This window comes from Pseudonocardia parietis (assembly GCF_017876315.1).
GTDB lineage: Bacteria > Actinomycetota > Actinomycetes > Mycobacteriales > Pseudonocardiaceae > Pseudonocardia > Pseudonocardia parietis.
Map to the genome: position 1 here is coordinate 2162076 of NZ_JAGINU010000001.1, position 56604 is coordinate 2218679.

At 72.6% G+C, this 56604-nt stretch carries 54 protein-coding genes (2 of these 54 running past the window's edge); 33 read left to right on the forward strand and 21 right to left on the reverse strand.

The window, feature by feature from the left end:
• From JOF36_RS10190 to JOF36_RS10225, 8 genes are all read left to right on the forward strand, one after another.
• On the forward strand, positions 1-427 hold the final stretch of the coding sequence (locus JOF36_RS10190; protein WP_210026396.1) for a DegT/DnrJ/EryC1/StrS family aminotransferase. The gene continues 695 nt to the left of window position 1, outside the view; only the last 427 of its 1122 coding nucleotides appear in the window; the start codon falls outside the window, past its left edge; it ends in the stop codon at positions 425-427.
• 149 nt (positions 428-576) lie between these two features.
• The gene (locus tag JOF36_RS10195) at positions 577-1362 is read left to right on the forward strand and encodes a GumC domain-containing protein (RefSeq protein WP_210026398.1); all 786 of its coding nucleotides are present in this window, start codon (positions 577-579) and stop codon (positions 1360-1362) included.
• An 80-nt stretch (positions 1363-1442) separates the two neighbouring features.
• Positions 1443-1958, forward strand: a complete 516-nt coding sequence (locus JOF36_RS10200; RefSeq protein WP_210026401.1) for a hypothetical protein — start codon at positions 1443-1445, stop codon at positions 1956-1958.
• Complete coding sequence (locus tag JOF36_RS10205; protein ID WP_245351710.1) at positions 1955-3553, forward strand: lipid II flippase MurJ; 1599 nt, start codon at positions 1955-1957, stop codon at positions 3551-3553. Before JOF36_RS10200 ends, JOF36_RS10205 begins: the two co-directional genes overlap by 4 nt.
• Entirely contained in the window at positions 3550-4977 is a 1428-nt protein-coding gene (locus tag JOF36_RS10210; protein ID WP_210026404.1) for a hypothetical protein, read from the forward strand. The genes JOF36_RS10205 and JOF36_RS10210 overlap by 4 nt, the downstream gene beginning before the upstream one ends.
• On the forward strand, positions 4958-5614 hold the full coding sequence (locus JOF36_RS10215; protein ID WP_245350771.1) for a sugar transferase: 657 nt from the start codon (positions 4958-4960) through the stop codon (positions 5612-5614). The genes JOF36_RS10210 and JOF36_RS10215 overlap by 20 nt, the downstream gene beginning before the upstream one ends.
• A 125-nt stretch (positions 5615-5739) precedes the next feature.
• A complete protein-coding gene (locus JOF36_RS10220; protein WP_210026406.1) occupies positions 5740-6579 on the forward strand; it encodes a polysaccharide deacetylase family protein in 840 nt (279 codons plus the stop codon).
• Positions 6580-6838: 259 nt separating this feature from the next.
• Complete coding sequence (locus JOF36_RS10225) at positions 6839-7354, forward strand: hypothetical protein (RefSeq protein ID WP_210026407.1); 516 nt, start codon at positions 6839-6841, stop codon at positions 7352-7354.
• A 33-nt stretch (positions 7355-7387) separates the two neighbouring features.
• Here the strand turns inward: JOF36_RS10225 and JOF36_RS10230 are convergent, their stop codons facing one another.
• Both JOF36_RS10230 and JOF36_RS41355 read right to left on the reverse strand, forming a co-directional pair.
• Positions 7388-8515, reverse strand: a complete 1128-nt coding sequence (locus tag JOF36_RS10230; protein ID WP_307862300.1) for a lipid II:glycine glycyltransferase FemX — start codon at positions 8513-8515, stop codon at positions 7388-7390.
• Positions 8512-8781 (reverse strand): GPP34 family phosphoprotein, encoded by a 270-nt coding sequence (locus JOF36_RS41355; RefSeq protein WP_372447374.1) that lies wholly within the window; start codon positions 8779-8781, stop codon positions 8512-8514. The genes JOF36_RS10230 and JOF36_RS41355 overlap by 4 nt, the downstream gene beginning before the upstream one ends.
• Before the next feature lie 200 nt (positions 8782-8981).
• Between JOF36_RS41355 and JOF36_RS10235 the strand changes: the two genes are divergently transcribed.
• The gene (locus JOF36_RS10235) at positions 8982-9248 is read left to right on the forward strand and encodes a type II toxin-antitoxin system Phd/YefM family antitoxin (protein ID WP_210026408.1); all 267 of its coding nucleotides are present in this window, start codon (positions 8982-8984) and stop codon (positions 9246-9248) included.
• Here the strand turns inward: JOF36_RS10235 and JOF36_RS10240 are convergent.
• Genes JOF36_RS10240 through rfbD form a run of 4 tightly spaced genes read right to left on the reverse strand, consistent with a single transcriptional unit; the run spans position 9245 to position 13694 of the window.
• Complete coding sequence (locus JOF36_RS10240; RefSeq protein WP_210026409.1) at positions 9245-9925, reverse strand: GOLPH3/VPS74 family protein; 681 nt, start codon at positions 9923-9925, stop codon at positions 9245-9247. The genes JOF36_RS10235 and JOF36_RS10240 overlap by 4 nt on opposite strands.
• 55 nt (positions 9926-9980) lie before the next feature.
• Positions 9981-11957: an alkaline phosphatase D family protein gene (locus JOF36_RS10245; RefSeq protein ID WP_210026410.1), complete on the reverse strand. Its 1977-nt coding sequence runs from the start codon at positions 11955-11957 to the stop codon at positions 9981-9983.
• Between the two features lie 13 nt (positions 11958-11970).
• Entirely contained in the window at positions 11971-12864 is an 894-nt protein-coding gene (rfbA, locus tag JOF36_RS10250; RefSeq protein WP_210026411.1) for a glucose-1-phosphate thymidylyltransferase RfbA, read from the reverse strand.
• Positions 12861-13694, reverse strand: a complete 834-nt coding sequence (rfbD, locus tag JOF36_RS10255; protein ID WP_210026412.1) for a dTDP-4-dehydrorhamnose reductase — start codon at positions 13692-13694, stop codon at positions 12861-12863. Before rfbD ends, rfbA begins: the two co-directional genes overlap by 4 nt.
• A 74-nt stretch (positions 13695-13768) precedes the next feature.
• Here rfbD and rfbB point away from each other — a divergent pair, with 74 nt between their 5' ends.
• The 9 genes from rfbB (at position 13769) to JOF36_RS10300 (ending at position 21922) form a co-directional block, all read left to right on the forward strand.
• Positions 13769-14740, forward strand: coding sequence for a dTDP-glucose 4,6-dehydratase (gene rfbB, locus JOF36_RS10260; protein ID WP_210026414.1), 972 nt, complete (start codon positions 13769-13771; stop codon positions 14738-14740).
• Positions 14737-15342, forward strand: coding sequence for a dTDP-4-dehydrorhamnose 3,5-epimerase family protein (locus JOF36_RS10265; RefSeq protein WP_210026416.1), 606 nt, complete (start codon positions 14737-14739; stop codon positions 15340-15342). The genes rfbB and JOF36_RS10265 overlap by 4 nt, the downstream gene beginning before the upstream one ends.
• A 9-nt stretch (positions 15343-15351) precedes the next feature.
• Positions 15352-16692: a UDP-glucose dehydrogenase family protein gene (locus tag JOF36_RS10270; protein ID WP_210026418.1), complete on the forward strand. Its 1341-nt coding sequence runs from the start codon at positions 15352-15354 to the stop codon at positions 16690-16692.
• A 144-nt stretch (positions 16693-16836) separates the two neighbouring features.
• A complete protein-coding gene (locus JOF36_RS10275) occupies positions 16837-18282 on the forward strand; it encodes a DUF2252 domain-containing protein (RefSeq protein WP_307862301.1) in 1446 nt (481 codons plus the stop codon).
• Between the two features lie 11 nt (positions 18283-18293).
• Entirely contained in the window at positions 18294-18530 is a 237-nt protein-coding gene (gene ctaJ, locus JOF36_RS10280; RefSeq protein WP_210026420.1) for an aa3-type cytochrome oxidase subunit CtaJ, read from the forward strand.
• Positions 18517-18999 (forward strand): DUF5130 family protein, encoded by a 483-nt coding sequence (locus JOF36_RS10285; RefSeq protein ID WP_210026422.1) that lies wholly within the window; start codon positions 18517-18519, stop codon positions 18997-18999. The genes ctaJ and JOF36_RS10285 overlap by 14 nt, the downstream gene beginning before the upstream one ends.
• Before the next feature lie 72 nt (positions 19000-19071).
• Complete coding sequence (locus JOF36_RS10290) at positions 19072-19737, forward strand: response regulator transcription factor (protein WP_210026424.1); 666 nt, start codon at positions 19072-19074, stop codon at positions 19735-19737.
• 94 nt (positions 19738-19831) lie between these two features.
• Positions 19832-21403: a sensor histidine kinase gene (locus tag JOF36_RS40825; RefSeq protein WP_210026426.1), complete on the forward strand. Its 1572-nt coding sequence runs from the start codon at positions 19832-19834 to the stop codon at positions 21401-21403.
• Positions 21404-21649: 246 nt separating this feature from the next.
• Positions 21650-21922, forward strand: coding sequence for a hypothetical protein (locus tag JOF36_RS10300; protein WP_210026427.1), 273 nt, complete (start codon positions 21650-21652; stop codon positions 21920-21922).
• A 95-nt stretch (positions 21923-22017) separates the two neighbouring features.
• Here JOF36_RS10300 and pepN read toward each other — a convergent pair whose 3' ends face one another.
• Entirely contained in the window at positions 22018-24615 is a 2598-nt protein-coding gene (pepN, locus tag JOF36_RS10305; RefSeq protein WP_210035351.1) for an aminopeptidase N, read from the reverse strand.
• Between the two features lie 105 nt (positions 24616-24720).
• Here pepN and JOF36_RS10310 point away from each other — a divergent pair, with 105 nt between their 5' ends.
• From JOF36_RS10310 to JOF36_RS10320, 3 genes are all read left to right on the forward strand, one after another.
• On the forward strand, positions 24721-25347 hold the full coding sequence (locus JOF36_RS10310; protein WP_210026429.1) for a mycothiol-dependent nitroreductase Rv2466c family protein: 627 nt from the start codon (positions 24721-24723) through the stop codon (positions 25345-25347).
• Between the two features lie 936 nt (positions 25348-26283).
• Positions 26284-28179 carry a transglycosylase family protein gene (locus JOF36_RS10315; RefSeq protein WP_210026430.1) on the forward strand — a complete coding sequence of 632 codons (1896 nt, stop codon included), beginning with the start codon at positions 26284-26286 and terminating at the stop codon, positions 28177-28179.
• Positions 28180-28972: 793 nt separating this feature from the next.
• Positions 28973-30505, forward strand: a complete 1533-nt coding sequence (locus JOF36_RS10320) for a serine/threonine-protein kinase (protein ID WP_210026431.1) — start codon at positions 28973-28975, stop codon at positions 30503-30505.
• Here the strand turns inward: JOF36_RS10320 and JOF36_RS10325 are convergent.
• The 4 genes from JOF36_RS10325 to JOF36_RS10340 form a co-directional block, all read right to left on the reverse strand.
• Positions 30492-31382 carry an alpha/beta hydrolase gene (locus JOF36_RS10325; RefSeq protein ID WP_210026432.1) on the reverse strand — a complete coding sequence of 297 codons (891 nt, stop codon included), beginning with the start codon at positions 31380-31382 and terminating at the stop codon, positions 30492-30494. The genes JOF36_RS10320 and JOF36_RS10325 overlap by 14 nt on opposite strands.
• A gap of 32 nt (positions 31383-31414) precedes the next feature.
• Positions 31415-33301, reverse strand: coding sequence for a S9 family peptidase (locus JOF36_RS40830; protein WP_210026433.1), 1887 nt, complete (start codon positions 33299-33301; stop codon positions 31415-31417).
• Between the two features lie 135 nt (positions 33302-33436).
• Positions 33437-34156 (reverse strand): MBL fold metallo-hydrolase, encoded by a 720-nt coding sequence (locus JOF36_RS10335; RefSeq protein ID WP_210026434.1) that lies wholly within the window; start codon positions 34154-34156, stop codon positions 33437-33439.
• Between the two features lie 58 nt (positions 34157-34214).
• Positions 34215-34889, reverse strand: coding sequence for a DUF429 domain-containing protein (locus JOF36_RS10340; RefSeq protein ID WP_210026435.1), 675 nt, complete (start codon positions 34887-34889; stop codon positions 34215-34217).
• A gap of 18 nt (positions 34890-34907) precedes the next feature.
• Here JOF36_RS10340 and JOF36_RS10345 point away from each other — a divergent pair, with 18 nt between their 5' ends.
• The 5 genes from JOF36_RS10345 to JOF36_RS10365 all read left to right on the forward strand — a co-directional run bounded on the left by JOF36_RS10345 (position 34908) and on the right by JOF36_RS10365 (position 39967).
• Positions 34908-35375, forward strand: a complete 468-nt coding sequence (locus tag JOF36_RS10345; RefSeq protein WP_210026436.1) for a ribose-5-phosphate isomerase — start codon at positions 34908-34910, stop codon at positions 35373-35375.
• A 1-nt stretch (position 35376) separates the two neighbouring features.
• Entirely contained in the window at positions 35377-36189 is an 813-nt protein-coding gene (locus JOF36_RS10350) for an Fpg/Nei family DNA glycosylase (protein ID WP_210026437.1), read from the forward strand.
• Between the two features lie 49 nt (positions 36190-36238).
• Positions 36239-36979, forward strand: coding sequence for an HAD-IIA family hydrolase (locus JOF36_RS10355; protein WP_210035352.1), 741 nt, complete (start codon positions 36239-36241; stop codon positions 36977-36979).
• A 108-nt stretch (positions 36980-37087) separates the two neighbouring features.
• Positions 37088-38725 (forward strand): flavin-containing monooxygenase, encoded by a 1638-nt coding sequence (locus JOF36_RS10360; protein WP_210026439.1) that lies wholly within the window; start codon positions 37088-37090, stop codon positions 38723-38725.
• A 75-nt stretch (positions 38726-38800) separates the two neighbouring features.
• Positions 38801-39967 carry a serine hydrolase domain-containing protein gene (locus JOF36_RS10365; protein WP_210026440.1) on the forward strand — a complete coding sequence of 389 codons (1167 nt, stop codon included), beginning with the start codon at positions 38801-38803 and terminating at the stop codon, positions 39965-39967.
• 39 nt (positions 39968-40006) lie between these two features.
• Here JOF36_RS10365 and JOF36_RS10370 read toward each other — a convergent pair whose 3' ends face one another.
• Together JOF36_RS10370 and JOF36_RS10375 are read right to left on the reverse strand one after the other, a co-directional pair.
• Positions 40007-42724 (reverse strand): winged helix-turn-helix domain-containing protein, encoded by a 2718-nt coding sequence (locus JOF36_RS10370; RefSeq protein WP_210026441.1) that lies wholly within the window; start codon positions 42722-42724, stop codon positions 40007-40009.
• A gap of 117 nt (positions 42725-42841) precedes the next feature.
• The gene (locus JOF36_RS10375; protein WP_210026442.1) at positions 42842-43390 is read right to left on the reverse strand and encodes a DUF2804 domain-containing protein; all 549 of its coding nucleotides are present in this window, start codon (positions 43388-43390) and stop codon (positions 42842-42844) included.
• A gap of 169 nt (positions 43391-43559) precedes the next feature.
• On the opposite strand from JOF36_RS10375, the gene JOF36_RS10380 reads away from it, so the two are divergent.
• Positions 43560-43709: a hypothetical protein gene (locus JOF36_RS10380; protein WP_210026443.1), complete on the forward strand. Its 150-nt coding sequence runs from the start codon at positions 43560-43562 to the stop codon at positions 43707-43709.
• Positions 43710-43756: 47 nt separating this feature from the next.
• On the opposite strand, the gene JOF36_RS10385 is transcribed toward JOF36_RS10380, so the two are convergent.
• Positions 43757-45226 (reverse strand): AMP-binding protein, encoded by a 1470-nt coding sequence (locus tag JOF36_RS10385; RefSeq protein ID WP_307862302.1) that lies wholly within the window; start codon positions 45224-45226, stop codon positions 43757-43759.
• A gap of 155 nt (positions 45227-45381) precedes the next feature.
• Positions 45382-46089, reverse strand: a complete 708-nt coding sequence (locus JOF36_RS10390) for a MerR family transcriptional regulator (protein ID WP_210026445.1) — start codon at positions 46087-46089, stop codon at positions 45382-45384.
• A 422-nt stretch (positions 46090-46511) separates the two neighbouring features.
• Between JOF36_RS10390 and JOF36_RS10395 the strand changes: the two genes are divergently transcribed.
• Positions 46512-46802 (forward strand): hypothetical protein, encoded by a 291-nt coding sequence (locus JOF36_RS10395; protein ID WP_245350778.1) that lies wholly within the window; start codon positions 46512-46514, stop codon positions 46800-46802.
• Positions 46803-46856: 54 nt separating this feature from the next.
• On the opposite strand, the gene JOF36_RS10400 is transcribed toward JOF36_RS10395, so the two are convergent.
• A complete protein-coding gene (locus JOF36_RS10400; RefSeq protein WP_210026447.1) occupies positions 46857-48305 on the reverse strand; it encodes a flavin-containing monooxygenase in 1449 nt (482 codons plus the stop codon).
• 183 nt (positions 48306-48488) lie between these two features.
• On the opposite strand from JOF36_RS10400, the gene JOF36_RS10405 reads away from it, so the two are divergent.
• Positions 48489-49352, forward strand: a complete 864-nt coding sequence (locus tag JOF36_RS10405) for a universal stress protein (RefSeq protein ID WP_210026449.1) — start codon at positions 48489-48491, stop codon at positions 49350-49352.
• 19 nt (positions 49353-49371) lie between these two features.
• Here the strand turns inward: JOF36_RS10405 and JOF36_RS10410 are convergent, their stop codons facing one another.
• The 4 genes from JOF36_RS10410 to JOF36_RS10425 form a co-directional block, all read right to left on the reverse strand.
• Positions 49372-50031: a peroxiredoxin gene (locus tag JOF36_RS10410; protein WP_210026451.1), complete on the reverse strand. Its 660-nt coding sequence runs from the start codon at positions 50029-50031 to the stop codon at positions 49372-49374.
• 109 nt (positions 50032-50140) lie between these two features.
• Complete coding sequence (locus JOF36_RS10415; RefSeq protein WP_210026453.1) at positions 50141-51106, reverse strand: LLM class flavin-dependent oxidoreductase; 966 nt, start codon at positions 51104-51106, stop codon at positions 50141-50143.
• Positions 51107-51232: 126 nt separating this feature from the next.
• Entirely contained in the window at positions 51233-52312 is a 1080-nt protein-coding gene (locus tag JOF36_RS10420) for a winged helix DNA-binding domain-containing protein (RefSeq protein WP_210026454.1), read from the reverse strand.
• Positions 52309-52635: a DUF4180 domain-containing protein gene (locus tag JOF36_RS10425; RefSeq protein ID WP_210026456.1), complete on the reverse strand. Its 327-nt coding sequence runs from the start codon at positions 52633-52635 to the stop codon at positions 52309-52311. Before JOF36_RS10425 ends, JOF36_RS10420 begins: the two co-directional genes overlap by 4 nt.
• 114 nt (positions 52636-52749) lie before the next feature.
• Here JOF36_RS10425 and JOF36_RS10430 point away from each other — a divergent pair, with 114 nt between their 5' ends.
• The 3 genes from JOF36_RS10430 to JOF36_RS10440 all read left to right on the forward strand — a co-directional run bounded on the left by JOF36_RS10430 (position 52750) and on the right by JOF36_RS10440 (position 55553).
• The gene (locus JOF36_RS10430) at positions 52750-53439 is read left to right on the forward strand and encodes a phosphatase PAP2 family protein (protein ID WP_210026458.1); all 690 of its coding nucleotides are present in this window, start codon (positions 52750-52752) and stop codon (positions 53437-53439) included.
• 255 nt (positions 53440-53694) lie between these two features.
• Entirely contained in the window at positions 53695-54906 is a 1212-nt protein-coding gene (locus JOF36_RS10435) for a sensor histidine kinase (RefSeq protein WP_210026459.1), read from the forward strand.
• The gene (locus JOF36_RS10440; RefSeq protein ID WP_210026460.1) at positions 54903-55553 is read left to right on the forward strand and encodes a response regulator; all 651 of its coding nucleotides are present in this window, start codon (positions 54903-54905) and stop codon (positions 55551-55553) included. Before JOF36_RS10435 ends, JOF36_RS10440 begins: the two co-directional genes overlap by 4 nt.
• Here the strand turns inward: JOF36_RS10440 and JOF36_RS10445 are convergent.
• Entirely contained in the window at positions 55540-56406 is an 867-nt protein-coding gene (locus JOF36_RS10445) for an EamA family transporter (protein ID WP_245350779.1), read from the reverse strand. The two genes, JOF36_RS10440 and JOF36_RS10445, sit on opposite strands and share 14 nt — an antisense overlap.
• A 73-nt stretch (positions 56407-56479) precedes the next feature.
• Between JOF36_RS10445 and JOF36_RS10450 the strand changes: the two genes are divergently transcribed.
• Positions 56480-56604, forward strand: partial view of a LysR family transcriptional regulator gene (locus JOF36_RS10450; protein ID WP_210026461.1) — the 5' end (the start) only. 790 nt of this gene lie beyond the right edge of the window; the window shows 125 of its 915 coding nt (coding positions 1-125); its start codon is at positions 56480-56482; its stop codon lies off the right edge, out of view.

The window sequence follows — 56604 nt, forward strand, 5'->3', positions numbered from 1 at the left end:
CGACATCCGCGGACGGAACAGTCGACTCGACACCCTTCAGGCGGCGGTGCTTTCGGTCAAGCTCCCGCACCTCGAGTCCCAGAACGCCCGTCGGCGGACCGTGATGGCCGAGTACCGCGCGACACTTCCGACGCATGTCGTCCCGGTGGCGGACGACCCACGGTCGGAGACCGTGCACCATCTCGCCGTCGTCCGGGTCCGGGACCGGGATAGCACCGTCAAGGCGCTGGACCGGTCGGCGATCGGCTGGGGGATCCACTACCCCGTCCCGTGCCACCGGCAACCCGCCTTCGCGGAGTTCAGGACGGCTGCGCTCCCGATCACCGAGGCCGCAGCCGGTCGAATCCTGTCGCTGCCGATGTCTCCGACGATGACGATCGATCAGGTCCGTCGCGTGGCGAGCGCGCTGGCGCGAGGTGCACGATGAGTACGAATGGCGCGAGCCCCCCGGACAGCGGCAGCCGTGCAGTCGCGACACCGAAGCAGGGCGCGCGACCCACAGCACCGGATACCTCGCACGAACCTCATCGTGCCGACCGGACGGCGTGGCCGCGATCGGTGCCGCAGGTGCCCCCGATGCGACCGGACGCCGTCGCCGCACGCGATGAACCGGACGGAACGGGGTGGGAGGCTCTCTACGAGAAGCTCGAGGAGCTGCCACCCCCGCAGTCGATGCCCCTGCGGGAAGTCCGTCGCCTGGCGCTGGTCGCGTTGACGGTCATCCTCGTCTGTGTCGGACTCGCCGGAGGCGTCTGGCTTCTCGTGCCGACCGAGTACACCGGGCGGACCGAGTTGCTCTACCCGGTGGCGGTCGAGCAGCCCACCGGGTTTCTGCGCGAGGACCGGAATCTGACGACCCAGCTCCTGCTGATCGGTAGCCGGGCCGTCGTCGGGCCGATCGCCGGTGCGCACGGGGTCCCGGTCGAGGATCTCCAGCGGCGGGTCACGGTCGAGGTGGTCGACTCGTCCGAGATCATCCGAGTAGACGTCCGCGCGGCGGACCGCGCCGAGGCGGTGCAGCTCGCCAGCGAGATCACGAACAGGTACATGGAGATCTCCGCCGGTACCCGGAACGCCCCGGCACGGGAGTACGTCAGCGCCGAGCTCGACCGGACCCGCGAGGCTCTCAAGAAGAGTTCGGCGCCCAACCTGCGCGAACGCGAGCGCGCGCTCGTCGCGCAGCTGGACAGCCTGACGACCGCAGACCTGGCCCGCCCCGTTCCTACCGTGCTCGTTCCACCGTTCTCGGTACCCGAACCGGCGGGTCCGGGTGTGGAGGTGGCCCTCGTGACCGGCGCATTGCTCGGGGTGCTCGTTGCGGGACCGATCGTCCTCCTGCGCGTTCGTCGGCGCCGGCGATGACGTTGGCCGACGGCCCGGTGGTCGGGCCTCGACCGCGAGCGCACGAGGATCGTTTCGACCGAGGCACGGGGATCCGGCTGGTGGCGGTCGTCCTGGCGGCCGCGGTCGCCGGATGGCTCGGCGCGATGCTGCAGCCACCGGTCACGGTGATCCGCGCAGTCGTCGTGGTCGCGCTCGTCGACGATGACGCGAGCGCCGAGCGCGCGCTCGCGTCACAGATCCGGATGCTGACCGACCGCTCGGTGCTGGTGCCGGTCGCCGACCGGATCGGCGTGCTGCCCGCGTCGCTCGCCGATGCGGTCCACGCCGAGGCGGACCTGGAGACCGGCTTGATCACGCTTGACGTCCGTGATTCGGACGCAGCGCGCGGGACCTACGTCGCCGAGCAGGTCGTCGACGAGTATCTGCGGACCGCGTACGTCTCGGATGTCCCCGCGGACGGGCTCGTCCGGACACGGTTGCTGCTCCCGCCGCACCCGGTCCCGGACACTCGGCTCAGCCCGCTCGCCGGGACGGCGATCGGCGCCGGGATCGGTGCGCTCGCGGCCGGCGTTGTGGCATTCACCGGTCGGAGGAGGCGAGGCCGGTGGGAATGATGGACAACCGCGCCGAACCGTCGACGAGGTCGGCCGCGCGGGACGCCGCCACGGTCGCCGGCTGGACCCTGATGAGCCGGATGACCGGGCTCCTGCGCGTTGTCGTCGCCGGGGCGGTCATGGGACCGACGTTCTTCGGCAACACCTTCCAGATCGCCTATGTCCTGCCGGGTCTCGTCTACTCCACGATCGCGGGTCCGGTCCTCGGCATGGTGCTGGTCCCGGCCGTTGTCTCGGCCGTCGAGCGGTCCGGGCACGCGCACGCCCGTGCCGTCTCGGCGGGTGTCGCTTTCCGGGTGCTGGTACTCGCGGCCGGCGCCTCGATCGCACTGCTTGCGCTGGCCCCGATGATCGCGTGGTTGGTCACGCTGGGCTACCCGGCAGCGCTCGTCGATCTCGGCGAGGCGAGGCGGCTGGCGATCCTGCTGTTCTTGTTCGTCGTGCCGCAGATCATCCTCTACTCGGTGGCCGCGCTCGGTGTTGCGGCCCAGCAGGCACATGGACGGTTCGCGATCTCGGCCGGGGCGCCCGCCGTCGAGAACCTCGGCCTGGTCGCGACCGTGTCGGTCGCGGGATTCGTGTGGGGTACAGGATTGGAGATCGGCCAGGTCCCGAACTCCATGATCGTCTGGCTCGGCCTCGGGAGCACGCTCTCCGTGGCGTTGCACGCGCTGCTGCAGTGCATTGGCGCGGCACGGTGCGGAATGCTGGTCCGGCCCTCGCTTCGCGCAGCCAGATCACCGGACGCGGCCGACCCGGTTCAGCGGCTCCTCCGTTCCGTCGGTGTGGCCGCATGGCCCAGCCTGTCGATGTTCGTGGTTCTGACATGCGCCGGAACCGTGGCCGGCGGCGTGATCATCGCTCAGATGGCCTACGCGGTGTACAACGCAGCCGCGTACCTCACCGGCCGGGCGGTGTCGATCGCGGCTCTGCCCCGCCTGGCCCGTGCCGCGGCCGGCAACGGGGTGGATCTGGCCACGCGTTGGCGCCAGTGCACCGGATTCGCACTGCTGACCAGTGTTCCGGTGCTGGTCGCACTGAGTGTGCTGGCCATGCCGGTGGCGGACGTGCTGGCCCGGGGCCGGCTCGCCGAGCCCGGAGTCATCCGGGACCTCGCCGCGGTGCTGGTCGTCGTCGCGATCGCCCAACTGATCGGAGGCGTGCACGATCTCGGCCGACAGGCGCTGTTTGTGACGAGGAACGAGATCCGAGCGAGGCGCGGGAGCGAAGTCGCCTCCGTGGCAACGCTTGCGACTGCCGCGCTCGCCCTGCTCGTCCCGGTCGAGGGGCACCGGATCGTCGTGCTGCTCCTGGCCATTCCGATCGGCGAGCTGTCTGGGGCGCTCGTCGTGCTCGCAGCGGTGCGGGCGACCGTCGGTTCGGCCCGGCTCCTCGACGGAACGGCCGCGGTGGCGTCGGTGGTCGGGTCGGTCGCGATGTTGCCCGTCCTACTGGCCGGCCTCCTGTGGTACACGACTGCGCTCCCGGGCACCGCGTCGACGGTCGGCATCGTCGTGATCGTGTCGGCGGCTGCGGTCACCGCGTATGCGCTCGCGGTTCACCGTCGAATCCCGCAGGTGGGGAGGGAAGGATGACCGGGGTCGATCTCGCGGATGCGAGGAACGGTCCGCGGATGCTCCTCCGAAATCGGAACGTCGTGTGGTGGGCAGCCGGCGTGATCGCCTCGGCGACCGCCTTCGCCGCGACCTGGCTCGATTCCCAGACCGTGATGATCGTAGGTGGTGCCGGGGGCGTCCTGTTGCTGTTCCTGGCCTGCGTGTGGAAGCCGGTGATCGGTACCTATACCTATCTCGCGACCCTTCCGATCATCGCCGGCATCGACCGGGGCAACCTGCTCGCGCTGGTGCGACCGAACGAGGCGCTCCTCGCGCTGGTGCTTCTCGGTGCGTTGGTCGGTGCCTACCTCCGGCTGTGCCGCGGGGATGCATGGCCGCTCCGGTCGCACCCGACCGATCTCCCGCTCGCGGCCTTCCTGTTGCTCTCGACCGTCTGGCCGATCGCGTCGCTCATGCTCCGCGGACACGTACCCACCGGCGGTGAGCTCGCCGCGGTTCTCCCGATATGCAAGCTCGTGGCGCTCTACCTACTGGTCCGGTGCAGCGTCGTCCGCGACGAGCAGGTCGTCCGCTGCGTTCGCCTGATCATCTGGCCGGCCACGGTCATCGCGCTGATCGCGATTCTGCAGACCCTCGAGTTCGGTCCGGTCCTCCGCGCGCTCGAGTCGACATGGAGCCCGGACGCGAATGCCGGAGCACTCGAGACCCGAGGCTCGACGACGCTCGCGTCGCCGATCGCGACCGGCGACGTCATCATCATCGCGTCTGTCCTGACAGTGGCCTGTGGAGTGCGCCGGGTGCTCCCTCGGCGTGAGCTCATCGTTGCAGGAGCGGTGCTCAGCTGCGGCATCCTGGCTGCCGGACAGTTCTCCACCTGGATCTCCGCCGCTGTTGCCGTCGTGCTCCTGCTCTGGTCGGTGCCCGACCTGCGTCGCTGGGCGTGGCGGCTCCTGCCGCTCGCGCCGATCCCGCTCCTGATCGGCGCGCCCGCGCTGATGGGACGGCTTGCGGACTTCGGCGAGACCGGGGTTCCGGTGAGCTGGCAAGGACGCTGGGACAACCTGTCCAACGCCTACATTCCCGCGTTCGAGCCGGTGAACTGGCTGATCGGTGTCACCCCGGACCCGGTGCTCGTGGCACCGGAGACGTGGCGCGACGTCATCTACCTCGAAGCCGGCTACCTCGCCTTCCTGTGGATCGGAGGCATCCCGGTCCTGGCCGGCTTCGTCTGGCTTTCCGCCGCCGTGCTCCGCTCGGTGCGACCGCTGATCGATCAATCGAACCCGGCCGGCGCCGTCGCGATGACGTTGCGCATCAGCTGGATCTTCCTGCTCGTTCTGACCGTCCTCGATCCCCACCTGACCCTCCGGGGCACCGGGGACCTGCTCTTCACACTCCTTGCCCTGACCACCGGGAGGTTCGATGTTCGACGAAGCCCCTGAACTCCGCCGCCCGGCGCGCTGGGCACTCGCAGTGAGCCGTGTCGCCGACGTGACCCTTGCCTGCGTGATCGTGATGATCATCGCTCCGTTCCTGCTGCTGGTCGCACTCGCCATCCGTCTCGACTCGCGAGGGCCCGTGCTGTACCGCCAGTGCAGGATCGGGCGGGATCAGGGTCCGTTCACGATGTTCAAGTTCCGTTCGATGACAGTCGGGGGAGACGATCGGGCGCACCGGGAGTTGATCGCTCGTGAGCTGGCCGGCGAGGATACGTCGCGGGGTGGCAGCTGCAAGATCGACAACGACCCCCGGGTGACCCGGGTGGGCCGGTTCATCCGGCGGACCAGCATCGACGAGCTGCCCCAGCTGCTCAACGTGATAGCGGGGAGCATGGCCCTGGTCGGCCCCCGGCCCTGCCTGGGCTGGGAGGCCGCGCAGTTCCCGGCGAGGTACCTCCGCCGGTTCGACGTCCGCCCGGGTATCACCGGCCTCTGGCAGGTCAGTGGACGCAGCACGATGGGCACGAAGGAGATGCTCGAACTCGACGTCCGGTACGTCGACGGCTGGAGCTTGGTAGGGAACCTCCGGATCCTCCTCCGGACGATCCCTACCGTGCTCCGCAGTGACGGCGCCCGCTGAATGCTTCGGACGAGGCGAGCGCCTGAACTGCCGTCCGGGCCGTTACGCACGCGCGTAACGCCGTGGTCCGGGGCGGCGAGCCCGACTTCGAGATCTGGTGGCGCGATGAGGAGGTTCGAGGGCGGATGATCCAGGTGGAGGAGACGAATCCGTGGCGGGCACTCACATCACCCAGGGTCCTCATGTACCACTTCTTCGGTGAGCCGCTGTCCGGTCGTGATCCCGAGCACCTGTTCGTCACTGGTGAGAACTTCCGAACCCAGCTCGGGTCACTTCTCCGCTCCGGGTGGCGGCCTGTCGACCTGGACGCCTACCTCGGGTGGTGGTCCGGCAGGGTCCGACTCCCCCGCAAGAGCTTCCTGCTCACGATCGACGACGCTCACCGGTCGGCCGTTGACCTGGCCGCTCCGATTCTCGCGAGCTTCGGGATCCCCTCGGTGCTGTTCGTACCCGCCGGTCTGATCGGGAGCACCGTGCGCTGGTCGGAGGACTATGCGCGGGAACAGATCGCGACCGCCGACCAGCTGCGCCGACTGCCCGCCACCGGGATGGAGCTCGGCGTGCACGGGTTCGACCACACTCGCATGGTGTCGCTCGGGCCTTCCGACCTACGGCTCCACACAGCGGATGCCCGCCTCGATCTCGAGCGCCTGACCGGGGTACGGGCGCGGGCGTTCGCCTACCCGTACGGAACCCACGATCCCTTGACTCGACGAGCGGTGGCGGAGGCGGGATACGCGGTGTCGTTCGCGGTCGCCCGCGAACACGGAAGCCATGCCCGATGGCGCATCTGTGTCGATGGGAACGACTCGCGGGCATCCTTCCGTTTCAAGCTGACGCCGGCGTACGCCGTCGCCTCGCTGCTCGGAGGCCGTGCGTGGCGGGTGCGGCACCTGGTCCGTGATCAGGTCGAGACCATGTGCCGGGCGACCAGTGCTGGGATGGGTCGGGACCGTGGGCGGTGAGCCCGCTCCTCGGGTACGGCGCAGGACTACGACGGTTGTCCTCGGCCTGCTGGCCGCGGCGGCCATCGGCGTGGCGGTGGTACAGGTGGCCGGGTCGCCCGGAGCTCCGGTGGAGCCGGCGCCCCAGGTGTCGGCCGATGCCCTCGTACCTGGAACGGTACTGCCGACGGGAGCCGAGTGCGCCGCCTCGATCGGAGGAACACGGGAGGTGCGGCCCGAGAACTCCGAGCAGAATGCTCAGACGGGTGGAGGGGTCCGGGTGCCGGACTGGACGCCCCACGGCTATGCACCCGAGTTCAATCGGGAGATCGTTGCGCGGATCGACGGCGACTATGCCGGGAGCACCGGCCAGATCTTGCAATGGGGGGCCTGCAAGTGGGGGCTTCCGCCCGACCTCGTCCGGGCCATGGCGGACGCGGAGAGCGACTGGCGGCAGGCAACGACCGGGGATGTCTCCTCCGATGCGGAGGACTGCGTCCCGGGAGACGACCCGCCGTGCGCGACCAGCTTCGGGATCATGCAGGTGAAGCACCTCTATCGACCGGGTTCGTACCCACTGGCCGCAGAGAGCACCGCGTTCAACGTCGACTACGCGCTGGGCGCGGTACGAGGATGCTACGAAGGCTGGGTGACCTACCTCGGCCCCGAGGCCAAGGGTGACCTGTGGGGATGCGTCGGATGGCACTTCTCCGGCGAGTTGCGGGATCCAGATGCGCTCGGATATATCGGCCGGGTCGGGCGAGCACTCGACGGGGCTGCCTGGACGCACTGGTGACGTGACGTGACGTGACGTGACCGCGGGAGCGGATCAGATCGCCGTGTGGCGCAGGTGGTTGCGGACGGTACCAAGCATGCGTCGCCCGCGCTCGGATCGGCGCCCGAGATCGTATGCTGCGCGCAGGGCCGGGGAGCGGAACCACTCGACGGCCTGTGGGTAGGTGTGCAGGCGGCCTCCGAACCGGATCTTGAACTGGTCGGGCCCGGGGAGACCCTCGGTGCTCATCGGGGGACCGGCCGCAAGCCTCCTCGCCGATTCCGCGCCGATGCCCCCGAAGTCGAACCACCTGTACCCCGCGTGGCGGGCCCATCGGATGGCGTCCCACTGCACCGCGCCGGACACGTTGAGGTGCTCCCACTCCGTCGAGCGGTCTGTTCCGACGAGGCGGGAGCGCACGACACCGGCGCAGCCGGTCAGCACCTCGCATACGACCGGCTCACCGGCCACCTCGCCGAGCAGGATCTGGACCTCGCCGCGCGAGGCGAAGATGCGGTGCATCGTGCGCAGATAGGATTCCGGGAACGATTCGAAACCGTGGAACCGTGCTGTCTCGCCCAGCAGCCGGGCGACTGTGGACAGGTCATCGTCGGTCGCGGATCGGACGGTGACACCGCGACGCTCCCACTGGCCGGTCCACCGTCGTAGACGCTTGCTGAAACCGGCCCGGATCTCATCCTCCGGGCGGTCGAGGGCGAGCCGCAACGTCCTCGCCGGCGCGATGCCGGCCTCCGAGGGGCGAAAGCCGCGCCGGAGCAACTCGTCGCTGACGTCGTCCCGGCCGTCGGGTGGCTGGATCAGCAGTACCGCGAAGTCGCTCCTGGCCAGGTCGACCAGTCGATCGCAAACGCTCTGGAGTGCTGCTCCGCGATCCGCCTGAGCTTCATCCAGCAAGGGGCCGTTGGAGATGTAGCCGACCGTGCCGACCAGCGGGACGCGGCGGACGAGCACCTGCGCTCCGCCGACCATTCTGTCGCCGGATCTGAGTAAGAGATATCGTGCGTCGAAGCCGGCTGCAGAGCGCAACTCGGCCCAACCCGACTTCTGCACCGTGTCACCGCCGTCGAGCCGGCCGACCAGATCATCCCACTCGGTGAGTTCGTCACCGTTCGGTGAGCGCAGTTCAATGATCGACTTCGGCGAACCCGTTTCTGAGGTCACGTGAAGGCCTCGGAAAGACCGGAGCGCCTGTTACTCAGGGTGTCGTGCGCGGACGGCTCGATCCCGGTGACGAGCACGCCGCGCAGCCGTTCCCGAAGTGTGCGCTCGGAGGCCGGGTCGGCTGCGGGCAGCCGGGTGGTGCGGAAGACGCCAGGGACCCGGCTGGCGGGGTGGCCGACTACGTGGTCGGGACCAAGCCGAGGCCGGTGTCTAACTGCCACCGTCACGCACGACCTGAAGGCCGCGTACACCCTCGATGGACTCACTCAGGTTTACGACACCTATGGCGTGGCCGAGAGTGCGGTGCTGCCCCGGGATGTCGAGAAGGACGAGGCGCTCACTGACGGCGACGTGACGTGCCGCCGGGGCGGTTGATCGATGCGCTGCGGGAGCCAGGAATGGCCTTCGGCTGACGGAGATCGCTCGGAACGTAACGTCCGGGCCGGAACCGGATATCCTCGCCGGTATGGCCGAGACCATCAGTCAGCATCAGCTGCGCGACGATGACGGCGAAATTCTGCGCCGGGTCGAGGCCGGGGAGAGCTTCGTCGTGACCCGGGACGGTCGGCCGGTCGCCGAGCTCCGGCCGCAGGGCAGGCGTCGTCCCACAACACTGCGCGAGGCACGGGACCGCTTCCGTCAACTCCCCCCGCTGGATGTCGAGCAGTGGTATCAGGATCGAGCACAGGACGATGAGCTGTTCGGAACGGACGTCATCGACCTGAGCACTTAGCCCGTCCCCGACGTCACGATCACGGTGGTACCGAGGACCGTCGTCACTGCCGCCGCCATCGCGGCGTCGTACTGCGCCTTCACGACGGGGTTGTCCTTGAGCCCCTTCGCGATCGCCGCAGCGCGCTTGGTCCCCGCCTTCCGCTGCTCGGAGTCCACGCCGGACAGCGCCGCCTTCACCTGCGACGTCGCGTTCAACAGCGTGACCAGCAGGGCGTCGTGCGCGGACGGCTCGATCCCGGTGACGAGCACACCGCGCAGCCGTTCCCGCAGTGCGCGCTCGGGGGCCGGGTCGGTCGCGGGCAGCCGGGTGGTGCGGAAGATGCCGAGGACCTTGCCCTCCTCCCGGGTGAGGACACCGTCGTCGATCAGCCGCTCGGCGACGAGCTCGGCGGGCTTCGTGTGCTTCCAGGGCAGCATGCTCGTCCAGTGCGAGACGTTGCGCGGCTTGGTGTCCGCGGTGATCGTCTCCCAGACCTGCCGCAGCGCGGGGTGATCCGGTGGCTGCTCCGCGGGATGCACCTTTTTCTTCTCGTCGACGGTGACCGCGCCCCGCTCGATGAGGTCGCAGATCAGCGCACCGTGCAGCGTGGTCGGCTGGAACCAGCCGTCGGTCTTGCCGGTCTCGTCGTGCAGCCCGATGAGCAGCAGTTCCTCGCTGAGCAGCAGATCTCGCATACCGGAAGAACCTAGCCGGGTGCCGGCCTGCGCACCTCCTACCGGCGAACGAGATCTACGCCTGCGGGGTGACCTCCGGAGGGCCCATCGCGTCCGGGCCGCGCCGGTCGGTGCGCAGCTCGACGGTCACCTCGCGGGTCCCGCCGGTGTGCCCGGCCGCGAGCGACGCGCGCAGGTGCAGTGCCGCGGTGAGCACGAACCGGTGCTCCTCGGGGTGGGTCAGGGTGAAGTGTCCGAGCCCCTCGGGGCTGCCGCGGCCGAGTCCGGCCAGCGACACCGCGACATCACCGGCGTCACCGGCGTCACCGACATCATCGGCGTCACCGACAGCGGCGCGGCTACGCAGGTCGCCGATCCGGGCCAGCGGCGCGCCCGGTGCGTACGGGTCGCGGATCGCCGAGCCGCCGGACAGCGCGCGCAGCAGGCGGGCCGGCGCGGCGAACAGCGTCTCGGTCAGGGTCGAGCCCGCGACCAGCGACATCGGCGACGACACGACCTCCAGCAGCGGCAGCTCCGGGGAGTGTCCGATGTAGCTGCTGTGGATGTCACCGCCGACGGTGACGGTCGGGCGGCCGTCCCGCGCCGCGACGAGGCCGTCCCAGAACCGGGCGTACTGGTCGGGATAGTCGGCGATCTGCAGGTCGAGTGCCCGCTCCACCCGGGCGCCGAGCGGGCGGTCGCGCAACCGCGTCCGGTACGGGGGCACGAGCAGCGGCTGTGGACTGACCAGCACCAGGATCGGGGCCTCGGCGGCGATGGCGAGCACCCGGTCGAGCTGCTCGTCGTCGACGAACGCCGAGTACCGGTGATCGTCGGTCCGCCGGGTGCGCCGGGTGCGGGTGTCGAGCAGGGCGATCTGTACCTCGTCGAGGTCGATCCGCTGCACCAGCTGGTTCAGCGGCCGGTGCACCTCGCCGCGCGGGCCGTGCCGCGGCGGCCGGAGCGGATCCGCGGCCGGGTCGTCGTCGAGCTCACCGCGGGTGATCCGGCCGGTGTCGCGGTCCCGGACGCTCGGCGTCTGGAACGAGCCGAACAGGTCGAACGCGCTGCGGCCCCAGGCGTCCCACTCGTCGGGGTGCGGCGGGTGGTAGTTCTGCACCAGCGGGTCGGACGGCGGCGGGCCCGGGTCGGCCGGGTACGGAATCTCCGTTCCGGCCCGGTGGCGCAGCGCGGCGAGCCGGCGGCGCAGCTCGCCGCGACCGGCCCGGCCGATGTTGGCGTAGGAGTGCCGCGCCGTCACCGAGGCGTGCGGCCAGCCGTTCCAGAACTCGTGGTCGTCGGGCAGGAACCAGTGCGGGCCGTGGCCCATCAGCTCGCGCATCCCGAGATGGCGGTGCTCGCCGTAGCGTTGCATGCCCCACGACGTCCAGTACTCGAGCAGCCCGTACGTGCGCGGCGTGCTGCGGGCCATGGTGCCGTAGAACTTCGCGGGCGCGTCGGCATAGACCTGGTCGCCGGTGAGCAGCGTGAGGTCCGGGGCGGCGACGTGGTCGCGCAGGTGCCGGAACGCGGCGTCGAGGGCGTTCGTGGTGTCGGTGTCGGCGTCGTAACAGGACCCGACGAGCGCGGTGAGCGAGCCGCCGACGTCGATCCGTGGCGGCAGTGTCCGCACCCGGCAGGACCCGCGGCGGTGCTCCTCGCGCAGCCCCGGCACCGGGGCGAGCTCGACGGTCGCCTCGCCCCACGCGTCCGGCTCCAGGTGATCGACGACGACGTGGCCGTGGAAGAACCGGGTGTCCGGCTTCCAGCCGGAGACGGCCCGCTCGCTGTCGAAGCCGAACCGCAGCAGCGTCGTCGTGACGCGTGCGTCGCCGGCCGGGCCGGTGACGGTCACCGTGGCGTCCACCGTCTCGGCGTCGCAGTCGTGCACCAGCGTCCCGATCCACAGCCGGACCTGCCGTACGCCGGCGTCCTTCTCCACCACGGACAGTCCGGGCTCGATGTCACCCTCGGGGCCGCCGCGGTGACCGAGCAACCACTGACCGAGCCGGAACAGGGCGTGCTGGAAGCGCTGCGCGGTAGGCCCGGTCACGGCCCCCACCCTGTCAGGCCGGGCGGCGGAACTGCTCGGCCACCTGCATGACGTACTCGCCGTACCCCGACCCCGCCTGCCGGACCCCGAGCGCGTGGCAGGCGTCGGCGTCGATGAACCCCATCCGCAGGGCGACCTCCTCGAGGCAGGCGATCCGCACGCCCTGGCGGTTCTCCAGGACCCGGACGTACTGCCCGGCCTCCATCAGGGACTCGTGGGTTCCGGTGTCGAGCCACGCGAAGCCGCGGCCGAGGTCCTGCAGGTGGGCGCGGCCGCGTTCGAGGTAGGCGCGGTTGACGTCGGTGATCTCGAGCTCGCCGCGGGCGGACGGGGTGATCGAGGCGGCGATGTCGACGACCTCGGCGTCGTAGAGGTAGAGGCCGGTGATCGCGCGGTCCGAACGGGGATGTGCGGGCTTCTCCTCGATGGACAGCAGCGTGCCGTCGGGCCCGGCCTCGCCGACGCCGTAGCGCTCGGGATCGCGGACGGGGTAGCCGAACAGCACGCAGCCGGCCTCACCGGAGCCGACCTGGGCGGCCCGGCGGCGGAGCAGGTCGCCGAACCCGGCGCCGTGGAAGATGTTGTCGCCCAGCACGAGCGCCGACGGGCCACCGCGGACGTGGTCGGCGCCGATGACGAACGCCTCGGCGAGGCCCCTGGGGTGCTCCTGGATCGCGTAGGTGATCGTCAGGCCGAGCTCGGAGCCGTCGCCGAGCAGGCGCTGGAAGCCGGGCAGGTCGTGCGGGGTGGAGATCAGCAGGATCTCGCGGATGCCGGCCAGCATGAGCGTGGTCAGCGGGTGGTAGATCATCGGCTTGTCGTAGACCGGCAGCAGCTGCTTCGACACGGCCCTGGTCAGCGGGAACAACCTGCTGCCGGTACCGCCGGCGAGGACGATGCCCTTCACGCGTTCAGTCCCATGTGGATGTCGAGGGAGTCCCGCCACGGTGGCATCGCCACGTCCGCCCGGATCAGCAGGCTCAGATCCAGAACGGAGTTCGCCGGCCGCCGTGCCATCCCGGGCTTGTCCACCGTGTACTGCGCGGTCGTCACCGGCCGGACGTCGCCGGGGGAGCGGCCGCAGCGGGCGAACACCTCGCGTGCCAGGCCGTGCCAGCTGACCGGTTCGCCGTCGTTCGTCACGTGGTAGGTGCCGTGCTCCCGCCCGGCCAGGGCGATCAGCGCGGCGGCGAGGTCGGAGGCGAACGTCGGCCGGCCGATCTGGTCGTCGACGACGGTGGGGGAGACGCCCTCGCGGGCCAGCCGGGTCATCGTCGCGACGAAGTTGGCACCGTCGCCCACCACCCAGCTGGTGCGGGCGATCACGTGCCGCGGGGCCGCCCGTACCGCCAGCTCACCGGCCGCCTTCGAGGCGCCGTACACGCCGAGCGGTGCGAGCGGGGTGTCCTCCGGCATCGGGCCCGGCGTGGTGCCGTCGAAGACGTACTCGGTGGAGACGTGGACCAGCGTGAAGCCGTGCCGGGCGGCGGCCGCGGCGAGGTGCGCGGGGCCGAGCGCGTTGGTCCGCCATGCCGCCGCGGGCTCGGCCTCCGCCCGGTCGACGGCGGTGTGCGCGGCGGCGTTGAACACCACGTCGACGCCGGAGAAGTCGTACGCGGCGACGGCGTCGGCGTCGCCGATGTCCAGGCCGTCCCGTCCCAGCGCCACGGCGTCGGGCAGCGCCGCCGCGAGCGCCCGGCCGAGCTGCCCGTTCGCACCCAGCACACACGCGCGCACGTGCCCACCTCCTCGCCGTCCGACGCGGCGACTCTGACACGCTGACCGGGCCGGACGACGAGCGGGGAGGGCCTGTGCGGGTTGTGGTGACCGGGGGAGCCGGGTTCATCGGCTCGCACTTCGTGCGGACGGTGCTGGCCGACGGCTATCCGGGGCTCGCCGGGGCCGAGGTCGTCGTGCTGGACGCCTTCACCTATGCCGGGCGCATCGAGAACCTGGACCCCGTGCGCGACGATCCGCGGCTGCGGGTCGAGCGCGGTGACATCCGGGACCCGCAGCGGGTCGGCGAGGTGCTGGCCGGGGCCGACCTGGTGGTGCACTGCGCGGCCGAGACCCACGTGGACCGCTCGATATCCGGCGCGGCGGACTTCGTGACGACGAACGTGACGGGCACCCAGGTGCTGCTCCAAGCCGCGCTCGACCTCGGCGTCGGCCGGTTCGTGCACGTCTCCACCGACGAGGTGTACGGCTCGATCGAGCACGGGTCGTGGCCCGAGGACCATCCGTTGGAACCGAACTCGCCCTACAGCGCCGCGAAGGCCGGGTCCGACCTGCTCGCCCGCTCCTACCACCGCACGCACGGGCTCGACGTGGTGATCACCCGCTGCTCGAACAACTACGGGCCGCACCAGTTCCCGGAGAAGGTGATCCCGCTGTTCGTCACCCGCCTGCTCGACGGGCGGACGGTGCCGCTCTACGGCGACGGCGGCAACGTCCGGGACTGGCTGCACGTCGACGACCACTGCCGCGGCATCGCCCTGGCGGCCCAGAAGGGTCGCGCCGGCGAGATCTACAACATCGGTGGCGGCACCGAGCTGACCAACCTCGAGCTCACCGGACGGCTGCTGGCCGCGGTCGGGGCGGGCGAGGAGATGATCGAGCGGGTGCCGGACCGCAAGGGCCACGACCGTCGCTACTCGGTGGACTGGTCGAAGATCCGCGACGAGCTGGGGTACGAGCCCCGCGTGCCGTTCGACCGCGGCCTGGCCGGCACCGTCGCCTGGTACCGCGACAACCGTTCCTGGTGGGAGGCGGTGAACCGGTGAAGGTGACCGAACTGGGCATCGACGGGGCCTGGCTGTTCGAGCCCACGACGTTCCCCGACCACCGCGGGTCGTTCACCGCGCCGTTCCAGGGCTCGGCGTTCCGCGAGGCACTCGGGTTCGACCTGCACGTCGCCCAGTCCAACCGGTCGGTGAGCCGGCGCGGGGTGATCCGGGGGCTGCACTTCGCGGACGTGCCGCCCGGGCAGGCCAAGTACCTGCACGTGGCCGCGGGCGCCGTCCGGGACGTGATCGTGGACCTGCGGGTCGGGTCGGCGACGTTCGGCAGCTACGAGGTCGTCGACCTGGACTCCGAACAGCCGAAGGCGGTCTACCTGGCCGAGGGGCTCGGGCACGCCTTCCAGGCGCTGGCCGACGATACGACGGTCGACTACCTGTGCTCGGCCTCCTACGACCCGGCGGCCGAGCACGGCATCACCCCGCTCGATCCCGACCTCGCCCTCCCGTGGGCCGATGACCTCGAACCCGTCCTGTCCGACAAGGACCGTGACGCGGTGACCCTGCAGCACGCCCTGGTCAGCGGGATGTTGCCCACACGCAAACTGTGCGACGCCCGTTACGAGCAGCTCCGGGCGGGCCGTTAGTCTCCGCCCATGTCGGAGAGCAACCAGCCGTTGAAGATCTCGGTCATCGGCTGCGGCTACCTCGGTGCGGTGCACGCGGCGTCGATGGCCGAGCTCGGCCACGAGGTGGTCGGCATCGAGGTCGACGTCGACAAGGCCGAGGCCCTCGCGGCCGGGCGGGTGCCGTTCTTCGAGCCGGGGTTCGAGGAGCTCCTGGCACGCTCGCTGGAGTCCGGGCGGCTGACGTTCTCGCCGGACATGCGGGCGGCGAAGGGCGCCGCGGTGCACTTCCTCTGCGTCGGCACCCCCCAGCGGCGCGGTGAGTACGCGGCCGACCTGAGCTACGTGGAGGCGGCGACGGCGTCGTTGCTGGACGTGCTGGGGCCCGGCGAGCTGGTGGCGGGCAAGTCGACCGTCCCGGTGGGGACGGCCGCGCGATTGGCCGCGCTCGTCGCCGAGCGGGTGCCCGACGCCGGCCTGGCCTGGAACCCGGAGTTCCTGCGGGAAGGGTTCGCCGTGCAGGACACCCTGCACCCGGACCGGATCGTCTACGGCGTCGCCGACGACGCGACCGGCCCGGACGCGGAGGCACTGCTGGACCGGGTGTACGCCTCGATCGTCGCGACGGACACCCCGAAGGTCGTCACCGACTACGCGACCGCGGAGATGGTCAAGACCGCGGCGAACTCGTTCCTCGCCACCAAGATCTCGTTCATCAACGCGATGGCCGAGCTGTGCGAGGCGACCGGCGCGGACGTCAAGCAGCTCGCCGACGCCATCGGGCACGACGACCGGATCGGCCGCAAGTTCCTCAACGCGGGCCTCGGTTTCGGCGGCGGCTGCCTGCCCAAGGACATCCGCGCCTTCATGGCCCGGGCCGGCGAGCTGGGCGCGGACCAGGCGCTGACCTTCCTGCGCGAGGTCGACAACATCAACATGCGGCGGCGGATCCGGATGGTGGAGCTCGCCCGGCAGGTGTGCGACGACTCGCTGCTCGGCAAGCGGATCGCGGTGCTGGGCGCGGCGTTCAAGCCGAACTCCGACGACATCCGGGACTCCCCGGCCCTCAACGTGGCCGCGCAGCTGCAGCTGCAGGGGGCGAACGTGCGGGTGACCGACCCGGAGGCCGGGGCGAACGTGCGCAGGCACTGGCCCCAGCTCGACTTCGTCGGGACGCCCGAGGAGGCCGCCGAGAACGCCGACGCCGTGCTGCTGCTGACCGAGTGGAAGCAGTACAAGGAGCTCGACCCGGCGACGTTCGGGGCGCTCGTGCGGACCCGGCGGGTGCTCGACGGGCGCAACGCCCTCGACCGGGAGACCTGGGAGGCCGCCGGGTGGACCTACCGCGCGCTGGGGCGCCGGAACGTCTGAGCCGTTCCGCTGCTCGCCACGGCGACGCGTCCCACCAGGGGTACGGCAGCGCTGTCCTCTCATGATCGGACAGCGCTCAGGTGCCCCTCGCGGGAGCCGGGGCCGCGAGTCGCGGGCGGCGGTACGCGGCGGTATCACTTGCAGGTGACCTCTCATCCCGTGCTCTCCGGTTCGGACCGGGAATCCTTCGGTTCGATGCACCGGCGCTCCACCCCGCGCGAGGAGCGCTACCGGATCGGCAAGGCCCTGCGGAGCACCGCGCCCCGGTCGACGCTCGCGTCGTGGTCGTCGGCGCTGCGCCGGGTCGACCCGGTCGGGCTGGTCGAGGAGACCAACGCCGGGCGGGTGAGCGAGCTCGTTCCGCTGCGGATCCAGCGGATGAGCACCTCACCGCACGCGTTCCTGCGCGGGGCCGCGGCCCTGCACGCCGCCGACTTCGCCGTGCTGCCCGCGAGCGGGATCCGCCCGGTGATCTGCGGCGACGCACACCTCGGCAACTTCGGCTTCTACGCATCGCCCGAGCGCGAGCTCGTCTTCGACCTCAACGACTTCGACGAAGCCCACCCCGGCGCCTGGGAGTGGGACCTGCGCCGGCTCGTCGCCTCCACCTGGGTCGCCGGCCGGGACTCCGGTGCGTCCGAGCGGCGGTGCGAGGAGGCCGTCGCCCGCTGCGTGCACGCCTACGCCGAGCACCTGCGCACGCTGGCCGAGCAGCCGCTGCTCGCCCGCTCGTTCGACGTCATGGACGTCGAGTCGCTGCGCGGGGACGCCGACCACAAGACCGCTCGCCGGGCCATCGACAAGGCCGCCGAGCGGGCCCGCAGGCGCACCTCGGACCGGGCGCTGCCGCGGTTCGTCACCGACGAGGGTGGCGAGCGCCGGATCGTCACCGAGCCGCCGCTGATCACCCACCCCGACGACGAGCGCACCGAGCGCATCGTCGCCGCGCTCGACGACTACCTCGCCACGCTGCCGACGCACTGGGCGCGGATCCTCGGCGGCTACCACGCCACCGATGTGGCCCACAAGGTCGTCGGCGTCGGCTCGGTCGGGCTGCGCGCCTACCTCGTGCTGTGCGAGGGATCCAGCCCGGACGACGTGCTGTTCCTGCAGCTCAAGCAGGCACGCCGGTCCGTCGTCGCGCCGTACGTGCACGGTGACGAGGCCTGGCACGCCCACCAGGGACAGCGCGTCGTCGAGTACCAGCAGGCGCTGCAGACCGTCTCCGACCCGCTGCTCGGCTGGACGACGATCAGTGGACGCCAGTGCGGTGCCCAACAGTTCTACGTACGTCAGTTCCGCGACATGAAGGGCGCGATCGTGCCCGACAAGCTGGACGCCCCCGCCCTGGCCGACTACGCCGACATCTGCGGCAAGCTGCTCGCCAAGGGCCACGCCCGCACCTCCGGCGCCTCCATGATCGCCGGTTACCTGGGCAAGGGCGGCAAGGTGTCCGACGCCCTGTGCACCTTCGCCCGCGCCTACGCCGACCAGACCGAAGCCGATCACGACGCCCTGCTGCGGGCGATCCGGTCCGGGCGGCTGTCGGATCGGACACCTGAGCAGGTGCCCGGCGGAGCCATCGGCTAGGTTCTGGGCCCGTGACCGTCGTCGAAACCCTGTTGGTCTTCGTGGTCGCGCCGGTGGTTCTGTACTTCGCGATCTGGATCGTGATCGCGATGCGCAACCGGAGCGGCCGCCCCCGCTACAACGCGGGTGACCCGTGGCCGTACGAGCCCCTGTTCTGGATCGCCAACCCGGCCGGCGCCGCGCACCCCGCAGCGCACGCGTCGGCCGACGGCAGTGACGCACGAGGAGGTACCGGTGGCAAGTGGTAGCGGTGTCGCCGTTTTCCAGGGCAACGAGGACGAGCTGCCCGAGGGCTCGGTCGTAACGAGCTCCGGCCGCCTGTCGGTGGCCGAGGAGTTCCAGGAGCCCAAGGCCTCCGACCAGCCGTTCACCCCGGTGCAGCTCACCCGGCTGGACGACGCGCTGACCCTCACCAGCCGCGAGACCGGCCTGCGGTTCGCCCTGTACCTGGGCGACCTGGGTGCCGACGCCCGGAAGACGGCCGTCGACCTGCACAGCCGGATCGAGGGCTACGACGAGGCCGTCCTCGTCGCCGTCAGCCCCGAGCAGCGGCTGCTGGAGATCGTGACCGGGTCCGAGGCGAAGGTCCGCCTCCCGGACCGGGGCGCGAAGCTCGCGCTGATGAGCATGGTCGCGTCGTTCAAGGAGGGGGACCTGTTCGCCGGGCTCCTCTCAGGTCTGCGGATGCTGGCAGACCAGGCGGGCAGCCGTTCCTGAGCGAGGTGCGCCGCGAACGGGCGTACGCCTCTAAGGTGTGCCCATGTCGCGTTCCGCGAGGGCGGTTCCCTGATGGGCGCCGCCAGCCCGATCCTGATCGTCGACGACCACGAGCTGGTCGGTTCCGCGCTCGCGCTCAACCTGCGCGCCGAGGGTGAGGACGCGACCTTCGCGCCGGTCCGTTCCGCGGCGGGTGTGCTCGAGCACGCCCGCCGGGGCGTCCCCGGCCTGATCGTCCTGGACCTGGATCTCGGCCGGGACCCGGACGGCAACCGGATCGACGGTGCCCGGCTCGTCGCCCCGCTGGTCGAGCTCGGCTGGCGGGTCGTGATCCTCTCCGGGAGTTCCGACGCCGGCCGGGTCGGCGCCGCGCTGGAGGCGGGCGGGTTCGTGTTCGTCCCCAAGCACGCCCCGTTCCCCGCCCTGCTCAACGCGATCCGCGAGGCCAGGGCCGGACGCTCGGTGATGCCTCCGGGCCGCCGTGAGCAGTTCATCAAGCTGTACCTCGACCGCGACCGCGAGCGCCGTGACCTGCACGCCAGGATCGGCAAGCTCACCCAGCGCGAGCGTGAGGTGCTCGCGCTGCTGGCCGGGGGAAAGCGTGCCCATGCCGTCGCCGATCACTTCGTCGTGTCGCTCGCGACGGTCCGGACACAGATCCGGGCGGTCCTGACCAAGCTCGAGGTCGGCTCCCAGCTCGAAGCGGTAGCGCTCTACCGGAAGGCTGCCGGTATCTGACCTGCGGAACCGCTGACTCCCGCCCTCTCCCAACAGGTGTTTCCTTCGACCTATGATGCGGTGTTCGTCACCGTGAGGGATTCGGAGGATCAGCGTGGCCGCCGGTAGTTTCAGTGGTGTCCTCGGCCGGCACCGCCGTGCGCGGTTCGTCGCCGGGCACCTGGCGGACGTCCTGGTGGTCGTCACCCTGTGTGTGCTCGTCGTCGCGGTCACCCGGCCCGCCGTCGTCGCCGGCCGGATCGACGTCACCGCCGCGACCTCGATCCTGACCCTGGTCGCGGCCGCGGTGGGCTCCGCCGCCGCGATCGTCGCCCTGGTCACCGGCCGGCTCACCGGGGACCCGCGGCCGTCCTGGTTCGGGGCGGCACTGCTGCTCTACGGCGTGATCGTGCTCCCCCTGTCGGCACTGGTGATCCAGGCCCGGCCCGGCGGAGTGGCGCGGCTGGCGGTGCTGGCGATGCTCGCGGTCGGGATGTGCATCCTGATCGCCGCGCTGCGCCCGCCGCCCCGGCTGGGCGCCTGGGGCGGCTGGGCGCTGTTCGCGGTCGCGCTCGCGGTCGGGGCTGCGGTGGCGAGCCAGGGGGAGAACGCCGTCACCGTCGTGCTGGCGCAGAGCCCGCTGTCGTCGGTCCTCGTCCAGGCGGGCTGGGCGATCGTCGCGTTGCTGTTCCTGCTCGACGGGTACCGCAGGCAGAGCCGGGTGCGGTCCCGGGTCGGCCTCGGCCTGCTGACGATCGCGGTGTCCCAGCTGTACCGCGCCGTCGTCCCGGGCGAGCCGGTGGCCGGGCTGGTGTACCCGTCGCTGCGGATCCTCGGGATGGCGGTGGTGCTCTCCGCCCTGCTGACGATCGCGCTGCGTGCGGTGAGCGACCTGCAGGACGACTACGACCGGCTGATGGAGACCGTCGGCGACGCGACCCGGCTGCTGGAACGGGCCGCGGGTCAGGCCGCGGAGCGCGACCACGAGCTGCGCAACGGCCTCGCCGGTCTCGCCGGCGCGGCCTACCTGCTCTCGCACGACAGCGGTGACGAGCGGACCGGCCAGCTGCGCGACTCCGTGCTGACCGAGCTCGGCCGGCTGCGCGAGATGCTCGAGAACCCGGTCCTGGCCCCGTGTCCCGACTCCGCCGCCGACGACACCCCCGACCCGTTGGTCGACGAACGGGACGCCGAGCTGCTCGATCTGGGGCCGGAGTTCGCGCCGTCCGGGCCGGTCCCGCGGGCCGGGAACGGCCACGCGCACCGGGTCGAGGCCGTGCTGCGCCAGCTGGTCAGCCTCCGCGACGGGCAGCCGATCACCCTCGACGTCGAGGACGGTCTCCCGGTCGTGGCGGCCCCGGAGACGGTGACCCGCCAGGTCGTCACCAACCTGCTCGCCAACTGTGAGCGGCACGCGCCCGGCGCACCGGTGGAGGTCCGGGGGCGCACCGCGGACGCCCCGGGGTACGTCGTCGTCGAGATCCGCGACTCCGGGCCCGGCCTGCCCGGCGGCCAAGAGACGCTGGCCATCACCCGCGGCGTGCACGACGAGGCCGCCGGAGGCTCCGGGCTCGGCCTGCACATCAGTGCGCAGCTGGTCCAGGAGCACGGTGGCGAGCTCGTCCTCCGGACGGCGCACGATCCGCGAGGATGTGTGGCCGTGCTCACGCTTCCGGCTGTCACCTGATCGGGTGTGGCGATCCGCTGTGACCAGCGGCTTCGGTACCGAGGGCGACGTCGTTCGCACGCTGTGACTTCCGCGGAGCCCGCGACGCTCGCATACTGGGTGCCGCGACGGCATGGTCCGCGCCGACGACGTCGGGCCGCCGTCCGTACGAAGGAGGTCACCATGGCGCATCCGCACAACGGTGCAGCCGGTCCGGGTCCGCACGGACGCCGGACTGCGTCGTACCCCTCGACCCCCTCTGCCGCGGTGCTCACACCGCCGACCGGACTGCCCGCCGTCGAACCCACGGCCACCCCGCAGATCCCGCAGCAGCGGACCCCGGCCGAGCCGGTCGCCCCGCCGCCGGCGGCGGACCCGGCGCTGCGGCTCTGTGCCTGCGGGCACGAGGAGGACGTGCACGAGCACTACCGGCCCGGTAGCGACTGCGGTTCGTGCGGCTCGCGCGCGTGCGGCTCGTTCCGGCCGGCCGACGCCGAGCGCTCCCGCAACCCGCTGGCCAGGCTGTTCCGCCGCCGCTGAGCGGAGCTTGCGGAGCGAACATCTGAGCTGACGACAACACCTACGCCGAGGGCCCCGGGAGTTCGTTCCCGGGGCCCTCGGCCGTGCTCGGGGCGCTACGGCTGCTCGACGGCGGTCGCCTCGCCCGGCGTGCTCGGTGTCGGCAGGCCGTCGAACTCCCGGGCGGCCAGCGCCCGGACGATGCCGGCCCGGCCCTCCGAGACCAGCCGGCGCAGCGCGGCCGGCTTGGAGTCCCCGGCCAGCCAGGCGTCGGCGGCGTCGACGGTCTCCCGGCGCACCGCCCAGGACGGGAACAGCCCGACCACGACGTTCTGCGCCAGCTCCGAGGTCCGCCGCGCCCACACGCCGTCGATCTCGGCGAAGTACCGCTCGACGTAGCCGTCGAGCAGGTGGCGCTGCGCGGGGTGCGAGAACCCGGCGATGGCGGCCTCGTTGATCGCGTTCGGCAGGCTGTCGTCGTGCACGGCACGCTGCCAGGCCCGCTCCTTGGCCTCGGCGGCCGGGATCAGCGCGCGGGCCCGCTCGGCCTGCCGGGCGCCGGTCGAGGTCGGGTCGCGCTGCTCCTCCTCGATGATCTCGGTCTCGCCCGCTGCGCCGTGCGCGACCAGCGCGTGCAGCAGTCGCCAGCGCAGGTCGGTGTCGACGGTCAGCCCGTCCGGGACCGTGACGTCGAGCAACCAGCCCTTGAACGCCTCGAGGGTGACGTCCGGCAGCACCGACGCGGCCAGCGCGTTGACCACGGCCAGCTGCACGTCCGACCCGGCGGGTGCGGTGTCCAGCCGGAACCGCATCGCGTCGGTCAGCAGCGGCCAGCCGCGCTCGGCGGCCCACTCCGGGGTGCAGTACGACGCCGTCGCCGTCTGGGCCTGCAGCAGCAGCCGCGCCGCGACCCCGATCTCGGACTCGGTGTCGAACCCGCCGGCGACCAGCGTGACGAAGTCGCGGGCCTTCAGCTCGGCCTCACGGGTCATCTCCCACGCCGACGACCAGCACAGCGTCCGCGGCAGCGGCTCGGCGATGTCGCCGATCCGGTCCACCAAGGTGGCCAGCGAGCCCGGGTCGAGACGCAGCGCGCAGTAGGTGAGGTCGTCGTCGTTGACCAGCACCAGCTTGCCGCGGGGCAGCCCGACCAGCTCCGGGACCGGGGTCCGCTCGCCGGAGACGTCCAGCTCCACCCGGTGGGTCCGGACGAGTTGGCCCGAGGCCGGGTCGTCGTCGTACACGCCGACGGCGATCCGGTGCGTGCGCAGCTCACCGGCGCCCGGGTGGGCACCGCCCTGCACGACGTCGAACGACACGAACTTGCCCGCCTCGTCGACCTGGAACGACGGACGCAGCAGGTTCAGGCCGGTGGTGCGCAGCCACTGCGCGCCCCAGTCGGACAGGTCCCGGCCGGATGCCTTCTCCAGCGCGCCCAGCAGGTCGTCGAAGGTGGCGTTGCCCCAGGCGTGGGACGCGAAGTAGTCGCGCAGCCCGGCCAGGAACGGCTCCAGCCCGACGTAGGCGACCAGCTGCTTGAGCACCGACGCGCCCTTGGCGTAGGTGATGCCGTCGAAGTTGACCTCGACGGCCTGCAGGTCCGGGATGTCCGCGGCGATCGGGTGCGTCGAGGGCAGCTGGTCCTGCCGGTACGCCCAGGACTTCTCCAGGTTCGCGAAGGTCGTCCAGGCGTTCGTGTACTCGGTGGCCTCGGCCTGGCAGAGCACGCTGGCCCAGGTCGCGAACGACTCGTTGAGCCACAGGTCGTCCCACCAGCGCATGGTCACGAGATCGCCGAACCACATGTGCGCCATCTCGTGCAGGATCGTCTCGGCGCGCCGCTCGTAGGACGTGCGGGTGACCCGGGACCGGAAGACGTAGTCCTCCAGGAACGTGATCGCGCCGGCGTTCTCCATCGCGCCCGCGTTGAACTCCGGGACGAACAGCTGGTCGTACTTGCCGAACGGGTAGGTGACCCCGAAGTTGCGGTGGTAGAAGTCGAAGCCCTGCCGGGTCTCGGTGAAGATCCGCTCGTGGTCCATGTGCGGGGCCAGCGAGGAGCGGCAGTAGATGCCCAGCGGGATCTCGGCGTGCTCGTCGCGGTAGGTGTCGTGCCAGCTCGCGTACGGCCCGGCGATCAGCGCGACCAGGTAGGTCGAGAGGATCTCGGTCCGCTCGAACCGGTGCACGCCCTTGTCGACGGTGGCCGGGGCGTTGGAGATGACCTTCCAGTCCTCCGGCGCGGTCACGGTGATCGTGTACCGGGCCTTGAGGTCGGGCTGGTCGAAGCACGGGAACAGCCGCTTGCAGTCGGCCGTCTCGAACTGGGAGTAGAGGTAGACGGCGTCGTCGACGGGATCGACGAAGCGGTGCAGGCCTTCACCGGTGTTGGTGTAGAGGCCGGTCGCGACGATCGTCAGCTCGTTGTCGGCGGCGAGGTCCGGCAGGGCCAGCCCGTCCTCCTCGGTCCAGCTGCCGGCATCGAGTGCGGTGCCGTTGAGCGTCGCCGAGGTGATGCCCGCACCGACCCACTCGATCCAGGTGCTGCCGCCCGGCTCCGCCGCGGAGAAGCGCACGGTCGTGGTGACGGCGAAGGTCCGCTCGGACGGAGCACCGGCGCCGTCGGTCAGGTCGATCGTGACGTCGTAGGTCGAGACGGCGAGCAGCGCCGCGCGCTCCTCGGCCTGGACACGGGTCAGGTTGGGCGGGGTCATGGAGGTGGTCTTGTCCTCTCCGAGGGTGGGGTCGTCGGCATCCAATCACGTGCATCGTGGCGGGGCCCGCGGAATCTCCGGCGGTCACCCGTCGTTGCGCCGGGCATGACGACTGCTGCTGGTAACGGCCGTGCCCGCATCGACGTGTGGTTCGACCCGCTGTGTCCGTGGGCCTGGCTGACCTCTCGCTGGGTGCTGGAGGTCGAGAAGGTGCGCGACGTCGACGTCTCCTGGCACGTGATGAGCCTGTCGGTGCTGAACGAGGGCCGGGACCTGCCCGAGCAGTACGCCGAGATGATGACCAAGGCCTGGGGCCCGGTGCGGGTGTGCATCGCCGCGGCCGAGCAGCACGGCGAGCAGGTGCTCGGCCCGCTGTACACCGCGCTCGGGGAGCGGATCCACAACCAGGCCAACAAGGACTTCGACGACGTCGTCGCGGGGGCGCTCAAGGAGCTCGACCTCCCCGAGTCGCTGGCCGGCGCCGCGCACTCGACCGAGTGGGACGAGAAGCTGCGGGCCAGCCACCACCAGGGCATGGACCCGGTCGGGCTCGACGTCGGGACCCCGACCGTCCACGTCGACGGCGTCGCCTTCTTCGGCCCGGTCATCTCCCGGGTCCCGAAGGGCGAGGAGGCAGGCCGGCTGTTCGACGGCGCCCGGCTGATGGCCGAGAACCCGCACTTCTTCGAGCTGAAGCGGACCCGGACCGAGGACCCGTCCTTCGACTACTGATCCCAGGGCCACCGGCTGCCGGCTGCGCGTGGTCGGGCTACCGGCTCGGCTACGTGTGTACGTCGGTATGGGGAGCAGCTCGGGTTCGTGGGGCGCGCGCGGTCGGTGATCAGCGAGTCGTGTGTGATCGGTGCCAGATCTGACACCGATCCTGCACGACTCGCCGATCACGCCCGCGCGGGCGGATCCGGCCGGCGTCCTGGTGCTGTAGACCCGCTGCGTCGCACCCCATCGGACGACCTCGCAGCGCTTCACCTGGTGCGCGGCCCCGCGGGGTGCGATGCCTGGGTCGGCCCCTCGGCCCTTCGGCCTGAGACCTGGGTCGGTGCCTCATTCGGAGCCTGGGTCGACGGTCCACCCGATGCCTGGACCGGCGCCCCACCTGAGGCTTCGAAAGGCGCCTCACCCGAGGCCTGGTCTCGGCGCCCCGCCCCGCCCCGCCCCGCCCGGTGCTTCGGTCGGTGCCTCGGCCCGAGCGGTGATCATCGTGTCAGTGCCGATTGGTGCCATCGGTGGCACCGATCGGCACTGATCCGTTGATCACTCGAGGTAAGCCGGTCGCTCCGGGCGGGCGGGGTACCTCTGACCGGCGGACCCTCGACGTCGGCCGCGGGACGGGTGCGATCACCCGTGGCGGTTGCCCCCGCGGCTCCCTGCTGCTGTATCCCCGGCGCCTCGCACCCCGTCGGACGACCCCGTAGCGGCTGCACCCAGTGTGCGGCCCCGGCGGGGTACGAGGCATTAGGCCCAGGGTGCGACCTCGGGCGGACAGTGCGAAGCCACGGGCGCCGGGCGCGACATCTCGGGCGGACGGTGCGACCTCGGGTGCGGGGTGGGACGTCTCGCTCGTCCGGTAGGCAAGAGGACGCTCGCGATCGCGAACCATCCGGGCGTTCGGGCCGTGGCGGGATCCGCCGCCCGCCACAGTGCCCGGCCGTGGACACCTGGTGGGAACGACGCCGGTGGGCGTCGATGGTCGGAGCCGCGCTGCTCGTCGTCGGCGCGGTCGCGGGCGTGCAGCTGGCCGTCGGTGCGGCGCTCGGCACCTCTTCCGGTGGCGCGCCGTCCCGGACCGCGCTGAGTCCGTACCGGGACGGGGCGTTCACCGTGCGGGCCGCGGCCGTCGACGCGCGGGTCGACATCGCGAGCGCCGAGGACGGGTCGCACGTGCTCGGGCACACTCCGGCCGGCGGCGATGTCGTCCTGGACCTCGGTCTGCTGGCCGGCGACACCGCGCGGCCGTGGTGGGTGGAGCCGGCGAGCGGGCGGACGCTGCAGCTCGAGGACCTGGTCAGCGAGGGCGTCGCCCGGTTCCCCGTGCCCGACGGCGACGGGTCGGTGTGGGTGCTGGTCCTCGACGACGTCGCCGCCGGGTACGGCGCGCCCGACGCCGGAGCGATCGCCGATGCGGTGGGCTCGGCAGTCGGCGGCTCCGGCGACGGGGGCGAGCAGGGTCGCTCGGATGCCGCATCCGGCGCGGACGGTCGGACGGGCGCGGGGCCGGGGTCCGGCTCGGGGGACGACTCCGGTTCGGATGAGTTGCTTGCCTCGGACTCCGGACCTGCTCCGGGCAGCGGTTCCAACTCGGGCGACGGGTCGGCGACGGGCCCCGGGTCCGACCCGGGCGGTGATCCTGGTCCGGGCGACAGGTCGGTGACGGGCTCCGGACCCGAGCCGGGCAGCGGATCGGATTCGGAGAACCTCCCCGCTACCACCTCCGAACCCGAGCACGAAGGCGGTTCCGGCTCGGACGCTGGGTCGGGGAAGGAATCCGAGCCCGGTCCGGGCAGCGGTCCCGGCCCGGCCCGTGCGGACGGGACTTCCGGCCGCGACGGGAAAACCGATCCCGATGCGAAGGACCGGCCCGGCGCCTCCGGCGAGCGGCGCGGCGAGGACGAGACCCGGGACACCGGCGGCTCCGGTAGCCCTGGCGGGCACGGGGCCCCGGACTCCGGCGGCTCCGATGCAGGCCCCGACGGCGCCTCCGACGCGGGCCGCAGCGACCGGGACAGCGGCTCCGACACGGACCGCGACGACGACGGCGGTGACAGCGACGGTGGTGACGGTGGCAGTGGCTCGCCCGGCGCCGACCACGATCGCGATGACGGCAGCTCCGGCGCCGCCTCCGCCCGCGATGACGCTCCCGGCCGGAATGACGGGGACGCATCCGCGGGCGATGCCCCGGCCTCGGGCGCCGACCCGGAGCATCGAGAGTTCCCCGGCAGCCCGGCGGATGATGCACGGACACCCGGCGAATCCGGCGCGTCGCTCCCGGCCGAGACGTCGGGCGACGAGGACGACCGGCCCGCTCCGGCGGCGGGCGCGGCGAAGGACGACACGGAACGCTCCGCTCCGTCGGCGGATTCGGCGAAGGAGGACGTGGAACGCTCCGCTCCGGCGTCGGACCCGGCGAAGAAGGACACGGAACGCTCCGCCCCGGCGTCGGAACCGGCGAAGGGCGACGAGCGCGACACGGCTTCCCCGGCGTCGGGACCGGCGACGGACGACAAGGGCGACACGGCACAGCCCGCGACCGGCCCGGCGCCCGGTGAACCGGCGGAGAACGCGCAGCCGGCCGCCGACCCGGCGTGGGACCGGCTCGCGCAGTGCGAGTCCACGGGGGACTGGGCGATCTCGACCGGCAACGGCTACTACGGCGGCCTGCAGTTCGACGAGCCCACGTGGCGCGAGTTCGGTGGCACCCGGTACGCCCCGACCGCTGACGGTGCGAGCCGGGAGCAGCAGATCGAGATCGCGACGACGGTCCGGGACTCCCGCGGTGGATACGGCTCGTGGCCGGCGTGTGCACGCAAGCTCGGGCTCCCACGGTGACGTCGCACCGCGAGGTTCCCCGGCCGCCTGATGCCGCGCCGTAGGAAGATCACCGGTTGAGGAGTGCGGCGTACGCGTGGCGGTCGCAGCACTCCATAACCGGCGATCATGAGTGCATTCACTCTCCGACCTCTCGGCTATCGCGACCCCCGGCCCCCGGACACCCAGCCGGACACCCAGCCGGGCCCCCGCCCCGGCCACCGTGCCCGGCCGCCGTGCCTCGGCCACCGTGCCTCGGCCACCGTGCCCGGCCGCCGTGCCCGGCCGCCGTGCCTCGGCCACCGTGCCCCGGCCACCGTGCCTCGGCCACCGTGCCTCCTGGCCGCCGAGCCCCTGGCCCCCGGCCCCCAGGGTCCCGGGCACCCGGCCCCGGGCAGCCGGCCACGCAGTCCTCGGCCGCCCAGTCTTGGGCCACCCAGGGCCCCGGGCACCCGGCCACCGAGCCCCTGGCCACCGAGCCCCTGGCCCCCGGCCACCCAGGGCCCCGGGCACCCGGCCACGCAGCCCTCGACCGCCCAGCCCCGGGCCACCCCGGGCACCCGGCCACGCAGCTCCCGGCCGCTCAGCCCCGGGCACCCCGGCCCGGGCACCCCAGCCCCGGGCACCCGGCACCCCGCCCCCGCGCACCCGGCACCCTCGCCCCCGGTGACGAGCCGGGTCCCCGGCCGCGCGAACCCCCCGGACGGTGGAAGCCCGTCCGGGTGACGCGTAAGGTCGGCACACCCCCCCGGCCGCCCCGAGGCCGGTGCCCTGCCGACAGCCGACCGGGCCCGATTCCCTACCCTTGGACCTCATGAGCTCGCCCACCCCCGAGACCCACCGGATCGGGAACCGTTACCGACTCGACGAGCGAATCGGTGCCGGTGCGATGGGTGCCGTCTGGCGTGGTACGGACGAGCTGCTCAACCGCACGGTGGCGGTGAAGGAGCTGCTCGCGGCGGCACTGCCGTCGGCCGACCAGCTCGAGGAGTCGCGTCAGCGGATCCTGCGCGAGGGCCGGATCGGTGCCCGGCTGCAGCACGCGCACGTGATCAGCATGTTCGACGTCGTCGTGCACGACGAGCGTCCGTGGCTGGTCATGGAGTATCTGCCGTCCCGGTCGCTGGCCGCGGTGCTGGCCGAGAAGGGGGCGATGAGCCCGCGCGAGGCCGCGGCGATCGGCCGCCAGATCGCCGACGGGCTGGCCGCCGCGCACACCGCCGGTGTCGTGCACCGTGACATCAAGCCGGGCAACGTGCTGCTCGCCGAGGACGGCCGCTCCAAGATCACCGACTTCGGCGTGTCCCGGGCCGTGGACGACGTCCAGCTCACCCGCACGGGCGTCATCGCGGGGACACCTGCCTTTCTGGCGCCCGAGGTCGCCCGGGGTCAGGAGCCGACCGCCGCGTCGGACGTCTTCGCGCTCGGCGCCACGATGTACGCCTCGGTCGAGGGCGAGCCGCCGTTCGGTCTGGACGACAACGCCTACGCGCTCCTGCACAAGGTCGCGACCGGCGCGATCACCCCGCCGGGGCAGGCCGGTCCGCTGACCGCGCTGCTGATGCGGCTGCTCTCCAACCTGCCGGAGGACCGCCCCAGCGCCGCGCAGGCCCGGGACGCGCTGGCCCGGATCGCGGCCGGTCAGTCGGTCGCCGGTCTGGCGACGCCGTCGTCGGCGACCGCGGTGATGGACACCTCCGACAGCAGCGGGCCGGCCGAGGCGCAGAGCGGCGGCACGGTCGTCGACGCGCCGGCCGTCCCGGCCCCGCAGGTCATCCCGGGCGGCGGGGACGGCGGGCGCAAGCGTGCTGCCGCGGCCGGCGGTGAGACCGGCGTGCGCAAGCGCCTGCCGGTCGTCCTGGCCGTGATGGCCGCACTGCTCGTCGCCGGCGGCGGGGTCGCCTACGGGCTGCTCAGCAACCAGGAGGCGCCGCCCGTCGCCGCCCCGCCGACCACCCAGGCCCCGGCGACGACTGCTCCGCCGACCACGACACCGCCCCCGACGACGCAGCCCCCGACGCCGCCCCCCGGCACCGGCGAGGTGCAGGACCCGGTGTCGTTCGTGCAGAACTACTACCGGATGTTGCCCGGCGACATCGACGGCGCGTTCGCGAAGCTCAGCCCGCAGGCGCAGGCCGCCTCGCAGGGGATCGACAGCTTCCGGCAGTTCTACAGCGGGATGCGCACCGTCTACGCCGAGAACCTGCGCAACGCCGGACCGAACACGGTCACCGCGACCGTGGTGTTCGTGGGCAACGACGGCAACGAGTCCCGGGAGAACTACCGGTTCGTCGTCGGCACGAACGAGGCGGGGCAGGAGATCCTGCAGTCGTTCAGCCAGGCCTGACCGCTCGCACGAACGCGCTCGTCGAGTTCACGATCTGCTGCTGCGCGGTGTCCCGGTCGATGCCGGGCACCCCGTCGCCGGTCTGCTCGCCGTAGTCCCCGAAGAACGCGTGCACGCCGCCGGGGATCTCGACGAAGCGGGTCCCGGGCGGCAGCAGCGGCCGGGACGCCGTGATGTCGGCAGGGGAGACGAGCGCGTCGTGCGAGCCGGACACGGACAGCGCCGCGACGGGTGCATCCGAGACGTCCCCGGCCGGGTAGGACGCCCACAGAACCAGACCCCGCACGTCCGGTGTGTCGAGGGCGAGTGCGGCGGCCACCCCGCCCATCGAGTGCCCGCCGACCACCCAGGTCGTGATCCCGGGCCGGTCGTCGATCACCCGGGCGGTGCTGCCCGGGTCGGCGAGGGCGAGGCCGAACGCCGGGGCCACCACCACGACGGGCACGCCCCGCTCGGCCAGCGGGCGCAGCAACGGCAGGTAGGCACGCGGGTCGACCCGCGCACCGGGCTGGAAGACCAGGCCGGTCCGGTCGGCCGGTGCCGTCGGGTCGCGTGGCCGCAGCTCCCAGGTCGTCGGGGTGTGCACCACGTCCACGGTGGCCGACGGGCGCGCCGCGGCGACCGCCGCGTCATCGGCTCCGTACGGCCGCAGCCACAGCACGACCGGGACCAGCAGTGCGAGCAGGACGGCCCCGCCGATCCGGCCCGCTGCCCGCAGCCGTCCGGGTCGCGGCGTCCGGCCGCACCGCCACAGCAACGCGGCCCCGCACAGCGCGGTCACCAGCAGCAGCACCGGGTAGGCGGGGTGCCCGGCCACCAGCACCGACCCGGCGGTGAGTGCGACCGCCGCCGCGGCGAGGACCGCGGCCGCCCCCACCGCCGCTCGCGCTACGGTCGCGGTCCGGCCCCTCATCGCCGGTCCGGGGCGGTCACCTCGGCCACCCACTCGACGATCCGGCCGTTCGCGCGGGCGCGGGTGTGCCGGTCGTGCACCTCGTGGCCCTCCTCGGGCAGGCGCAGCAGCTCCACGGGCGCTCCCCGGCCGGTGAGCGCGGAGTGGATCGCGAGCGCCTGGGAGAGCGGGACGTTGGTGTCGCGCTCGCCGTGCACCACGAGCAGCGGTGCGCTGATCCGCTCGGCCGCGTGCAGCGGGGACAGCTCCTCGAGCAGCGCGGCGTCGGTGCGGGGGTCGCCGTACTCGGTCAGCGCCGCGCCGGCGATCCACGGTTCGGTGTCGGCGTAGAACGTCGCCAGGTCCGCCATCCCGCACACGTCCACGCCACCGGCGTACAGCTCGGGGAAGCGGGTGAGCGCGGCGAGGGTCAGGAACCCGCCGTAGGACCGCCCGCCGACGACGATCCGGCGCCGGTCGACGTCCGGAACACCGGCGAGCAGCCGTGTCGCCGCCCGCACGTCGGTGATCGAGGACGGGCGCCGGTCGACGTCGTCGAGCCGGGCGAACGCCTGCCCCCGGCCGGACGAGCCACGGACGTTCGGGGTCAGGACGGTGACGCCCGCCGCGACGAGCTCGTGCAGCAGCGGCGCCCAGCCGGGGCGTTCCTCGGCCTCCGGGCCGCCGTGCAGCCAGAGGAACCCGGTCCCGTTCGGCGACCGCGGCCGGTGCAGCCAGCCGCCGATGCGCAACCCGTCCTCGGCCGGGAAGGTGACCCGTTCCGGCCGCGGCGGCACCGGCTGCACCGGTGTCCCGCCGAGCAGCTCCATGGCGGGACCCCCACCGAGCGGGACCCGGACGACGTGCGGCGGGGTGTCCGGCGCGTGCCCCGCCACCAGCAGCGTCTCGCCGTCGCGGGCGAACGACACGTCCCGGATGACGTCGCACGGGACGGGCAGCCGCTGCGGGCGGCCGCCGCGCAGGTCGGCGACCTCCAGCTCGCTGCGCCCGCCGGCGTTCCACACCAGCGCGGCCCGCGGCCCGGCCGGGTCGAGGGCCACGACGTCCAGGTCGGCACCGGGTCGGACGGCGACCGGCCGGGCCGGCGTGATCCGGTGGTCGGCGACCGGGCCGAGCGTGACGGCGAGCAGCGCCGGATGCTCCCGGTCGGCGTCGGTGTGCACCCACAGCGTGCCGGGGGTGGTGCCGAACCGGGCCGCGGCGGTCAGCGCGCCACCCGGGCCGCCGATGAGCCGGTCCCGGTCGCCGGTGCGGAGGTCCAGCAGCTCCAGCGCTCGCTCGCCGCGCCGCCCGGTGCGCAGCACGACCCGGTGGCCGTCCCCGGAGATCGCCTGGACGACGGGGGCCTGCCCGGTCCCGAGCACCACCGACGAGCCCTCCCGGACGTCGACCAGGCAGGCGGTGCCGGCTCCGTAGGCGTCGGAACCGGGGTCGCCGGCGTCGGTGAAGATCGTGACGCCGAGGCGGGCGCCGGTGGGTGCCCATGCGCCCAAGGCCACCGCGGTGGCGGTCGGGGCGATCTCCTTCGCCGGCCCGCCGTCCGGGTCGAGTAGCGCGACCCGGGTGCGGTCACCGCCGCTCGGCGCGATCTGGACGGCGATCCGGCTGCCGTCCGGTGACCAGGAGAGCGCCGTGACGTCCGGCTGCGGGCCTGCCGTGTCACCCGCGCCCAGCACCGTGGCCGCGTCGAGGTCCACCGGGCCGTCGGCGGGCATCGGCGCGACGTGCACCCGCGGCCGTCCGGTGAGGTCGGAGATCCAGGCCAGCCGGGTGCCGTCCGGCGAGACCACGGGGGAGTGGTGACCGACGGCGGCTCCCGGGCGTCCGGGGCCGTCGGTGCCGGGCGACGGGTGCGTCGCCGCATCTGCGCGCACGGTCTCCACCGATCACACCCCCGTTCCTGCAGCCACATCTCCGGTATCGGCCGGACAGGTGCCGGATCGCCGGAACCGGAAAGTACCCCCTGTGGCGGTCGATCACGGTGTCCGGGACCGGCGACCGGGCGATGACATCGGCTCTCACCGGGCCGCGCGGGCGACCTCTGCCAGGTCCGCCTGCTGGGCGGTGGCCTCATCCGGCGTCATCGGGTCCCCGTGCCCGGGAACATAGATCGCCGCATCGCAGGCGAGCAGCCGAGCGACGGCGTCCGCCCAGTGCCGGGGGTGGGCGTCCGGCCCGAACGACGGCGGCGCCCCGTTCTCCAGCAGGTCCCCGGCGAACGACACGCCCGCGTCCGGGACGTGCACGGCCAGGTCGTGCCCGGTGTGCGCCGGCCCGGGATGCAGGAACCGGACCGTCCGCCCGCCCAGGTCCAGCGGGTACGACGAGCCGGGGTGCGGGCAGACCGGCATCCCGGGGAGCACCGGCACGGTGGCGGCGAGCGCGTCGGCGGTGGCCGCGTCGTCGTGGTCGCGGTAGTGCCGGCTCCACTGTGCCCGCTGGGCCGGCGCGGTGACGTCGATCGCAGCCGCGCACCCGGCCTGGGCGTACACCGGTGAGCCGGGGAACGCCGACGTCCCGAAGCAGTGGTCGAAGTGCGCATGCGTGATCACGACGACGACCGGCAGCGCCGTCACCGACCGGACCGCCGCGGCGAGCTCGGCGCCCTGGGCGTCGTCGCCGCGGGTGTCGATCACCAGCGCCCGGTCCCGCCCGAGGACGAGCCCGGTGGTGAGGTCCAGCTCGGTGTGCCGCCGCGCCAGCACCCCGTCCGCGAGCTCGACCCAGCGTCCGTCCATGCCGGTGATCCTGCCCGCCGGACTCGCGCACCGGGTGGGCGAGTGGAGGTTCGAACGCTCAGACGGCGATCGCGACGGACCGTCCGCGGTCGTCGGTCCCCGGGCCGAGGAACTCCGCGGTGCCCCGGGCGACGCGCTCCGCGGTCCAGGCCGCCGCCAGCGCGTCGAGGGCGTCGTCGAGCCGCGCCGCGGCCGGGAGGTCGCCGAACAGCTGCGCGGGGTCGACCCACCCCGAGAGCGCCGCGATCCGCTGCCCCGCCCCGCGTGCCGTCTTCTTCGACGCGAGGTCCACGCCGGGGGCGAGCGTCCGGAACGAGAGCTCCGGATGGGCCTCCACCGCTGTACAGGGCAGCGTGACCTGCTGGAACTCGCGGATCTTCGGCACGATGTTCCACGCCTGCAGGCTGATCTTCCGGCCGGTCAGCTGCTGCGCGACCGCGCACGCCTCCACGTAGGACGTCGCGTCGAGCACGGGCGCCGGAGGCGTCGGGAACAGCGACGACCGCGCCTTCCCCAGCCGGGCGGCGGCCAGGACCTCGGCGTCCCGCCGGGTCGCGCCGGACGGCAGCGCGAGCGGGATGTCGATCCCGACGGCGTCGCACCCCGCCGTCACCTCCAGTACGTCGGACGCCGACGGCACCACCGACCACCTCACGTCACGTGCCCGTCCGGTCCCGGAGAGCACGCACACCACCCACCCCGTCGGGACCCCGTCCACCCCGCTGATCCGCATGGGGGAGGATCGTGCCCCGTGCGCGTCTACCTGGGCAGTGACCACGCCGGTTTCGAGGTCAAGAACAAGCTCGTCGAGTACCTGACCGGGAAGGGTGTCGAAGCGGTCGACGTCGGGGCTCCGACCTTCGACGCCCTCGACGACTACCCCGCCTGGTGCATCGAGACGGCCCGGCGGGTCGTCGGTGACCCGGGCAGCCTCGGCATCGTGCTCGGCGGCTCCGGCAACGGCGAGCAGATCGCCGCGAACAAGGTGGCGGGCATCCGCGCCGCGCTGGCGTGGAACGAGGCCACCGCGAAGCTGGCCCGCGAGCACAACGACGCCCAGGTGATCGGCGTCGGTGCCCGTCAGCACCCGTTCGACGAGGTCACGGCGATCGTCGACGCGTTCCTCGCGACCCCGTTCTCCGGCGACGAGCGCCACCAGCGCCGGATCGACCAGATGCTCGACTACGAGCGGACCGGCGAGATCGAGCTGCCGAAGTAGCGTGCCCGAGGGTCACACGCTGCACCGGCTGGCGCGGTTGCACCGCAGGTTGTTCGCCCGCCGGCCGGTGTCGGTGTCCAGCCCGCAGGGCCGGTTCGCCGGGTCCGCGGCGCTGCTCGACGGCCAGGTGCTGACCGGCGCCGAGGCGCACGGCAAGCACCTGTTCCACCGCTACGGCCGCGACCGCGTGGTGCACGTGCACCTCGGTCTGTACGGCACGTTCGCCGATAACGCGCTCCCCGCGCCCGAGCCGGTCGGCCAGCTGCGTATGCGGCTGGTCGGGGAGACCCACTTCGCCGACCTGCGCGGCCCGACGGCCTGCGAACTGATCACCTCGGCCGAGGCACGGGCGCTGCGGGCACGCCTCGGCCCCGATCCGCTGCGCCGCGACGCCGACCCGGACCGGGTCTGGGAGCGGATCTCCCGATCACGCAGCCCGCTCGCGACGCTGCTGATGGACCAGACCGTCGTCTCCGGTGTCGGGAACGTCTACCGGGCCGAGCTGCTGTTCCGGCACGGGCTCGATCCGCAGCTGCCGGGCCGCGCGCTCGACCGGGCGACGTGGGACGAGATGTGGCCCGATCTGGTCGCCCTCATGCGCGACGGCGTGCGGGTGGGCCGGATCGACACCGTCGCACCCGAGCACGACCCTCGGCGGCGGGGCGAACCGGGCCGCAAGGACCGGCACGGCGGCGAGGTGTACGTCTACCGCCGCGCGGGCCTGCCGTGCCTGGTCTGCGGCAGCGAGGTCCGCACCGCCGCGCACGCCGCGCGGAACCTGTTCTGGTGCCCGACCTGCCAGCCCGACCGTTAGGGTCCGTGGCGTGGTGGAACACAAGCCGATCGAGTGCTGGATGACCGACATGGACGGTGTCCTCGTCCGCGAGGGCAGCGTCATCCCGGGGGCGGACACGCTGCTGTCGCGGCTGCGCGAGAAGAACGTGCCGTTCCTCGTCCTGACCAACAACAGCATCCACACCCCGCGCGACCTGCGGTACCGGTTGCAGGCCAGTGGCCTCGACGTTCCCGAGGAGTCGATCTGGACCTCCGCGCTGGCGACCGCGGCGTTCCTCGACGAACAGCGCCCGCAGGGCAGCGCCTACGTGATCGGCGAGGCCGGGCTCACCACCGCGCTGCACGACATCGGTTATGTGATCACCGACCGGAACCCCGACTACGTGGTGCTCGGCGAGACCCGCACCTACAGCTTCTCCTCGATCGCCACCGCCATGCGGCTGGTCGAGCGCGGCTCGCGCTTCGTCGCCACCAACCCGGACACCACCGGCCCGTCCCCGGAAGGCATCCTGCCGGCCACCGGATCGGTCGCGGCGATGATCTCCAAGGCGACCGGGGTGGACCCGTACTTCGTCGGGAAGCCGAACCCGCTGATGATGCGTGCCGCGCTGAAGCGGCTGGGGTCGCACTCGGAGTCCACCGTGATGATCGGGGACCGGATGGACACCGACATCCTCGCCGGGCTGGAGGCCGGGATGCGCACCGTGCTGGTGCTGACCGGGATCACCCGCGAGTCCGAGATCGACCGGTTCCCGTTCCGCCCGTCCCGGGTGGTGTCGTCGGTGGCCGACCTCATCGACGAGGTGTAGGCGCCACCCGGGCGCGTTCACGTCGCCACCCGGAAGAGGGGGCCGCCCGGCCGGGTCCCCTGCGAGCGTGGGGTCCGTCACATTCCCGAACGAGGAACGGTGAGGACGATGGCGTCTGCGACCGGTCCGGCAGCCCAGGCCGGCAACGTGACCGAAGAGGTCGACGCAGTAGTGCTCGGCGCCGGGGTGGCCGGGCTCTACCAGCTGCATCAACTGCGCGAACAGGGCCTGCGAGTGCGCTCGTTCGACGCGGCGGGTGATGTGGGTGGCACCTGGTGGTGGAACCGCTACCCGGGCGCTCGATTCGACTCGGAAGGCTATATCTACCAGTACCTCTTCGACGAGTCGCTGTACAAGGACTGGGCGTGGAGCCAGAAGTTCCCCGGACAGCCGGAGATCGAGCAGTGGCTGCACTACGTGACCGATCGGCTGGACCTGCGCAAGGACATCCGGTTCGGTACCCGCGTCACCGCCGCCCACTACGACGAGGACCGCGGTCGCTGGCTGGTCCACACCGATCAGGGCGATGTCGTGGACACCCAGTTCTTCGTCTCCTGTGCGGGAATGCTCTCCGCGCCGCTGAAGAACATCGAGGGCACGGAGTCGTTCCGCGGAGAACTCGTCTTCACGTCCTCCTACCCGGCGCACGGGCTCGATCTGGCGGGCAGACGGGTCGGTGTCGTCGGGGTCGGGGCGACGGGCATCCAGGTCATCCAGACGATCGCCGCCGAGGCCGGGCACCTGACCGTGTTCGCCCGGACCCCGCAGTACGTGCTGCCGATGAAGAACCCGGCGTACACCGAGGCGGACCAGCAGCGGTACAAGGAACGCTTCGGGGAACTGCGGGCGACCCTGCCGCACACCTTCACCGGGTTCGAGTACGACTTCGAGCACGCCTGGGCCGACTGCAGCCCGCAGCAGCGGGAGACGATTCTCGAGGAGACCTATCAGGACGGCTCGCTGAAGCTGTGGCTGGCGTCCTTCGGCGAGATGTTCTTCGACCAGGGCGTCAACGACACCATCTCGGAGTTCGTCCGGAACAAGATGCGCGAGCGTCTCCGGGGGGACCAGCACCTGATCGACACACTGGTGCCGGCCGACTACGGGTTCGGCACGCACCGGGTCCCGTTGGAGAACGGGTACCTGGAGACCTACCACCGGGACAACGTCGATCTGGTGAACGTGCGCAACAACCCGATCGCCCAGATCCGTGCCGAGGGGATCGAACTCTCCGACGGCACCCTCCACGAACTGGACGTGATCATCCTGGCCACCGGGTTCGATGCCGGAACCGGCTCGCTCACCCGGATCGACGTCCGTGGCCGCGACGGCCGCTCGCTCGCCGACGACTGGGGCCGCGACATCCGCACGACGATGGGACTGGCCAAGCACGGCTACCCGAACCTGCTCACCACGGCCGTGCCGCTGGCACCGTCGGCGGCCCTGTGCAACATGACCACCTGCCTGCAGCAGCAGACGGAGTGGATCACGTCGGCGATCCGGGACCTGCGCAGCGAGGGCAAGACGACGATCGAGCCCACCGCCCGGGGCGAGGACGCCTGGGTCGATCACCACGAGGAGGTCGCGTCGGCGACGCTGGTCCACAACACGACGTCCTGGTACCTCGGCTCGAACGTGCCGGGCAAACCGCGCCGGGTCCTGTCCTACATCGGTGGCGTCGGCATGTACCGGCAGAAGTGCACCGACGAGGCGGCCGACGGGTACCCCTCCTTCGCCCGGACCTGATCGTCCCCCTTCCCGTTCCGACGCCGACGGTCGAGACTGCCGGCGTCCCCATCCCGTCCCACACGGAGGTCGAACATGGGTAGAAGCATGGACACCGGTGCCCTCGACAGGGTCCTGACCGCGGCCGTCGAGCGCGGAGCGGTACCGCACATCGCGGCGGTCGCGGCCGACCGCGACGGCGTCATCTACGAGGGCGGTGCCGGCCCGCGGACCGTCGGCGAGAGCGGCACGGTCGACGGCGGAACCCAGTTCCGGATCATGTCGATGACGAAGATGGTCGCGACGACCGCGGCGCTGCAGCTCCGTGAGGCGGGCAAGCTCGACTTCGACACCCCGGTCGCGGACATCCTCCCGGAGTTCGCCGACGTGCAGGTGCTCGACGGGTTCGACGGCGACACCCCGCGGTTGCGGGCCCCGAAGACGCCGGCCACGGTGCGGAACCTCGTCACGCACACCTCGGGCCTGGGCTACTGGTTCTTTGAGGCGGACATCGCCCGCTACGAGAAGGTCACCGGCATTCCGAACGTCCTCGGTGGTGCCGGAGCGTTCGCGGCCCCGATGGTGCACGACCCGGGCGAACGGTTCACCTACGGCATCAACACGGACTGGCTCGGCAAGGTGGTCGAGGCCGTCGCCGGGGCCGGCCTGGACGTGGTGATCAAGGAGAACATCACCGGCCCGCTCGGCATGGACGACACCATGTTCCTGCTGGACGGCCGGCGCACCGCGAACGCGGTCACGGTCCACGTCCCCGGGGAGACCGGTGGCTGGTCCTCGGCCGGCGAGCTCCTGCCGCAGCAGCCCGACTGGTGGGCCGGCGGGCACGGGCTGTACTCGACCCCGCGCGACTACCTGCGGTTCCAGCGGGCGCTGCTGCGCGACGGGGAGCTCGACGGCGAGCGGATCCTCCGCCCGGAGACGGTCGAGGAGGCGTTCAGCAACCAGATCGGTGCGCTGGACTTCCCGGCCGAGATCCCGACCACGGATCCGCCGATCACCGCCGAGTTCAACGCCGGGCCGGGCTGGAAGTGGGGCTACGGCCTGCTGCTCAACACCGCCGACGTGCCGGGCGGGCGCCGGGCCGGGAGCGGTGCCTGGGCGGGCCTGTTCAACTCGCACTTCTGGATCGACCGGACGACGGGGGTCTGCGCGTCCGTCTACACCAACTCGCTGCCGTTCGTCCTTCCCGAGACCTTCGCGGTCTACGGCGAGTTCGAGCAGGCTCTCTACGCCTCGATCTGAGGTGCGGACCCGGGGCCGGTGCCATCGGCCGGCCCCGGGTCACCCCAGCAGGCCGGTGCGCCGGGCGACCGACACCGCCTGGGTGCGGTTCCCGGCGCCGAGCTTGCCGTAGATGCTCTTCAGGTACCACTTGACGGTGTTCACCGTGACGCCGAGCGCCGAGGCGAGCTGTTGGTTGCTGTGCCCGACGTCGAGCATCTGCAGGATCTCGGCCTCGCGTCCGGTCAGTGCGACGACGGGCCGCCCCGCGCCGGGGGAGCCGGCGGAGAACACGCCGGCGAGCTCGTCGGCCGACGGGAGCGACTCGGGTGCGGTGCCCGCGCGTGCGCGCGTGACGAGCCGGTCGAGCACGGCCCGGACCTGTGGCCCACCGTCCCGGACGACCTGGGGCACCCCCGCCCGCAGGGCTCGGCTCAGCACCGCGGACAGGGTGCGCTCGGCCGCCATGGAGCGCGCCGCGCGCTCCTGCGCACCGGCCAGCTGCACCGAGAGCTCCAGGGTCGTCCGCGCCTGCCCGTGCCCCCGGGTCTCACGGATGAGGTCCTCCAGCAGGACCACCGCCCGGTCGTGGTCCTGTTCGGCCGAGTAGACCGCCGCCAGCGAGGCACTCCGGAGCTGATCGATCCGGGTGCCGATGCCGCCGGGTGCCGATGACCCGTCCGGTAGGTCCTGGGCCACACGCCGGGCCTCGCGAACCCTGCCACGTGCGAGAAGCTGGGAGATCCGCTCCGCGCCGAGCGCGCTGTGCAGCCGCGGCAGACCGAGCCGATCGGCCACCCGGCTCCCCTCGGTGAGCAGCGTCGCCGCGTCCTCGGCGGCACCGCGCCCGGCCTTGATCCGGGCGAGGAGGGCGTAGCCGGCGATCATGAAGTCGACGACGCCGCTCTCGGCCCCCAGCTCGCTGCACGCCTCCAGGAGGCGTTCCGCCTCGTCCAGCTGGCCCCGCAGGTGGTGCAGCTCGCCCAGGAGCGCTCCGGCCAGCTGGGCGGCGTGCGAACGGCGGCCGGCCGACTCCCGGGCCAGCAGTACCGCGCCCCGCAGATGCTCCTCCGCCCCGACCGTGTCCAGCTGGGACAGCGCGGCGATGCCGGCGAAGCAGCGGCCGTAGACGGCGGCGAACGGCCCGGTCGTGCGGGCGTGGATCGGCTGCGCCCAGCGCTGGCACTCCCGGGCGCGCACGAAGCGCATCGCGTGGATGTCACAGAAGCTCTGGATGTTCGCGGCGACCCCCACCACCCAGGGGCGGTAGCTCCCGGAACGGTCCAGGCTGCGCCGGACCAGCTCCTCCGCGCGGTCGGTGCGGTCGCCGTAGATGTCGATACAGGCCTGTGCGACGTCGGCCTCGCTGCACATCTCCTCGTACGACTCGTCGCGCCGCAGGGCGGGCCGGAGCCGGTCGAGCGACGACTGGGCGGCCTCGCTCCGTTGCAGCAGGCAGTTCGCCCACGCGACGGCCATCAGCAACCCGGGCCGGTCGTCGGCCGCGGTGGCGGGCAGCCGGCCGAGCAGACCGAGCAGGCTGGTCATGCGGCTGTGCTCCACCATCGCCATGGCGTTCGCCTCGACGAGGTCCGTGGCCCGGCGGACGTCACCGCCCGCCAGCGCGTGGGTCACCGCCGCGGGGACGAGGTCGTGGTCGGCGAACCACCGCGACGCCCGGTCGTGCAGTGTCTCCGCGCGGCCGGGGTGGTCACGGTCCAGACGCCGGCGCAGGTGGTCGACGAACAGATGGTGGTAGCGGAACCACTCCCGCTCGTTGTCGAGCGGGCGCAGGAACAGGTTCCTGCTCTCGAGCTCCTCCAGCACGGCCTGACCGTCGGTGCGCCCGGCGAGGACGCCGGCGAGCCCCCCGCACAGGCGGTCGCACACCGACGTGGCGAGCAGGAAGTCCAGGATCCAGGCGGGGAGGGAGTCCAGCACGTTCTCGGCGAGGTACTCGCCGATCGAGTGGTGCCTGCCGGAGAAGCCCTTGATCAGCTCGTCCGGGTCGGCGCTGTCGCGCAAGGACAGCGACACCAGCTGCAGGGCGGCCACCCACCCGTCGGTACCGCTCGAGAGCCGGGCGACGTCGTCGTTGCCGAGGCTCAGCCCGTTCAGCTCGACGAGGAACTCACGGGCCTCGTCGAGATCGAAACGCAGTGCGTCGGCGTCGATCTCCGTCAGCTGCCTGCGCACGCGCAGCCGGCTCAGCGGCAGACGGGGGCGGCGGCGGCTGGTCAGCACGATCGACAGGTTCGGCGGCGCGAAGTCGAGCAGGTGCAGCAGCGCGCGGTGCACCGTGTCGTCGTCGACGAGATGCCAGTCGTCGAAGGCCAGGACGAACCCGTCGTCGTGCTCGGCGATCAGATCCAGCAGCGCCGACAGCGTGTAGCTCCGGGTGTCCTCGGCGTTCTGTTCGAGCAGATCGACCAGATCGTCGATCGATTCGGTGGCCGCGGGAAGTACCTGCCGCACGGCATCCACCAGGTGGGTCAGGAACCAGTGCGGATCGTTGTCGTCGCGGTGCAGACCGAGCCACGCGACGGTGGTGCCGCGGGCCTGCAGCTCCGACAGCCACTGGACGGCGAGCGTGGTCTTCCCGTAGCCCGCCGGTGCGTGGACGACCATGAGCCGGCCGGGATCCTGGGCGCGCAGATCGTCGAGGAGCCGCCGGCGTTCGATGACGTTGTGGACGTGGGCCGGGGCCCGGAACCGGGCCGATGCGCTGTGAGGCAGCCGCACCGGCGCCGGCGAGGGCGCGACCGGTCTGGTCGTCATCGACTCCTCCGTTGCGCTGTGACCGCTACCACAGTGCCAGCTCGCCGGGGCGCGCTGACCACCCGAACGGGTGGGGCATGCCCCGAACAGCGACGCGGTGCGCAGGGAGGTGTCGCGTCACCAGCGGCGGTGGACCTCCTCGGCCCAGCCGTAGACGTCGCGGACCTGGTACACGGTCCCGTCCTGGGCGGTGACCGTGCCGCTGAACACGCCGAACGCCTGGTCCTCGCGGCTGCGGACCACGATCCGGTCGTGGCACGAGTTGCGGTTGTACTCCGGCCGGAAGGTCAGATCGACGCATCGCCCGCTGATGTGCCAGGGCGCCAGCCAGTCCTGCGGGTCGTACCGCCAGGTCAGTTCCTCGGAGATCTTCTCGATCCGGCCGTCGATCCGGATCGCGTTCTCCGTCGGCGGGGTTCCGTCGGTCCACTTGGCACCGAACTGGAGACCGATCTCGTGGCCGTCGGTGTGCCCGCTGCCCGACGCCCAGTTCCAGAGCGTCGAGTAGGGCCAGCGGCCCCGGCCGTGGTCCAGGGTGGCGTACGCGCTGGTCTCGTCGAACCCGTAGGTGCGGTCCCGCATCCGCACGGTGCCGGAGGCACGCAGGCAGTTGTGCTTGCGGGTGTACTGGTAGCGCCGGCGGCTCCACGGCACCACGACGTTCATCGACTCGTGGTCGGTGGGAATGGCGACGTCGAGTAGATCACCATCGTGGTGTCGTCGACGTCGGGGACGGTGAACAGCAGCACGGCCACGATCGCGAACGGCACGGCGAGCCATAGCAGCCAGGACTCACCGGTTGCGAATCACACAGTTGTGGTTCACCCTCGAACGCATGTACGGAACCGAGGTGGCATGGTGCCGGTGCACCGGTTGCGGCGTCGAGGCGGAGCTGCCGGCGCGGGAGACCGACGGAGTCGCGGTCCCGTGCCCGGACTGCGCGGGCTCGATGGCGCAGGAGTGGACCTGGGAGGTCGCGGCCTGACCGGTCTCAGCCCCGGACCAGCGCGCGCTCGATGCCCTCGGCGGCGGTCATGATCGCGATGCTCGCGCACTCACGCCGCTGCGGGCGGCGGCGAGCTCCGAGCGGCGTACCTTCCCGGCGTCGTCGCGCAGCGGGTGGTCCACCAGCTCGTAGCTGCGGGGGTTCTTGTACGGGCTGAGCAGGCGCGCGCAGTGCTCACGCAGCTCGTCGGCCAGTCCCGAACCGGGTCCCTGCACCGGCTGGACGATCGCGTGCACGATCCGGCCGTAGTCGTCGTCCGGCAGCCCGACGACGACGGCGTCGCGCACCTGCGGGTGCGCGGTCAGCGCGGCCTCGACCTCGGCCGGGTACACGTTGGCGCCACCGACGAGGATCATGTCGGAGCGCCGGTCGGCGAGGTGGAGCCAGCCGTCGGCGTCGAAGTGCCCCATGTCGCCGAGCGACTCCCAGCCGTCCTGTTCCTTCGGGACGGCGCCCAGGTAGTGGTACGCGGGCGCCCCGCCGGAGCGCATCCAGATCTCACCGGTCTCGCCGGGGCCGAGCTCGCGGCCGTCGTCGTCGCAGATCTTGATCTCGCCGCGGACGACCCGTCCGACCGAGCCCGGGTGCGCCAGCCAGTCGCGGCCGTCGATCGCGGTGCCGGCCTGTGACTCGGTGCCGGAGTACAGCTCGAGCACGGTGCCCGGCCCGACGCGTTCCAGCCAGCCGCGCTTGACGTCCGGTGGGCAGGGAGCACCGACGTGCAGCACCGTGCGCAGGCTCCCCAGCGTGGCGGAGGACCAGTGCTCGGGCGGGAGCCGCAGCATCCGGCCCATCATCGTCGGGACGACGTAGAGCCAGCTCACGCCGTGCTCGCCGACGAGCTCCAGGGTGCGGGCGGCGTCGAAGCGCTGCATGAGCACCACGTGGTGCCCCTGCAGCAACGCCATGAGCGAGAACATGTACGGCGCGTTGTGGTGCAGCGGCGCGGTGCAGAGCATGACGCCGTCGCGCTCGATCCGCAGGCCGTCCACCCGGCCCAGCGCCTGCTCCACGCACGCGGCCTGACCGGCGACGATCACCTTGGGCCGCCCGGTGCTGCCGCCCGAGGTGGGCGCCTTCCAGGACGGTCCGACCACGTCCGGCAGCGGGTCGTCGTCGTACCCGGAGGCGTCCGGCGTCTCGGTGATCACGAGCGCGGGCGCGGCGACCGACAGCACCGCGTCGCGCTCGGCGGGTGGCAGCTTCGCCGACAACGGTTGCGGGACCGCGCCGAGCTTCCACGCGGCGACCGAGCACTCCAGGTGCGTGACGGTGTTCGGCAGCGCGATCGACACCAGGTCGCCCCGGACGACCCCGCGGGCGGCGAGGTACCGGGCCAGCCGGTTGGTGCGGGCGTCGAACTCGGCCCGGGTCAGCACGGTGTCGCCGTCGGAGGCGATCGGCCGGTCCGGGGCCGCGGCGACCAGCTCGCGCAGCCGGACGGGCAGCGGGGTCGAGCCGGCGGCGACGGCCGGCTCCGGGAAGCGGACGGTCACGAGGTCCTCCCGACCGGGGGTGGTGGCGTCCGACCGGTCACTGATCATCTTTCGAGTGCCGATCGATGCCACGGACGGCACCGATCGGCACTGACAAGTCGATCACCGATGGTAACGGGCGCACGACCCGTTCGTCACCTGCCCGACGGCCCGGATCACGGTCGAGCCGGCCGGCCCCCACCGATGTAGTCGATCATCGCCTGATCCGGGCCGCCCGCCGCCGCGACCTCGGCGGTGTTGTCCGCGCGCATCCGGTACAGCTGCTCACGCAGCTCCGGGTCCCCGCGGTGGAAGCTCTCCAGCAGCTCCGCCCACCGCGTGGCCAACGCCCGCACCCGCGGGTCGGCCGGGTCGGTGCCGGCGTCCATCTCGGCCCGCACGGCCGCGATCAGCTCCGGCCACGCGGCCGCCGTGGCCTCGCCCTCGGTGCGCCGCGCCTGCAGCTCGGCCACCTGCTCCGGCGTGAAGTACTGCGCGAAGGTGTCGTTCACCCTGCTCACCTCGTCGATCATCCGTAACACGTCCGACGGGTCCGGGGCCGGTGCGGCTCGCAGCCGGTCGACGACGCCGGCGAGCGTGCCGCGCAGCGAGCGCAGCGCGGTCAGCCGGGCGTCCACCTGCTCCAGGTGCGCGGCGAGCACGACGTCGAAGGACCCGTTCGTGAGCAGGTCCCCGATCGCGTCCAACGGGAGCCCCAGCTCCCGCAGGGCCACCACCTGGTAGACGCGGCGGACGTCGCCGTCGTCGTAGACCCGGTGGTCGGCGGCCGTCCGTGCCGACGGCACGACCAGCCCCCGCTCCTCCCAGTGGTGCAGCGTGCGCACCGTCAGCCCGGTCGCCCGGGCCAGCTCGCCGACCTTCACCCGTCCCCCTTGTGTCGGGCCGCCGCGTCGCGACGACATGATGGACGGTGCCGCCTCACGTCGCGTGAGGAGCAAGCCCCGTTCTGCCGCGACACGCCGAGCGTGGCAACACGCCGGTCCCGGAACCACCCCACCGGGTGGCGTGTCGCTGCGTCGAGCACGAGGTGACCGTCACCGAGGGTCTCTCCTGCGGGGGCGGATGGGGACGCACCGTGTCAGGTGTCCTGGGAAACACGCCCGCACGGGGTTCACACCCCCTGTCCGGGGCTCGGGGTGAGCATGTCACCCGTCCGGGGCGGAGCCGTATCCCCGCCCGTGAGCGCCTGCCTACCGTCCGCTTGCGGCGATGCACAGGCGTCGCAGCAGTGGGCACGGATCCCGTGCCGCACGTCCGTCCCACCGGACACGATCGGGGAGAAGACATGCGCAGGAAACTCGCGGTCACCGCCGCCGCCGTCGTCGCGACACTCGTCGCGTTCAGCCCGCTGGCGTCGGCTGCGCCGGTGCAGGACGACGACGGCGACGGCGACGAGTTCATCCAGGATGTCGGCAACACCCGGGGCGACCAGTTCGGCCTGGTCAACCTGGACGACGTCAACGTCCTCAACAATGCCAACGTCTGCCCGGGCGTCAATGCGGCGCTGGGCAACGTGCTGGGGATCCTCGGTCAGGGTGCCGCCCAGAACAAGGGCAACCCGACCAGCTGCGAGTGACCCCCGGGCCGCCGCCCCGCATCCCGCCGCCACGGGGTGCGGGGCGGACCCGGCCTAGTGGAAGACGTACTCCGACGGCTCGATCCGGTGGGTCCGTTCCTCGTAGTCGCGCATGTAGCCCGGCCAGTTGGTGACGATCCGGCCCGTGGAGTCGCGGTACCAGGAGTCGCAGCGGGTCCAGGCGGTGCCGGGGAACCGGGACTGCAGGTCCGCGTCGTAGGCCTGCTCGACGTCCTCGCGCACCTCGACCCCGCACGCCCCGCGGCGCTGTGCCTCCTGCAGCGCCTGCCGGACGTAGCGGACCTGGTGCTCCAGGTAGCGGATGATCGAGCCCCCGGAGGTGTTGGTGTTCGGTCCGTAGAGGACGAACATCGACGGGAAGCCGGGCACGGTCATCCCCAGGTAGGCGTGCGCGCCGTCCGCCCAGGCGTCCTGCATGGACAGTCCACCCGGGCCGGTGATCTCCATCGGGAACATGAAGTCGGTGGCCGCGAACCCGGTGCCCCAGATGATCGTGTCGACCTCGTGGGTCCGTCCGTCGGCGGTGCGGAGACCGTCCGGGACGATCTCGGTGACCCGTTCGGTCTCGACCGAGACGTTGTCGCGTCGCAGCGCGGGCAGCCAGTGTGAGCTGAACAGGATCCGCTTGCAGCCGAACGTGTAGTCCGGCCACACCGCGCGCCGCAGCTCCGGGTCGCGCAGCTGCATGCGCATGAACAGCGTCGAGTACAGCCGTCCGATCCGGCCCCAGGTGGAGGGGTGGCGGATCATCAGCGTCAGCGACTCGCAGTACTCGGTGATGAACCGCCGCCGCCCCCGCTGCAGGCCGGGGACGTGCGCGATCGCCGCCCGCCACCAGCGCGGGAACGTGCGGTTGCGGCGGGGGAGAAACCAGTTCCCGGAGCGCTGGAACACGGTCATGTGCCCGACCTCGGGCGCGATCGCGGGCACGAACTGCACGGCGCTCGCACCGGTCCCGACGACGGCGACCCGGCGGCCCCGCAGGTCGTGCTCGTGATCCCAGCGGGCCGAGTGGAAGCTGTGTCCGGCGAAGGTGTCCGTGCCGGGGATGTCGGGGACGACGGGCCGGTTGAGCTGCCCGGTGGCGACGACCAGGACGTCGGCGGTCCAGGTCCGCCCGTCCTCGGCGGTGACCGTCCACGGGCCGTCCGCCCGTGGACGGTCGGCGGAGACGATCCGGGCGTCGGTCTCCACCAGGTCGGCGACGCCGAACTCCTTCGCCACGTCGTGCAGGTAGGAGAGGATCTCCGGCTGCGGGGAGCACAGCCGGGTCCAGTCCGTGCGCTGGGCGAACGAGTACGAGTACAGGTGGCTCGGCACGTCGCAGGCGGCACCCGGGTAGGTGTTGTTCAGCCAGGTGCCGCCGATGTCCGGGCCCGCGTCCACGATCGTCACGTCGCGGATGCCGTGCGCGCGGAACTCGATCGCGGCGGCGATACCGCCGAACCCGGCACCGACGACGAGAACGCTCGGTGCGTGCATGGGACCTCCCTGTCACCCGTGGCAGGGGTCACCGTAGCGATCATCGTCGGGGCCGTGGGTGCCGCGTCCGGCCCGGGCGGGCCCGGCCGGGCGCGGGGAGAGCTGCGCGGACGCCGGTTCTGGAGCAGGGTGGGAGATGAGGGGCCGGCGACGTCGGGCCGGCCGCGGGAACGGAGGGCAACGATGGGTGCGGTCGTCGTCGGGGTGGACGGATCGGATGTGGCTCTCGACGCGGTTCGCTGGGCCGCGCGGGAGGCCGCCGACCGGCACGCCGAGCTGACGCTGGTGTACGCGTTCGACGTCGCCGGGCTGTACGCGGACGGAGCCGTCGCGCCGCTGCTCGACGACGTCGAGGAGCAGCTGCGGGTCGAGGGCGACGAGGTCCTGGTCGCGGCCCGGGCCGCCGCGGCGGAGGCCGCACCGGGCGTCGCGTCGCAGGTACGGACCGACCGGGGCGCGCCGTCGATGGTGCTGATCGAGGAGTCGCGGAAGGCGTCGTTGCTGGTGCTGGGCTCGGCGGGCCGCGGCGCGCTCGGCACCGCGCTCGGATCGGTGACGCTCGCCGTCGCCGCCCACGCCGAGAGCCCGGTCGTCGTGGTCCGCGGGACCGTCCACGACGGACCGGTACTGGTCGGTGTGGACGGTGGGCCGCTGTCCGACGGTGCGCTGGCGCACGCGTTCGCCGTCGCCTCCGCGCACGGGGCGGGGCTCACCGCCTTCTACGCATGGCACGACGGGAGATCCCCGGCGCTGCGGGCGGCCGGGGCGTTCGACCGACTGCGCGACGCCGAGGAGCGGGCGCTGGCCGAGCGGCTGGCCGGCTGGTCCGGCCGCTACCCCGACGTCGCCGTCGAGCGGGTCATCGAACGGTCCGAGCCGGGACGTGCACTGGTCGAGCACAGCGAACGGTCGCGGCTGGTCGTCGTCGCAACTCGGGGCCGGGGCGGGTTCACCGGGCTGCTGCTCGGCTCGACGGGCCTGTCGCTGATCCAGCGCGCCGGCTGCCCGGTGATGCTGGTCGGCCCTCGGGCGCACACTGCACCCTGATCCGCCCGAGGGCCGAGGTTCAGCGCGGCGCCGGCACGATCCGGATGTAGGGGCGCGGGGCCTCCCAGCCGTCCGGGTAGATCTCGCGGGCCTGCTCGTCGGAGACCGAGCCCGCGATGATCACGTCCTCGCCCTGCTGCCAGTTGACCGGCGTGGCGACCTTGTGCCGTGCGGTCAGCTGCAACGAGTCGATCACGCGCAGGACCTCGTCGAAGTTGCGCCCGGTCGTCATCGGGTAGACGAGCACCAGCTTGATCTTCTTGTCCGGACCGATGACGAAGACGTTGCGCACGGTCTGGTTGTCGGCGGGCGTGCGCGAGAGCGGGTCACCGCCGGTGTCGGCCGGCAGCATCCCGTACAGCTTCGACACCGCGAAGTCGGAGTCGGCGATCACCGGGTAGTTCGGCGCGTAGCCCTGTGTCTCGGCGATGTCGGAGGCCCACTTGGCGTGCCGGTCGGCCGGGTCGACCGACAAGCCGATGATCTTCACGTCGCGCCGGTCGAACTCGGGCTTGATCTTGGCCATGTATCCGAGCTCCGTGGTGCACACCGGGGTGAAGTCCTTCGGGTGCGAGAACAGCACGGCCCACGAGCCGCCCATCCAGTCGTGGAAGCCGAGCGGCCCCTCTGTCGTGTCTGCCTGGAAGTCGGGGGCCAGATCGTTGATCGTGAGTGGCACGGGTGGTTCCTTCCCCATCGCGGGACGGCGAGCCGGCGGGTCGCCTGGCGGCACACCCCGACCTCGTCACACCGGTGAGCAGGTGTTACACCGGGACCGCCCCGGCGGCTCACCCCACGAGCAGCTCGGCCGAACGCAGCCGCCCCTCGAGCGTCGGGGACTGGTGGGCGACGATCAGCTCGTCGGCGTCGGACTGCTTGGCGAACCGTTCCAGGTACTCCTGCGCCTCGGCGGCGGTCCCGACCGCGGAGTACTTGACCATCTGGCTGATCTGGGCGCCCTGCGGGGAGTCGAGGATCATGTCGGCCTCCGCGTCGGTGAAGCTGCGGCCCTTCGCGAACAACCGCAGCCGGGCTCGCTTGACGATCTGGAAGTCCTCCTGGGCCTGCTCGGTCCGGTCGGCCGCGATCACGTTGAGACCCGCGATGACATGGGGCTGCGCCAGCTGCTCGGACGGCCGGAACTCACGCCGGTAGAGGGCGACGGCCTCCTCGAGCGCGTCCGGGGCGAAGTGCGAGGCGAACGAGTACGGCAGCCCGAGAACCGCGGCGAGCTTCGCGCCGAACAACGAGGACCCGAGGATGTAGAGCGGCACGCCGGTGCCCTTGCCGGGGATGGCGTCGACGCCGTCGATCAGACTCTGGTCGCTCAGGTACCCCTGCAGCTCCTGCACGTCCTGCGGGAAGGAGTCGGAGCTGCGCGGGTCGCGCCGCAGTGCGCGGAACGTGTTCTGGTCGGTGCCCGGCGCCCGGCCGAGCCCGAGGTCGATGCGCCCCGGGTGCAGCTCCGCCAGGGTGCCGAACTGCTCGGCGATGGTCAGCGGCGCGTGGTTGGGCAGCATCACCCCGCCCGAGCCCAGCCGGATCGTGGAGGTGTGTGCGGCGACGTGCGCGATCAGCACGCTGGTCGCCGACGAGGCGATGGCGGACATGTTGTGGTGCTCGGCGTACCAGACCCGGCGGTACCCCAGCTCCTCGGCGCGGCGGGCGAGCGCGACGCTGTTCTGGAGGCTCTCGGCCACGGTCTCGCCCTTGCCCACCGTCGCGAGATCAAGGATGGACAGAGGCAACTGCATCGGTACGCCTTTCACTACGGCGCTGCTCCACGCGTGCGAACAGCTCCACATATCGGTCACCAGTGGTAACCACTCAGAGCTACCGCACTATTCCGGGCGGACGCCGTGATGCGGCCGACCGGGAGGTCACGGCCGGTGTACGTCGACGGTGCCCGGCGCCCCGCCGGCGAGGAAGGTGCGCAGCCGCTCGGCCTCGGCGACGACGTCCTCGGTCTCGGCGGTGGTCAACGCGCGCAACGGATGCACGGTCAGACCATCGGCGGACGCGGTCCACGTCGCGGCGACCCGGCCGTCGACCAGCACGAACCGGGCACCGGTGACGCTGAGCCCGCGGTGGGCGTCGTCGACGATCCGGCTGCGGTCGTCGAACCCGAGGACGACGTTGTCGAACGCGGGCAGGAAGCGCGGCGGCGCCGGCGTGTCCGGGTCGGGAAGCGGGGCGTCCGGCAGGTCGAGCAGCTCGCGGCCGCGCTCGTCGCGGAACGTCCGCAGCCGCGGCCTCAACCGGGTGATGACGGCGGGTAGCCCGGTCAGGCCGCACCAGGCGCGCAGGTCGGCGCTCGCCGCCGGGCCGAACGCGGCCAGGTAGCGGAGCACCAGGTCGTCCGCGGCGGTGGGGTCCGGCTCGGGTTCGCGGCCCAGCCAGGCCTCCACGGTGGTCAGCCTGGCCGGCCCGGTCCCGTCCCAGGTGCCGCGCGGCGGAACCTGGACCAGGGGGAGCACCGAGACGGCCGCATCGGCGAGTGCCGCGTGGCCCGCCTCGGGGAACCGGTCCGCGACCAGCCGGGCGGCCTCCCCACCGGTGCGCGGGGTCTCGGCGAAACACGGCCGCACCGCCTCGGCGAGCGCATCCGGGGCCACCCCGTCCAGCTCGGCCCGCCGGGCACCCCAAGTCCGCTGGGTGATCATCGGCTGGTGCAGCGCCCGGTGGGCCAGGCAGTCGTCTGCGGTGACCAGGTGCACGGTCCGGCGCATCAGCAGGGTGCGCACCAGCGTCCGGCCGGTGAGCGCCGCCGAGGCCGGGCGCGGGTCGAACTCGGCGATGCGCGACCACAGGCCGGTGTACGGCTCGCGGGGTTCCTGGGCCTGCAACCCGCCGAGGTGTCCCACGAGGTCGACGGCGTCGGTGCCGGCCGGGCACCGCTCGAGCAGGTGCTGGCGGGCGAGCGTCGCGCGGTTCAGGGCGCGCCGGTCCAGGACGGTCACGCGTCGAGCTCGGCCACGTCGGCGACGAACCGCAGTCCGCGTCCCTGGTTGGACTCGCGTACCCAGTCGGCGACCGGGCCGGGCTCGGCGGTCCAGCGGGACACGTCCCCGACGACGGCGAGCCGGACGCCGTACTGCGCGAACTTCTGGGTCACGGCGTCGGCCAGTCCGCTGCGGAGCCGGAAGAACTCCGGGTCCAGCCGCTCCACCGGGATCGCCACGAGCTCGGCCTCCTGGGAGAACGCGTCGCCGAGTACGTCGATCGCGTCGGCCTCCCGGGCGATCACGGGGCCGTCGACGGGCAGGGTCAGGACACGGGGCATACCGGTGAGCAGAGCAGGTCCGGACGGCACGGGGCAACGGAGTTGCCGATCGTCGGGGTCGGTTCCTGCCGATCGTCGGATCCGGCCCGGGCCACGGATCGCGAGGGTCGGGGCATGATCTCGATCCCTGACGTCCCCGACGGCAGCGCGGCCTGGCTCACCCGGATCCTGCAGCTGTTCGAGGGCGCCCCGCCGTGGACCGGTGCCGCGGTCGAGCTCGCCGGTGAGCTGGCGCTGCTGCTCGGACTCGCCGTGTGGTTCCGGGCGTGGCTGCGCAGCCGCACCGCGGGACCTCGCACGGTCGCGACGGCGCTCGCCGCGCCGGTCGCGGTCGCGCTCACCTGGCCGGTGAGCGAGCTCGCGAAGCAGATCAAGCAGGTGGACCGGCCGTGCCGGCTGCTGGAGCCGTTCCCGTCGTGGGCGGACTGCCCGGCGCCGGGGGACTGGTCGTTCCCCAGCAACCACGCGGCACTCGCCGGGGCGCTGGTGGTCGGGGTGCTGCTGCTCGCGCTGCGGCTGCGCTCCCCGGTCGTCGCACTGTTCGCTCTGCTCACCGGCCTCGCGGCGGCCGTGGCACGGGTGCTCACCGGAGCGCACTTCCCGCACGACGTCGTCGCCGGCTCGGCGCTCGGTGGCATGGTGGCGCTCGTGACCGTCAGCCTGCTCGGCAGCCGGGCAACTCCGCTGGTCGCCCGGCTGCGGACGGACGGGCGTGTCCCGGCACTCGTCGGAGACCGTCCCGCCGACCGCGTTCCCGCCCGCGGGACGGGGGCCGGCCGGCCGGTGCGGGGGCACGACAGGTGACCGACCGCTCCGACGTCGTGGTCGGCACCGGTGTGCTGGCCGCGTCCGCGCTGTGGCTGCTGGTGTGGCTCCTCGCCGGCGACCGGACGATGCTCGTCTCCCCGGCCGGGGAGGGCAGCGTGCCCGCGGCCGGGCTTCGTCGCCACCAACCTGGTCGCGGGCGGGCTCGTCGCCCCCGCGGTCCTGGTCGCGGGCGGGGTCGCCGGCCGATGGGGGCACCGCCGCACCGCGTGGCTGCCGGTCGCCGTCCCGCCGATGGCGGCCGTCGTGGCGTACGCGGCGACCGGTGGCGCCGACACCGCGCTGGCCGCGGCCGTCGGGCTGGGGGTGCTGCTGTGGTGCCCGTGGCTGCTGGGCCGCTGGCTGCGGGCGCGGGCCGCACTCGGCCGGGCGGGCTGGAGCTTCGCCGCCCGGTGGGAGGAGCAGGCGCGGATCGCCGAGCACGACGCGCGGATGCGCGAGCGGGCCCGGCTGGCCGCGGACATGCACGACGTCGTGGGCCACGACCTGGCCCGGGCGGCGCTGCGGCTCGGTGGGCTGGAGCTCGACCGCACCCTTCCGGATACGGCGCGCGACGCCGTCGGCGAGGCCCGTGCACAGGTCAGCGCAGCGGCCGAGCACCTCGCACAGGCGGTGTCGGCGCTGGCCGCCGACCGGGCGCCCGCGTCCGGTGGGGGTGAGGTCGAGGCGATCGTCGAGGGCGTGCGGGCCGCGGGCGCCGAGGTCGAGCTGGTTCCGGCAGACCCGGCGCCGGTGCTCGACGGTGCCGCCCCGGCCGTGCCCGCGCTCGTCGTGCGGGTGGTCCGGGAGGGACTGACGAACGCCGTCAAGCACGCCGGCGGGGCGCCGGTCGAGGTGTCGATCGCGCGGCGCGCGGACGCGCTCGACGTCGTCCTGCGGACCCGTGGGGTGACCGGCCGGCCCACCGCCCCGGGGGCCGGGCACGGCCTGCCGGCACTCGCCGCCGACGTCGGCGCGCTCGGCGGGACGCTGGAGCACGGACGCTCGGCCGAAGATCACCTGCTCGCCGTGCGGCTGCCCGTGCGACCGGTGGACGGCGACGCCGGCCCACCCACCGTCGAGGCCGCCCGCCGCACCGCGATGGGTGCGGTGCGGCGGTCGCGCAGCACCGCCGTGCGGGGGATCGCCGCAGCGTTCGCTGTGTCGGTGCTGCTCGTCGCGGGCTACCGGGTGGCCGATGCCGCCACGTCCGTGCTGCCCGTCGCGACCTTCGACGCCCTCACCAGCGGGACCGCGCGTTCGGTCGTCGAGGCCGCGCTGCCGCTGCGGACCCGCACCGACGGCACGGGCATCCCGCGGCCGCCGGGAACCTGGTGCGAGCACTACTCGGCCTCGGCCGACCCGCTCTCGCCCGACCTGCACCGGCTCTGCTGGGCCGATGGCGTCCTGGTCGGCAAGGACCTGATCGTCCGCTCCGCGACCGATCCCGGGACGATCGGCACATGACGCGCGTGCTGCTCGCCGACGACGAGGCCGTCGTCCGGCTCGGGGTGCGGACGGTGCTCGCCAGCGACCCCGGCATCGAGATCGTCGCCGAGGCCGCCGACGGCCGGGAGGCGATCGAGCTGGCCACCGCGCACCGGCCGGACGTCGCCGTCCTCGACGTGCGGATGCCCGGCACCGACGGTCTCGCGGCCGCCGCGGAGATCACCCGCCGCGGGCTCGGCGCCGCGATCCTGGTGCTGACCACGTTCGCCGACGACGACTACCTGGTCCGGGCGCTCGCCGAGGGCGCGGGCGGGTTCGTGCTGAAGACCGGTGACCCGCGCGAGATCGTCGACGGGGTGCGCGCCGTCGCCGCGGGCGGGGCGTACCTGTCGCCACGGATGGCGCGGCGGGTGCTCGACCTCTACGCCCACCGGCACCGGCGCCGGAGGGCCGATCATGCGGCGGTCGCCGCGCTGTCCGAACGCGAGCGCACGGTGCTCGGGCTGCTCGGCGCGGGCCTGTCCAACGCCGAGATCGGCCGCGCGCTGCACGTGGTCGAGGGCACGGTGAAGGCGCACGTCAGCGCGGTGCTGGACCGGCTCGGCGTCCGCAACCGGGTGCAGGCGGCGATCGTCGCGTACGAGTACGACCTCATCCCCGAGTAACGGGGTCGGCAGGGCTGTGGCGCGGTGCCCGTCGAGAGCCGGTGACCGTGCCGGCCCCGGCCACACCGACACACAGCAGGGCGACCCACTGCCACGCATCGAGCACCTCGTGCAGGACCAGGGCGCCGGCCAGTCCGGCTGTCGCCGGTTCGAGGCTCTGCAGCACCCCCACCGTGCGCGGCGGTAGCTGACGCAGGGCGACGAGCTCCAACGAGTACGGAAGTACGGCCGAGAGCAGGGCGACGAGCGCACCCTGCCCGAGGATCGCGGGGTCGAGCAGGGCGACCCCACCCTCGGCGATCCCCCACGGCACGGTCAGCAGGGCCGCCCAGCCCAGCGCGAGCGCCAGCGGGGAGCCGCCGCTCATGCGTGCGCCCGCCCTCTTGCTGAGCAGCAGGTACGCCGCCATGGCCACACCGGACGCGAGTGCGAGCACCACACCGACGACCGAGGTCGGCGAGTCGCCCGGCGCGTGGAACAGCCACACGCCGAACCCGGCCAGCAGGGCGAGTGCCAGATCGAACGGGCGCCGGGAGGTGAGCGCCGCGAGCGTGATCGGGCCGAGCAGCTGCAGCGCGGTGGCCAGGCCCAGCGAAAGATGCTCCAGGGCGAGGTAGATGAGGTTCATCGCCGCGATGGCGGTCCCGAGACCGACGATCAGTACCCACTCCGTCCGGCGCCGGGGCAGGGCCGGGCGGTACAGGAGCAGCATCACCGCTGCCGCGATGCCCAGCCGTAGTGCTACGACGCCTGCCGGCCCGACCTCACCGAAGAGCTGCTTCCCGAACGCCTGGCCGAACTGGATGCTCACGACACTGCCGAGGACCAGAAGAGGCGCCCCACGTTCACCCATGACTCGAGGGTCGGCCGTGTCGTGCTGGACGTCCATCTCACAGTTTCTCTCGAAACCGTTTAGGCTGAGCTCAATGATCGACCTGCGTCGGCTGCGTGTCCTCGCCGAGCACGGGACGGTCACCGCCACCGCGGCCGCCCTGCACCTCACGCCCTCGGCCGTGTCGCACCAGCTGCGGCAGCTCGGCCGCGACCTGAG

Coding starts and splice junctions, on each gene's coding strand:
- JOF36_RS10195 (WP_210026398.1), top strand. CDS start 577: ATGCGACCGGACGCCGTCGCCGCACGCGATGAACCGGACGGAACGGGG.
- JOF36_RS10205 (WP_245351710.1), top strand. CDS start 1,955: ATGATGGACAACCGCGCCGAACCGTCGACGAGGTCGGCCGCGCGGGAC.
- JOF36_RS10210 (WP_210026404.1), top strand. CDS start 3,550: ATGACCGGGGTCGATCTCGCGGATGCGAGGAACGGTCCGCGGATGCTC.
- JOF36_RS10215 (WP_245350771.1), top strand. CDS start 4,958: ATGTTCGACGAAGCCCCTGAACTCCGCCGCCCGGCGCGCTGGGCACTC.
- JOF36_RS10220 (WP_210026406.1), top strand. CDS start 5,740: ATGATCCAGGTGGAGGAGACGAATCCGTGGCGGGCACTCACATCACCC.
- JOF36_RS10235 (WP_210026408.1), top strand. CDS start 8,982: ATGGCCGAGACCATCAGTCAGCATCAGCTGCGCGACGATGACGGCGAA.
- JOF36_RS10240 (WP_210026409.1), bottom strand. CDS start 9,925: ATGCGAGATCTGCTGCTCAGCGAGGAACTGCTGCTCATCGGGCTGCAC.
- JOF36_RS10270 (WP_210026418.1), top strand. CDS start 15,352: ATGTCGGAGAGCAACCAGCCGTTGAAGATCTCGGTCATCGGCTGCGGC.
- JOF36_RS10290 (WP_210026424.1), top strand. CDS start 19,072: ATGGGCGCCGCCAGCCCGATCCTGATCGTCGACGACCACGAGCTGGTC.
- pepN (WP_210035351.1), bottom strand. CDS start 24,615: ATGACCCCGCCCAACCTGACCCGTGTCCAGGCCGAGGAGCGCGCGGCG.
- JOF36_RS10310 (WP_210026429.1), top strand. CDS start 24,721: ATGACGACTGCTGCTGGTAACGGCCGTGCCCGCATCGACGTGTGGTTC.
- JOF36_RS10320 (WP_210026431.1), top strand. CDS start 28,973: ATGAGCTCGCCCACCCCCGAGACCCACCGGATCGGGAACCGTTACCGA.
- JOF36_RS10335 (WP_210026434.1), bottom strand. CDS start 34,156: ATGGACGGACGCTGGGTCGAGCTCGCGGACGGGGTGCTGGCGCGGCGG.
- JOF36_RS10340 (WP_210026435.1), bottom strand. CDS start 34,889: ATGCGGATCAGCGGGGTGGACGGGGTCCCGACGGGGTGGGTGGTGTGC.
- JOF36_RS10355 (WP_210035352.1), top strand. CDS start 36,239: ATGGACGGTGTCCTCGTCCGCGAGGGCAGCGTCATCCCGGGGGCGGAC.
- JOF36_RS10360 (WP_210026439.1), top strand. CDS start 37,088: ATGGCGTCTGCGACCGGTCCGGCAGCCCAGGCCGGCAACGTGACCGAA.
- JOF36_RS10365 (WP_210026440.1), top strand. CDS start 38,801: ATGGGTAGAAGCATGGACACCGGTGCCCTCGACAGGGTCCTGACCGCG.
- JOF36_RS10370 (WP_210026441.1), bottom strand. CDS start 42,724: ATGACGACCAGACCGGTCGCGCCCTCGCCGGCGCCGGTGCGGCTGCCT.
- JOF36_RS10375 (WP_210026442.1), bottom strand. CDS start 43,390: ATGAACGTCGTGGTGCCGTGGAGCCGCCGGCGCTACCAGTACACCCGC.
- JOF36_RS10380 (WP_210026443.1), top strand. CDS start 43,560: ATGTACGGAACCGAGGTGGCATGGTGCCGGTGCACCGGTTGCGGCGTC.
- JOF36_RS10395 (WP_245350778.1), top strand. CDS start 46,512: ATGCGCAGGAAACTCGCGGTCACCGCCGCCGCCGTCGTCGCGACACTC.
- JOF36_RS10400 (WP_210026447.1), bottom strand. CDS start 48,305: ATGCACGCACCGAGCGTTCTCGTCGTCGGTGCCGGGTTCGGCGGTATC.
- JOF36_RS10405 (WP_210026449.1), top strand. CDS start 48,489: ATGGGTGCGGTCGTCGTCGGGGTGGACGGATCGGATGTGGCTCTCGAC.
- JOF36_RS10415 (WP_210026453.1), bottom strand. CDS start 51,106: ATGCAGTTGCCTCTGTCCATCCTTGATCTCGCGACGGTGGGCAAGGGC.
- JOF36_RS10425 (WP_210026456.1), bottom strand. CDS start 52,635: ATGCCCCGTGTCCTGACCCTGCCCGTCGACGGCCCCGTGATCGCCCGG.
- JOF36_RS10430 (WP_210026458.1), top strand. CDS start 52,750: ATGATCTCGATCCCTGACGTCCCCGACGGCAGCGCGGCCTGGCTCACC.
- JOF36_RS10435 (WP_210026459.1), top strand. CDS start 53,695: ATGGCGGCCGTCGTGGCGTACGCGGCGACCGGTGGCGCCGACACCGCG.
- JOF36_RS10440 (WP_210026460.1), top strand. CDS start 54,903: ATGACGCGCGTGCTGCTCGCCGACGACGAGGCCGTCGTCCGGCTCGGG.
- JOF36_RS10445 (WP_245350779.1), bottom strand. CDS start 56,406: ATGGGTGAACGTGGGGCGCCTCTTCTGGTCCTCGGCAGTGTCGTGAGC.